Below are 54,780 nucleotides of genomic sequence, written 5' to 3'. Positions count from 1 at the left end.
GGGGCAGCCACCAGGTCAATATCGGCCGGCCGCGCCGGCGGCAGCGGCGCCGACCAAGCCGTGTCACGGATGCCGCGCCACTTCACATGCGCCTTGGCGAGCCGCGTGTGATAGCCATGCTTGGCGTATTTCGGGCCGTTATAGGGCCGCGCCACCTCCCGCCAATCCTCAGCCGTCGAGGGGCGATTGAGCGCCGCGATCCGCCGCAAATCATCGTCGATCTTCGCCGCGCGGATGAAGGCGACCATGGCCTCGAGGTGCGCTTCCTCGTCATCGAGGAAGGCGCGCACCATGTCCTGCACGGAGCTGAATCCAATCATGGCGTGGTTCTCGCCAAGGATCTGCGGCAGGCCCCAGCTGCACGCCTTCAGCGCTGCCGTCTCGTCGATCGCCATGGCGCGCACCAGGCGGGGATACTGCTCGCTTTCCTTGCCATAGGGCTTCTGCCCCCACTTCGCATAGGCGAGCCCCTGCGCCACGGCCTTGTCGCGCTTGGCGCCCGACAGGCAACGATAGAAGACATGCGGCTCGAACAGGATGCGCGGGCGGCCCCGGCTGTCGAAGCCGCCGCCCTTGGTCTCCACCTCGATCAGCGCATGGAGTTCATCCTCGCCGACGCCGATGCGCGAGGCGATGCGAGGCAGATCGATGTCGTCGAGCCGCTCCGCGCGGCCCGTGAAGTCGCCAAAGGCGGTCATAGGATCACTCCGATGTCGGGATACGAAAAAGCCGCCCGGAGGGGCGGCTGGGAAATGTGATGGGCTAACGGTCTGGGCCAACTTTAAGAGGCGCGCGACGACCCCTTTGACATCGGTCGATTGTGCCAAGACAATCCGGGGCTCGACCAAAGGTCGTTTCCCAAATTTGGTCGGACGACTGGGGCGCAGGTCCGCAAGCCTGCGCCCCAAAACGCTAGGTGGGTGGCTTGAGAAATGCCAAGAGGCTTCCCAAAGGTCGGCTCTCTCGGCTATAGGCAGCCCCGCCCGACCATTTCTCCGCCAGAGCCTTGGTTAGGTGGCCGGGCGCGCTTTCGGGCGCGTCCGGCAAACTCGCCAGCGGTCGCTAAGCCTCAGCCGAGATGTTCGGCGCCCCGAAGGGGTAGGCCGCCCGGAGGGGCGGCTTTGGATGGGACTATGATTGCGAGTGAGGCACGCTTTGGAGACGGGTGATCGGCGGGCAGTTGATGGCGGCGCAGGTGCAATTTCTCGGTACAGGCGTTTCTATGCGCTGGATGGCCTTCGCGGCGTCGCTGCTTTCATTGTTGTTCTATTCCACGCATGGCCGTTTTTCGGGCGCATAGCACCCGGCGGCTATCTTGCCGTGGACGTCTTCTTTGCTCTTAGCGGGTTTGTGCTCGCTCATCGCTATGAGACGGATTTTCGTCTCGCCTGACGACCTTTTCATTTTTCAAACTTCGTGCCCGGCGGTTTTACCCGGTGTACTTTGTTGGGCTTGTTTTGGGCGCCCTGTTGGCTGCGGCCCTGTTGGCGACAGGTTCACCATCAGCGATTCCGACAGGAGAGTTCTCCATAGCGCTCGCGTCGGCTCTGGTATTTTTTCCGTTCATCTTGGGAGGACCAATTGCGCCCCTCAATGTGCCGGCATGGTCATTAATATACGAGCTTGCGGCGAACGTGCTTTATGCTTGGTGGATGCGACTCGGCGGGAGAGGTCTATATCTAATACTTGCATTATCGTTCTTAGGCTTTTCGTTCTTTTCGTTCATTGATGGGAGTGCAAATATCGGTGTAGATTTTCACCAGATGCCAGCGGGAATACTGCGAACAATTTTCTCATTTAGCGCGGGCATCGCAGTGCACCGCCTAAGGGGGGAAGGGTACAATCACAGCCCATGGGTATACCTTCTGTTCGTCGCGGCGCTGCTTCTTGCGCCTGTCGGCGCCGATTGGCGGGCGATATATGACCTAGTCTGTATCGGGTTTCTTTTTCCACTGTCCATCTGGGCGCTCAGCAAGTGCTCGAACGAAATCGCCCCTAACTTCATGGGTCTTCTTGGTACGCTGTCATTCCCAATGTACGCCATCCACTGGCCGATGATTTGGCTCGTGAACGGGTTTGCAAACCGAATTTCGCCTGACGCACCACCAGTATTTATTGGCGTCGTGTTTTTGTTGATCTTGATTGCGACCAGCTACTTGCTTGAGCAGTATATGGATAGACCGTTGCGCGAACGCTGGAGGTCAAAAGTAGCCCCAGCTCGATAACGAGGCCGGCATCCAGAGGTCGCGCCCTCGCCCCTTTGCTCGCCTCACCTCAAGCGCCACTTGCCGAAAACGCGGCGCCGATAAACCACGTCAGAGGTCGGGATACGAAAAAGCCGCCCGGAGGGGCGGCTTTGGATGGCGTCAGTGGTGGGCGCTTGCGGCGATGGATTAACCAGGCTTGCGCAGATACACGGTTAGTTGCATCCCGCTGTCATTGCGCTTCATCCATGCGCGGGCGAGCGGGTGCAAAAACCTCGGAATTTGGTGGATCGATGCCACGTCGAAATAACTATGGGCGATACTGTATCCGGCCGTGGTCGCATGTCGACGAAAGCTCTCCAATGAGAACTCATAAAGGTGGAACGGTGCGTGCATGGGACTGAGGTTGGTAACGTAATTGGTCCCACGCATCATAAAATACAAGTTGAACAGCTTGGCCATGAAGTGCCCGGATGACGGAACCTCGATCTGGATAATCCCGCCGGGTCGCAGCCACCGCATAGCGGATTCGATAGACTCCGCCGGGTCATACAAGTGCTCAAGCACAGCGCCAAACGTTATGAAGTCGAAGAAACGTTCCTCAAAAATGGCCTCTTCGACCTTCGCATTTTGCAACCGCTCTGCCGAAATTCCGTTCATTTCAAGAGCCTTGTTCCGAAATGGCACAGACGGCTCTATCCCCCAAGTCGCGAAGCCGGCGCGGTCAAGCGCGACCATGGTCTTGCCTAGCCCGGCGCCGATATCGAGCGCCTTCATACCGGGAGTGAAGTCGAGCAGCCGCTTGGCGGTATCGATTTGAATGCCAAAATAGTCTGGTTCGACCGCGAAGTAATGGTCTCGCCAATAGGTCTCCGGAGGTATGCCATAATGATCGTGAATTGATGCAGGGATGGGCATGGGCTGGGAAAATATGAGCCCACAATCGGAACACTTCGCAACACCAACGGCTACCCCTAGTTTTGCTTTCGGGTTTACACCTTGGCTACGATCTAACCTCATGCCAAGGGACTTCGCCTTGGACGCGTCGCCGCCGCACATGTTGCAGACTTCGATGTGTCGGAAATGATATGTCTTTTCCATGAGCCCCCCGAGCATTGCGATAACATATACAGGTGCAACCAGTGGCGCCATGGGGGTACTGGGATGGTAGCGGCAGCCTAACAATATAAAAGCCGACCTGAGGGCGGCTGGAGTGTTCGATGAATGGCGCTTGCGGCGCCCCCCGGCACGGGATTAGGCTACCGCCCCTCAGGGGGAGCGACGACCGTGATCATCAGGAAAGTGCTGGCGCGCCTGCGTCGCTATTTCAACGTCACCGCTGGATGCGGCGACCCGGCCTGCCCCAACAGGAAGCCGGGACAGACGGTTTGCGATGACTGCTTCAATGCGTGGTCGGTGAGGTGAGCAACATGCGCGCGCGGTTGGCAGTGGCGCTGGCCTGCGCGTTCGTGGCGGGCGCAGCGAGTGGTGCCATCGCCTACCGCGCCGGGTTGCATCGCTATCTTGCACCGTCGAGCGCCGCCAGCGTCACGCCGACCAATGAGCGATACGCGCATCGCACGAGCCTGTTTCGGGAATTCCCGGCAGAGGCCGGCATCGTGATGGTAGGGGACTCTCTCACCGAAATGGGCGACTGGCAGTCCATATTTCCCGGCGCCAGCATCGCCAACCGGGGCATAGGGTACGACACGACGGCCGGTGCGCTGGCGCGGGTGGACACCGTGACATCAACGGGGGCGGCCAAGGCATTCCTGATGCTCGGGACAAACGACTTCATGATGGGCAGCGATGTTGAGGCGACCTTCGCCCGCTATAGTGCCCTCATCGAGAAAATGCGCCCGTCCATGCAGATCTACGTTCAGTCCACGCTTTATGTCGGCGGGGGCTGGCGCAGCGAGCGGAACCCGCTGATCGCCGATCTGAACGCCAGACTGCGGGCGAAGTGCGAGGCAGGCGCATGCACGTTCGTCGATCTAAATGCGTCGATCGCTCCCGATGGTGTCTTGCCAGCGCGGTGCAGCATCGACGGCGTCCACCTAAACGGCGCTTGCTACCGCCTTTGGGCCGACGCCATCCGCCCCTACATCACCAGCCCAGCACGCCCTTAACATAGTCCGCGTAGATGCCGTGCCCCGCCGTCGTAGGGTGAACGCCATCCGCCAGCGACGCCGTGGTCATGATTGCTGTCCCGTCGATCAGCGTCACCCACGACTTTCCGGTGCAAGCAGTGGCGATAGCGGACCTGTAGGCGCCAGTGGTCGATCCTGCGGCGTTCGTTGCTTCGACGGCCCGCGAAAGCGGCGTCTGCGCGTAAATTCGCAATCCGGGAAGGGCCGCATGAAGCCTATCGAGGATGTCAGCATACGCGGCGCCAAAAGTCGCGGCATTCCACTGTGCCAGAAAATAGTCATTCGTCCCGATAGCCATCCAGAGGATATCAGGGCGGTGCGCCAGTATCTTGCGAACGAAAGCCTTCTTGGCGGCGTCGTCTACTGCGTCCTCATAGAGAGAGCGCCAGCCATATCCCTCGACGGCAACCTGCACGGGGTGCAGCGCCGCGCGCAATCGCATCGGCCACCCGTATCGCTGGACGGGTGAGGCGTTCGCCCCGACGCCGATACTGTCACCATAAATCAGCACCTTAGTAGACGACCGAAACACCTGTTGCATAGGAGCATTGGCTTTCACCTTTGTCACCCAGGACCCGATAATGTCTTCGCCCGGCCGCTTGGTCTGCAAGCCAGCCACGAAGGAAACCAACTTCGGCCCATCCGGGAGGGTGATCATGCTGGAGCCGGCGCCCAAGCCGGCAGGCGTGATGTCCTGCTGCCATGCCCCGTCGACCGTGACGCCGATCTGGCTGAAACCGGTGTATGTCGTGCCTGAGATGTTGTTGTAGTGGCTCACGGTCATCGCCGTGGCCTCGGTTTCTATCTCGACACGAGCATAGGCGCCGGGCTGCATGCCCCAAGACTGCTGCACGACCTCGCCAGCGTCGGAAAAAGCCCGGCACGGGAAGACGCCACCTTCAACGGCAGGCTGACCCGAGCGGTATTTTCCTGTTCTGGTCAGGCGCTCACGTTCGGCTGCTATCAAATCCCTATCTACAATCAGTATGCCCGCGATTTTCAAGTCGCTGAAAAGCGAGGAGCCCAGACGAGCAAAGAGGTAGAGCGGCCTCGAAGCAAAAGCATTGGCAGCAGTCATCGTGCCGATAGCGCTGATGGTGGGCCATGAGATTTCATCGCCATCCAGCCACGCCCGAACACGGTCGGCCGGCGTGGCCTGTTCGGGGTCGAACTCGACGATCAAACAAAATGGCGAACCGGCAGCCCGCACCTGACTGCTGCAGAATGTATAATCACTGCCGCTGGTTTGCACAAACGGGGTGATATTCCCCGCCGGCGTTGAACGGTCTGTCATCACTCCATAGCCGCCCGTAGGAGCATACCCGTGCTCTACTGCAATCTTTGGCGACGTGGTGGCGGCATCCTGCACGCCGGCTACGACCATCGTCACTTTCGACGCGCCAGTCAGATCGAATGCACTCATTATCATGGCGTCATTCGAGCCATCAGGGTCGAGAATTGTGCCGACAGTGGTATCGGCGAGAGCCGGGGCCTTGGTGCCGTCTGCTTGCACAAAGCCGTCGTAAGACGCTGACAGGACGTCGAAATACTCCACAGCCATCGTTGCGCTGGCCGACCCGGCATAGGAGAGTGAGCCGTCAGCAGCGGCGAGAGCGACTTGCGGCGAAAAACCTACTGCATTCGGAGCAACCCACGCGAGTGCGATATCGTAAAACCCATTGGAGGCCGGCCTTACGCTAGCTTCCGTGTTCGTCGACACGGACACCACGGACTCGGTCGACACGTCGAACACCGCCACTATGGAGCCGGCAGCAAGCGAGCACCGGATGCGATTGGTGAGCTTGACGCGCGAGCGGATCACGTACCGCCTGAGCGCGACGGGCGTGATGGAAGAATGTCGGTAGTAGTGGGCAGCGTTCGCCGTCGTCTCGGTGAGAAGGCGTACCGTCGATACCCCGTCGCTGCCGGTGGCGGTTCCAGCCGTCACCCCCGTCGCGGTAAACCCGGTCATCAGGGTGCGGTCAGTTACAGAATTAATATCTGGATTTGCGACAGACCTGTGCGGGCGAATATATTTTACCGGGTCGCCCGCCACAGCCGGAATGGTGCCTGCGAGATCGGAAAACAAGGCGCGCGGGTCGGTCGCGTCAAACCAGAAACCGCGATCAGTCGGACTTAGAATGCCGTCACCCCACGTCGGATAAAGCCCATGGTCAATGCCGGCGAAGTGCCCCGCCAGCGCGTCGCTGGCCTGGATGGCGGTAACCTTCGCGGTCCGGGCGATCTCGGTCGCGGCAGAGCCATCCCGGCGATAGAGACCGGTGAACGTCACGTCGGCGCCGGTCGCGTAAAACGGATCGCCGTCGGCGACATCGGATATCCCGAGCGCAATAGCGGCCAAAAGTGTCGCCGCCGAGTAGACGCCAACAGCAGCAGCGGCAAGTGTAGTCGCCCCCTGGGCTGCAACAGCAATCGCCGCCGCTGTCTCTGTCGCCTCACGATCCGCAGCCGTCTGGATGGCGTCGGCGGCAGTCGCTTCCACAGCCTCGCCGATCGCGTTTGCCTTGCCGATGAGGGCATTCATTTTAGCGCGGACGGACGATACCAGCTCATTTGCGCTGATCGGAACGAGGGCCATTATCGGGCTCCAAATGTCAGAGATATTCGACGAGCGTAAGCGTCACGTCGGCAAAGCGCCCGAGATCAAGATCGAGATCGCCGGATGTCGCCTCTTCGGGTCGCGCCAGGCAAACCAGGTCACTGAAGTTGACCGCAGTTCCACCCGCCAACGCGCCTCTTAGCGGAGGGAAGATGGCAACAGCGTCTGTAATGAGGACACCCTCCCACCATGGGGAGGGATCAACCCAAGTGTCTTCCTCGTCCCAATACTGGAGCTCTTCATCATGACTGATGACGCGAGTAATGAGGTGAAGACGCTCGCCGCTGACGCTGAAGTAGTGTCCCGCACGCAGTTCGAGCGCGGGGTCGTTAGACGACGCCAGAGATATCTGCGTGGTACGGGCCGCGGCGGCTGACTCGAGCAAAACCGTTGCATCGGCGGCGCCTTCCGGGCGCCATAGCTCGCACATCTTGAAGCGCAGGGGCTCTGCCATCCCCATGCGAGCCTTCATCGCGCGCCATGCGAGCGCTTGCTCGCGCTTGCGGATCGGCACCGTGCATGTGATCGACCAGTAGCCGGCGTCCGAATAGGTCCGCTGCTCCGCCCCGCTGAGGCTGCGCCCGCCGCTAGTCCAGCCGCCCCGGGGATTGACCGTAGTGCTGCGCGCGCGAAGGGTTTCGTCCCACTCGATCGTCATGCCACTGTCTCCGTGAATGGACCGAGCGGTGTGGAGCGAACGCCGGAGCGGTTGACCGTCCGAACCCACCAGTCATAGGTACCGGCGCCGGGGTCATCGCCGATGATCTGTCCGCCGCCAGCGGCGCCGTACACGGTGCGAACCCACGCGACAGGATCGCCAGTCAGAGCCCGACCCACCTCTGTCGCGTAGTAGTTGAGCGACGAAGGGTTCACCCAGGTGATCGTTGCGCCGGTGCCGCCCGGCGTCACCGTGAAGCTTGTGACGTCACCTGCTGGCGTATTGTCGGCGGTGATCTCGACTTCTTCGACATCGGTATAAGGGCCGATATTGCCACTATCCCCGCCAGAGAACCCGGCATGTGCGACTTGCACTTCATAGGTGCGCCCATCTTCGACAACGCCGCTGATGACACGCCATTCGCCGTCCGACGACATCGCGGTCCACGTAGACTCACCCTCTGGCCGAAGCCGTCCGATGGTCGTCCATGGGGTGTCGGCCACTGCGTCGACGCTGGCGCGAATGCGCGTCTGCCACACACCCGCCGAGGGCTGAATGCGCTCCAGCGTGATCTCCAGCCCGGTCGGTAGGGGCGGAACGTCTGCATCCGGTGTGGAGCCGGGGGCTACCGGCGCGGTGCCCTCCTCTGTCGAGGGGCTCCAGGCGTAGGTCTCTTCGGGGAGCGACGAAAGGACGAGGTCACAACTGGCGAGGTCGCCAGAAAGGTTGAAGCTCTCGACGTAGAAGTCGTCATCGAGATCAAGCTCGGGCAGCACGATGTGCACACAGCGCTCGCCAAGGGCGAGAAGCCCGCCAAGATTGGTGCGCAGGGTGAGCTTGTGGCGCGGGTTCTGCCGGGCGGAGAATATCTTGCCCAGCCGCCGCGCCTGCGTCCAACTGGGTACCTGCTCCAAGGTCAAGTCGTTGCTCAGAACGCCAACCTGCGCCTGGCTGGCGAGGTCTTCCCACGGGTCGATCTCGAACGGCTGGTAATCCGCCTCGCGATTGCAGAACGTCAGTTTCAGCCGATTGAAGGCGGCAAGCCGATCGTTCCCCTGCTCATAATGATAGGAGAGGATGTGTTCCGGCCCGAGCGTGACCGTCGGCGCCTCCCAGACACCACCACGAATGGCGACCTTGCCTTCCGCCGTCGGGTAAACCTCGGCGTCGCAACTGGCCAGCAGCAGCCGCAGCACCTCGCGAGGCTCAGCGCTCAGATCGTACGTCATCGCGCAGCGATAGCGGGGCTCTTCTCCGCCACCGGACAGCAACACGTCTTCGTCGCAGATATCGGCGAAGGCGGAGAACGACTCGTCGTCGATCATCCCCGTGGGGATGTTGAAGCCGCGCGGACGGGTCAGGTAATCGCGGATCTCAAGCGCCGGGTTTTCCGAGAAAGCCGTGGCCTCGGTGCGCGGATCGTAAAGCTTCGCAGTGCGCGCCACGACACGAACGGCCGGCGCCCCGTTGGGGTACATCTATGGCGCCGAAAGCATCCCCTTCGTGAGTTGCAGCGGCCCCGGCCGTTTCGGTATCCGCCCGGTCTTCGCGCTCAAGGCGATCGAGGCGCTGGGACGCGGCAATGTCGAAATCTGGTTCACGGCCGAGAACAAGCCCATCCGCCTGCGCAACCCGGATGATCCCACCCTCATCGCCGTCGTCTGGCTGCAGGTGCTGCGCCGCCGCCCCGAGCACGGCGCCCTGTTCGGCGAGGGAGAGGCGGCGTGATGGATTACGTAAGGGCAGAGCATAGCTGCGGCATGGTTCGCCTGTGCCGAAACGACCTCGATCCGGCGGGAGGAAAACCCCAGGCCATCATTCTCGCGACCCTCAATGTCGCACAGGCACGAGAGCTTTCCGTTTTGTTGCAGCACTGCGCCGCCTACGCGGCCGACTACAAGGAGTGCAACGAGCAAGAGGAAATCGGTCGGCTCGAAGCCGAGATCAAAGTGCGCCAGGATAAGCTCGCCAAACTGCGGGGCCGGCCATGACCGCCAACCCCTCCCGCCCCATCACCATCGTCCTGCTCGGCTTCCTCGCATTCTGCCTGGCCGCAATCGACATCCAGCACTTCGGCCTGCTGCGCGCCACGCTCGGCGCCCTCGCAACGTCCGCTTTCGGAGCAACGCCATGAGGCGTATGAGGGTGATTGACGCGGCACCCATGAGGGCGGGGATGCTTGACCTCGACGAGCAGCCCACAGCCCAGAATGACAATCGGCCGCCGCCCGTGCGCGGTCGCCTGCCGATCCGGTTCTGGCTGATCTATGCCGGCTTGGTCGGGGCTATTGCTCTCACCTCGGCATGGTGGGCTTTGAGAGGGGTAGTCCCATGACGGATGATCCCGCCAACCTCCGAGCCGCGCCGCCGCTCTATCTCACCGATCACCAGCTGCGCGACATCGTCGCCCCGCATATCGGCGTCGATCGTTTCCGCTCCATCCTGAAAGCGCTGGAGGCCAAGGGCTTCCCGCGCCAGCACACGCTGTTCCGGGGGCGCTACTACCCCGCCGTGCGCACATGGCTGGACGCGAGCAACGGTCTGGGCAAGACTGCAACCATCGGAATGGCCGCGGATGGCGAAGAAAACTGGGATGCCCCCAAGAAGCGACGCCCCGGGCCTAAAATGGCGGACGCGCACTGACGGGCGCCGCACCGCCTATTGGGTAGCCTCTCAGGTCTGCCGCGACTGCAAGGGCTATCCCGATCGCACGGTGCGTCTGGCCGAGGGTCTGACCGAAGAACAGGTCGCCGCCGCCTGCCGCGACCACACCGAGCGCCTGCGCGAATGGATTGCCACCTTCTCCGGCAGCGATAGGCCCTTGACCGTCTATGACGGCACCATCACCAGTCTTTCTCGGCTCTTTCAGGAGCACCCGGACAGCTCGTTCCGGGAGGTCAAGACCAACACCCGCAAGAGCTATGGTGACAGCCTCAAGGTCATCGAGGCCACGGTCGGCTCGCGCGTCGTGCCCGGCATCACCGTCCTCGACATCAAGCGCTGGTTCCGCAATTGGGGCGCACCAGCGGAAGCAGGCAAGCCCCCGCGCCCCAAGCGCGCGCATGACGCTGTCTCGATGCTCCGCCAGCTGCTGCGCTTCGGGCACGCCCTCGGCTATGACGAATGCGGCACCCTGGCCGAGCGGCTGAAGAACCTGCGTTTCCAGCGGCCCGGCGCGCGCGAGGAGGAAATGGGGCTTGGCCAAGCGGTCGCCTTCATCGCCAAGGCGCTGGAGCTTGGCGAGCGCGATATGGCGATCGGCGTCGCCGCGCAGTTCGAGCTCATGCTGCGCCAGAAAGACATCATCGGCGAGTGGGGGCCGGCCAACCCGGAAGCCGCCGACGCCGTCCATCATGGCGACGAGACATGGACCGGCGCCTTTCGCTGGGAGAACCTCCCCGGCTGGCGGCTGCGGCTGCGCACCTCCAAGACCAAGGCTCGCACGGTCTTCGACTTGCAGTCCTATCCCCTGCTCTTCCCTCTGCTGGAGTCGGTGCCGCATGACGAGCGCGTCGGCGCCATCGTCAAGGGTGAGCACGGCCTGCCAGTGCGCGAGCGGTCATATCGCAAATGGTACCGGCAGATCGCTCGCGCGGCCGGCATCCCGGACTCGGTATGGTCCATGGACAGCCGCGCCGGCGGCGCCACCGAGGCATTCGAGGCCGGCGCCGACATCCGCGCCATCGCCGCGCACCTCACCCATTCCAACCTGTCGACGACGCCGCGCTACATCCGCAAGACGGAGAAGCAGACCGCCGAAGTCGCCCGCCTCCGCGCCGGCAGCCGGCCGGGAGCGCCGAAGGAATAGCAGAACAGCCCGGCATCCCGGCCGGGATGGGAGGGAAGGCGAATGAGCGAACGTCAGAACGGCAGTGAGCCATATCAATGGCTTGAGGGAGTTTCGAATCCTGCTGCCCCGACCAGCCTCATTCCTGCCATCGACCTTATCGGCGGATCAGCGCCAGCCCGCTTTCGGGGTCGATCTGCTTGTGCAGATGGGCCGGCGTTTCCGTGACGATGAGTTCGAGGGTTGGACGGACGAAGCCCTTGGAGAGATGGCCGGCCAAGGCGCTGCCATCACGCCGGCCCAGCACCACATGCACATGCACGGCGGGCGTGCCGTCGGGATTGAGTGCGACATCGCCCGAGAGCGAGGCCACTTCGACCTGCTCGTCGACCGGGATGTCGCGATACTCCTTCGCCTCCCACTCGAAATAGCTGATCACGCCATGGCTGAAGGCGCCTATGGCCGACAGGTGAGCGCCGGTTAGCCCTTCGCGGCGGGCGAAGTCCTGCAGCGCCGCCATCGCTTCCTCGCCAGTCTCCAGTATGACCGCCCAGGTGCGAAGCTCACCTGCGTTTCCGAGTTTCTTGATGATGGCCATGGGCGCCTCCCCTGTTGATGCGGTCTGCACCAACGGATGTGCGCCCGGCGCGTTCCGCTGCCGAACGCTCGGCCGGAACACTGTGATCCGCGATCGGGCAAGTTCGCGCCGCAACTCGAAGATGGCGAGCACGGCATCCGATCCGCCTCGTTGAAGACGGATCGGCGCAGGCGTCACCCGCCGCTGAACAGCCGGTGCTCGATGAGGTCGCCGACGGCTATGCCCTTGGCGCGCACAGTGCCAGCGGGGAGTTCCAGCACGGCCTTGACGGGCACCTGCGAGGAGATGGTGGCGGTGGAGAGTGGCACCGTGTCGGTAGTGATGCTGGCGATGCGCCCGTCCGAGCGAATGAACAGCATGTCGAGCGGGATGTAGGTATTTTTCATCCACATATAGATTGGCTGCTCGGCGCCGAAATCGAACAGCATCCCGGCATTGGGCGCGAGCTCGGTCCGGTACATCAGGCCCTTGGAGCGTTGGGCAGGCGTCACCGCCATCTCGATCTCGATCCCGAGCGGACCCGCCTTGGTGAGGATCGTCAGTTGCTCGACATTCGCACCGGCGGGGACTAGGCCCGCAAGAAGCAGGGCGACAAGCGCCAGGCCGAGCCGCATCCGGCGCATCTGCGGGCCGGCCGCGACGAGAGCGGATGCCGCGCGACCAAATCGCAGGCCGTGGAAGCGCGTGTGGTGGAGACTTATGCTGCCGAAATTCATGCTGCAATTGCGCCGGGGCGCCTTCCCTAGTGAGACGATGGGATGGCGGCACCATCGGGCCGCACTTCGGCAGCCATAAGGCCTTTTGGCCCCGGCCCGAAGCGCACCATCACCATCTGCCCCGGGCGCAGCTCGGCCAGGCCGTGGCGACGCAGCGTCTCCATATGCACGAAAATATCCTCGGTGCCCTCGCCGCGCGTGAGGAAGCCGAAACCGCGCAGCCGGTTGAACCACTTTACCCAGGCTCGTTCAAAGCCGCCCACCGACTGCACCGTCACATGGGTGCGCGCCTGCGGCAGCTGCGAATGATGCAGGGCGGTGGTCTCGTCCATGGACAGGACGCGCAGGGCCTGGAAGCCGCGTTCGCGCGCCACCACCTCGCACACCACCCGGGCGCCTTCCTGTGCCGTGTTGAAGCCGCCGCGCCGCAGGCAGGTGACGTGCAGCATCACGTCGCCGCTGCCATCGTCGGGCACGACGAAGCCGTAGCCCTTGGACAGGTCGAACCATTTGATGCTGCCGGCGATCTGGAGGACCTTGCCATCATGGCGCTCGCCCGGTTCGGCGCCCTGATCCAAATCGTCGCCGAAGCCCGTTCCCGTGCGTGGCAGAGACCCGTCCGACACCATCGGCTGCCTACCTCCAGGAAAGCCATTTCGCCACAGCCGGCGAAAACCATGATTCCGAGAATGAACCATAGCACCCGCCGCCGCCACGAAAACACCGAAATCGATTCGTGGCGCGATTCCCGCCGCCGTCACCGGGCCAGTGCCGCCTCGAACACGTCGCCAATGTCGGCATTGATGACCAGGTCGGCGAGATCGTCGAACTCGGTGGACTCGCGATTGACGATCACCAGAGTGGCGCCGGCGCGCTTCGCCTGCACGGGGAATCCAGCGGCCGGCCATACCACCAGCGACGAGCCGATGGCGAGGAACACGTCGCAGCCGCCACTGAGCGCCCCAGCCCGCGCCATCGCTTCGGCCGGCATGGGCTGGCCAAAGGAAATCGCCGCGCTCTTCACCGGGCCCGCGCAGGCCGGGCAGTCGGGCGCCCTCTCCTGCCCTTCCTCGAATTGCGCCCGGACCCAGCCGAGCTCATAGCGCGCGCCGCAATCGAGGCAAGTGGCGTAGGTGCTGTTGCCGTGCAGTTCGACCAGCCGCTCGTCCGGCACGCCGGAAGCCTGGTGCAGGCCGTCTATGTTCTGGGTGATGATGCCCTGCAGACGCCCCTGCGCGAGCAGCCCGGCCAGCGCCCGGTGTCCGCGTCCCGGCCTCGCCCCGCCCAGCGCCGGCTCCAGCGCGAAGCGCCGCCGCCACGCTTCGGCCCGCATCTCCGGGCTGGCGCGGAAGGACTGGTAGTCGATCGGCCGGTTGCGGGTCCACAGCCCGCCGGGCGAGCGGAAATCGGGAATGCCGCATTCCGTGGAGATTCCCGCGCCGGTAAAGGCAACGCTGGCCCGCATGCCGGACAACACGGCGGCAAGCGCCGCCGCCGATGTCTTGATGTCATCGCCCGTCGTCATATGTTGCGCTCACCCGACCCGCGGACACACCTGCGGCAGCCTTTGAGAGGGATCATGAAGTATCTTCACACCATGGTGCGCGTCACCGATGTCGACGCCTCGCTGGATTTCTACTGCACCAAGCTGGGGCTCACCGAGGTGCGGCGCAAGGAATCGCCGCAGGGGCGGTTCACGCTGATCTTCCTCGCCGCCCCCGGTCAGGAAGGCGTCGCCGAGGTCGAGCTGACCTATAATTGGGACCCGGAAACCTATGGCGAGGGGCGCAATTTCGGCCATCTCGCTTTCGAGGTCGACGACATCTATGCCGCCTGCCAGAAGCTGCAGAATGGCGGCGTGACCATCAACCGCCCGCCGCGCGACGGCCGCATGGCCTTTGTCCGCTCGCCCGACAACGTCTCGATCGAGCTGCTGCAGAAGGGCGACGCGCTGCCGCCGCTGGAGCCATGGGCGTCGATGGCAAATACCGGCAAGTGGTAGCGCGACCCTGAGCGAGCGGGCCGGCACTGCTACGCCGGCCCGCTTGCGGACCGATCCCGGCTTCCTTCCCCTTGCGCGAAACGTGCAGCGTTGTCCGCGCGCCGGCCTGGCAACTCTCCGCGCCATCCGCCGCGCGCGGAGGATGTTTCTGCCGCATGGACGGCAATGCCTGTGGATGACACCGGCACGCCCATCTTGCGCGCCGCCGCGCGCCACCCTATAAGGCCCCGGCCTGCGCGCCCTTCGTCTATCGGTTAGGACGCCACCCTTTCACGGTGGAGAGAGGGGTTCGACTCCCCTAGGGCGCACCAGGCTTTCTCCATGGCTATTCGACGGGTCCAGCCCGGCTGCATCGGAGAGACTCGACGCTCCGCCGGCGAGTTCCTTCGACCGGCCCAGCGGCCGCTGGCGTGCGATGTATTCGCACGGGCGTCATCGCTCCGCGCACCCGTATCTAGGCCGATGCCTCCATAGGCCGGAACGGCTGCCCTCCCGATCTCTTTGCCCATCCCGCTGTTCGTCGTGAACGTCGGCAGCCCGCTTTATCGTTCCCCGCGCCGCAGCTATGGATAGGGCGTCAAAGACTGCCCGAATGGCATTCTTCTCACGCTGCAGGGTCACGGAAATTGCCGACGAGGCCAGCCAACGAAACCCGGCGGAACAAGCCATCCACCGTCCGCACGCTGTCGCGGCGCGTGTCTTTTGCCCACCAGGTCGCCAACAACCTGCGCGATCGGATCATCCGCGGCGACCTGCCGCCAGGCGATCGAATCGTCGAGCGCACCCTGTGCGAGACATTGGCGGTGTCCCGCACCCCGCTGCGAGAGGCTCTGAAACTGCTTGAGGCAGAGGGGCTGGTCGAAATCTCACAGCACAAGGGCGCCCGGATCATGTCCTTCACGGCGGAGGAAGCCTCGAACCTGTTCGAGGTGATCGCCGGGCTGGAAAGCCTCGCGGCCGAGATTGCGGCAGGGCGCATAGAAGCGGCAGAGCTTGATGAGCTCGCCGACATGCACGCACGGATGATGGTGCATTATCGACGCCGGGAGAAAGATCCGTATTTTGAACTCAACAGCGCCATCCACGACCGGATCGTTCACCTCTCGCTTAATCCGATCCTGATCGCCACCCATGCGAGCCTGATGCTGCGCGCGCGGCGCGGCCGCTATATCGCGATCGTCGATCCGCTGCGATGGGAAGAATCGGTGGGTGAACATGAGGCGCTTATGGCCGCCCTGCACGCCCATGACACGGAGGCGGCGCGCCGTGCCTGGAAGCGCCATCTGCTGCGTACCGGCGAGACGGTTTGTGCGGTGCTGGCCGAAGCCGACCGCGAGCGGCAGCGGGCTCTAGCAATGCCGGCGGCATGACACGCTGAGCTGGAGCCGAGCAGTCTGCCGTTCGGGAAGACTTGCCGGCGGCGCGTCTGCGCAAAGAGTCGGCAGTTCTGCGGCCGATAAGACGGCATCCGTCACACGTTCCCGCCGCCACCGGAAACGCCAAGACACGCTCCCGAAATGAGAAAAGGCCGGCCGCGCAAGCGCCCGGCGGTGCGGCCCTGCGCGCAGGACGCCCAAATAGGCACCGCGCTGCACAATCTATAAGCGCCACCAAGCTGGTCCATGTGAACTAAGTAGCTGTATATAGTAAGCTAAATCAGATGGAATGCAGTCTGACCCTTGACCTGACCTTGGCCTGACGCCTTGAGATAGAAAGAGATTGCCATGTCATTCCGCCTTTCCGCCGCTGCAACACGGCGCCATTTCCTCTCGCTTTCCGGTCTCCTGCTGGCAGCTGCGACCGCCCTGCCGCTTGCCGGCGGGCCGGCCCGGGCCGAGCCCGTAACGCTGGAAGCCATCAAGAAGGCCGGCGTGGTGAAAGTGGGCGTGGAGGCGGCGTACCGGCCGTTCACCTTTCGCGACAAGGGCGAGATCGTCGGTTACGACGTCGACCTCGCCAAGGAGATTTTCGCGCCTCTCGGTGTGAAGGTGGAGTTCATCGACACCGCCTGGGCGGGCGTCATCCCGGCGCTTTATGCCGGCAATTTCGATGTGATCATGACCTCGCTGACCTACACCAAGGAGCGCGTGGCGAAGGTCGGCTATTCCATTCCCTACACCGAAGCGACCCAGGAAATGCTGATCCGCGCCTCGGATGCGGACACCATCAAGAACCTCGATGGAATGGCCGGCAAGACGCTGGGCGTGAAGCTCGGCTCGGCCGGCGACACAATGAAGACGAAGCTGGAAGAGAAGCTGAAGGCGGACACCGGCAAAGGCTTCGCCGAGGTGAAGGCCTATGACGACCATCCGGCCGCCTATCTGTCGCTCTCCCAGGGGTCCGTCGACGGGGTCATCAATTCGCTCGCAACCCTGACCCAGGTGATGAAGGACGCACCCGGCAAGTATGTCATCGTGCGCGACATCGGCCCGCGCAATTGGGCCGGCATTGGTACCCGCAAGGAAGACATCCAGCTCATCGACTTCCTCAACGAGCGCATCAACGCGCTAAAGGCGGACGGCGCGATCTACAAGCTGCAGGAAAAGTGGTTCGGCACGCAGATGAAGCTCTCCGACAAGATCCCCGACTTCTCCTGAGCCTTGCGCGGGGGGCGATGCCCCTCCGCTCCCAGGTGCGGCGATGGCCGGCCGCTCGATCACGGTTTTAAGCTCACATGACCATTGACTGGGCCATCGTCGAGATGGCGATCCCCCTGCTCGCCGTCGGAACGGTGATGACGCTGAAAATCGCGTCGCTCGCCGCGCTGTTCGGCCTCACCGGCGGCATCGGGCTCGGCCTCGTTTCGCTTGGTGGCTGGACGTGGGCGCGCTGGCTGGTGCGCGCCTATGTCGATTTCGTGCGCGGCACGCCGCTGCTGATCCAGATCTTCATCGTGTTCTTCGGCCTGCCGCTGATGGGCTTCCGCCTGGGTGAATTCTGGGCGGGGGTGATCGCGCTCTCGATCAACTGCGCCGCCTATGTTGCCGAGATCGTGCGCGGCACGGTGGGGTCGGTCGAGAAGGGGCAGACGGAAGCGGCGAAGTCGATCGGCATGACGCAGGGCACCATCCTGCTCCACATCCTGCTGCCGCAATCGATCCGGCCCATGGTGCCGGCCCTGACCAATGACGTGATCACGCTGCTGAAGAACACGTCGCTGCTTTCCGTCATCTCGGTCTACGAGCTGACGCGCTCGGGGCAGGCGGTCATCGCCTCGCACTTCGCCCCGCTCGAAATCTTCGCCCTTCTGGCGATCTATTACTACGCCATCATCTCCGTGCTTTCGTGGGTTTCGCGGGTGATCGAGCGTCGGCTTCCGGCCTGGTGACCGCATGACAAACGGAACACGATCCGACGTTGCGCCTCCCGTGCCCGTCGGGCCCCTGCTTTCCGTGCAGGGATTGCGCAAAAGCTATGGCGACCGGGAAATCCTGAAGGGCATTTCCTTCGATGTCATCGCCGGGCAAACCCTGGTGCTGATCGGGCCGTCGGGTTCCGGCAAGACCACGGTGCTGCGCTGCCTGAACTATCTGGAAGTGCCGGATGCCGGCACCATTGAGCTAGCGGGCGAGCCGATCGGCGGCGCCTATGTCGGCGAGCCGGCGCACTGGACCCCGCTTCCCGAGGTCCGGCTCGCCCTGCAGCGCCGCAAGTTCGGCTTCGTGTTCCAGCGCTTCAACCTGTTTCCGCATCTGACCGCGCTCCAGAACGTGGCCATCGGCCCGCGCAAGGTGCTCGGCCTGTCACGGCCGGCGGCCGAGGCGCGGGCGGCGGAGCAGCTTGCCCGTGTCAGCCTTGAGGACCACCTGCACAAGCGCCCCTCCCAGCTTTCGGGAGGTCAGCAGCAGCGCGTGGCAATTGCCCGGGCTCTCGCCATGGAGCCGCGCATGATCCTGTTCGACGAGCCGACCTCGGCACTCGATCCGGAACTGGTGCATGAAGTGCTCGACGTGATGGGGACGCTGGCGCGCGAGGGCATGACGATGATCGTCGTGACCCACGAGATGGGCTTTGCGCGGCGTGCTGCGGACAGGCTGATCTTCATGGCCGACGGCCGCATCGTCGAGGAGGGAGCGCCGGAGGCGGTGTTCTCGGCACCGCGCGAGGAGAAGACACAGCGCTTCCTCGCCCACATTCTGAATCGGTGAAGCAGATGTCCGAACCGCTCTATGATCTTGTCGTCACCGGCGCCACCGCGCTGACCGGCGCCCCCGCCTCCCAAACCATCGAAAACGCGGTGATCGCGGTCTCGCAGGGGCGCTTCGCGCGGGTGGAGGCCGCGCGCCCGGGCGAGGCGCCCCCGCCGGCGCTGAAAACCCTGCACCTGCCGGGGCGGGTCGTCACGCCGGGGCTGGTGAATGTGCATACGCACGCCAATCTGAGCCTGGTACGCGGGGTCGCGGAGGATCTCGGCTTCGCGCCGGCCTATACGCCGGGCATACCGCAGGGCCACATGGTGACGCCGGAAGAGGCGTATGCGATCGCCCGGCTCGGGGCGCTTGAGGCGCTGCTCTTCGGCTCCACATTGATCAACGACACCTTCGTCCACGCCGATATCGTCACGCCGGCCATGGCCGATATCGGGCTGCGGGTCTGGTCCTGCGGGCGCATTCACGACGTGGACTTCTCCGGCGTCTCGGTCGGGCGGTGGGACTATGTCGATGCCATCGGCGAGCGGACGCTTGCCGAGGCAATCGAGCTCGCCGAGCGCTATGACGGCAAGAGCAACGGGCGTATCGGCGTCCAGCTCGCCGCCCATGCGCCGGACACCTGCTCGACGCCGTTCCTGCGGAGGATCGCGCGGGCGGCGGAAGAGACAGGCCTTCGCGTCACCACCCATCTCTCCCAAAGCAAGATTGAGGTTGCCCGCATCCGTGAGCGGGACGGCAAGAGCCCGCCCGAACTGCTCGACGAGCTTGGCCTGCTGAACGATCGCCTGACCGCTGCGCACTGCATCCATGTGAGCGACACTGACATCGCCCGCATCGGGCGGGCCGGCATCCATGTCGCCCATATCGCCAAGGGCAACGCGACCGGCGCGACCATCGCGCCGACGCACAAGCTACGCGCCGCCGGTGCCCGACTGGCGCTCGGCACCGACAACATGCACGCCGACATGGTGGAAGTGATGCGCTGGGCGCTCGCGGTCGGGCGAATTCAGCTCGGCGCAGTCACGCCCGACTGGCAGCCGGAAACGGTGTTCGAGATGGCGACCATGGCCGGTGCGCGCGCCATGGGGCTTCAGGACGAGATCGGCAGCATCGAAATCGGCAAGCGTGCCGACTTCGTCGCCTTCGATTTCCGCCAGCCGCATTTGACGCCGGCGATCAATCCCCTGGGGAACCTCGTCCATGTCGCGCAGGGCCGCGACGTCGAGATCGTGGCGGTTGATGGCGAACTGATGGTCGAGAATGGGCGGCCGACCAAGGTCGACGCCGATGCCATTCGTCGCGAGGCGGCTGTCGCTATCGAAGCCTTGTGGAAGCGGGCCCGCGGGAACTGAACGATGCGTATCTTGATGATCAACCCCAATACATCCGTCCTCATGACGGAGCGGATGGCCGAGAGCGCCAGTCACTCTCTCGCGCCCGACGTCGATCTGGTGGCGATGACCGCTCCGCACGGCATGCCCTACATCTCCAGCCGCGCCGAAGCCCTCATCGCCGGCGCGACCACTCTTGAGATGATCGCTGCGCATCAGGATGGCATGGACGCAGTGGTGATCGCGGCGTTCGGCGATCCCGGCTTGGTTGCTGCGCGCGAGCAATTCGACCTGCCGATCACGGCGATGGCGGAGGCGGCGATGCACACCGCCTGCATGCTCGGGCACCGCTTTGCGATCGTCACGTTCACGCAGGTGATGACGGCCTGGTACGAGGACGCTGTCGCGCTGGCGGGCCTGCAAGCTCGCTGTACCGGCGTTCGTGTGCCGGATGTCGGGTTTCGATCGATCGACCATGTGCAGGGCGAACTCGAAGAGGCGCTGATCGAGCTGTGCTGCCGTGCCGTGACGGACGACAAAGCGGACACGATCATCCTCGCCGGTGCACCGCTGACCGGATTTGCCGCGAAGGTCGCCGACCGCGTGCCGGTGCCGCTGATCGATCCCCTCGATGCGGCGGTCGGTCAGGCCGCATTGCTGGCGCGGCTGCGTACACGTCCCGCGCGTGCGGGGCGGTTCGCGCGCCCACCCTCGAAGTTGGCGACCGGACTGCCGCCTGCGCTGGGAGCATGGATCGAGCATCGCACATAGACGTCCGGGAACCGCTGGCCGATGTGGTTACGTCTGTCAGACTTCGGGAATGTCAGGTACTGCCTGGTCCTCCGGCGAGGGCTGAAAGTGCGGCTCTTCCGGCCCAGAGGGGGGCAATGGTCATGCCGGCTTTCGGTCACGCCCCTCCTGGACGGACGGTTGCGCAGATAAAAGTGCTGCCGAGCGCACGCGCCGCGCGATTAAATGTGGAGGCCTGCGCGGTTGTCAGCACGTCGTCCATGTCACTCAACGCCACCGCAAAGAGCAGAGCGTGTCGCGCCTGTTCGTCCGCAGCGTCGGCACCCTTCCCGCCGGCTTGCGCCTCGATGCGCCGCGAGACCTGATCGAGCTCCATTATCCGGCTTTTGAACTGACCCCAGGCCGCTTCCTGAGCCGGCTGGATGTGAAGCTCGGCGCGCAGGCGCGTGAGCCGCAGCGGAAGAGCCGGCTCTAGGGCAGACGCGGCGGCAGGCGCGGTCTCGCGCACGGTTCCAAAGCCGACCGAGCGTTCTGTGTCGAGCGCGACGAACGCGATCGTCGCCGCCGTCGCGCCAATCATGACGATGCGAGCACCAACCGGAAGGGTAGTCATCTCTACATTATCTGCTTCGGATGTGAGGCGCTTTCGCAGGCTCGCATAAAGGTGAGAAATGTTAACGCTCGTGTGTTGCGCCAATCAAGGTTTCACCGTACGAATATTGATATAAAAAATCACAGCGACGCTTTTGCGGCGCACAGTCTTGCATTGTGATGTCCTCTATCGCCCGATCCGTGCATATTGTCCATATGTTGCGGTATAATGTTACATTAGCTTGAAAAATGGCAGGAGGGGTCATGAGCCTGGGCGTGATGGTCAGTTCTGCTGCCTTGATCATCTCGCTTCTGGTCACTGCCATTAAGTTCGTCGACTGGCTTTCCCATTCAGACCCGCGCAGCATCATGCGCATGGGGCGCCTCGGTCTGCTCGCCTTAGCGGTTATGTCCATCCCGGCACTCATGACGCTTCTCGCCACTCAGCAGTGGACGGGAGCGATGCTGCTCGGCTCGGCAATGCTGCTCGGGCTTGCGCTCGTCAACTGGCGCCGGCTCGTTCCGCGTCGCGCTTTCCGTCCGCTCTGGCAGGACGAACCCGGCTATGGACCTCTTCAGCGTTCCGAGCCGGCGCATCGCCCGTCAGGGCCCGATCCGGAACTAGCGCGCCGGGCTGCCATTGTGCTGCAGGACTACCTTGCGCTGGCCGGCCGAGAAGATGATGTCGGCCGCCTCTCGAACGACGAACGTCCCGATGTCGGTGGCGGGCCGGATGGGGGGGCGATGGGGGCGGGCGAGGCGATGGCCCTGCTCGGACTCCAGCCGGGCGCGAGCGCGCCCCAGATCCGGGCGGCACATCGGCGGCTGATGCAGCTCGTCCATCCCGACCGCGGCGGCACCGACTATCTCGCCATGAAGATAAATCGCGCCAAGGACGTGCTGCTTGCCAGCGCGGCCTCCTCCACGCGGCCAAAGGCCAAGCGCGGTTCAGCGGTGCGCAAGCCCTCCGCCGCGAGCCGAGCCTCGGGGCACACAGCGACGGACGCGTCGGATCACGGCGCCTGACGTCCGGACAGAGTTGAATACAGGCAGGAAGGCCGGTGAACGACGCCGGTACGACAGGCAGGGGAACGAAAGATGAGCGAGCTGGACAAGACCGAGGCGACGAGCGGCCGGAAGGCGCCGACCGATCTAAATCTCGAACCACTCGACGCGACGCGCGCCCAGATCGACGCCTATCTCACACGGCGGAACGAGGTCGTGCGCTCGGATCACGAAGAGTTCCAGGACTATCTGCGCGAAAAGCAGGCCCGCGCCCTCGCCGCCCAGCCGCTGCTGCCGCTCGCGCCGCTCCCGGAGGAAGCGCCCGCTCCGACGCGGCTGACGCGGCGCAACGTGTTCAAGGCCGCCGCCGCCACCGCGCTCATCGCCGAAACCGGCGTGCTCGGCTATCACGCGGTGCAAAGCGGCGCGCTTGACGCCGTCGGCCTCGGCACCACGCCCGCCGGCGCCGCGACGCCCGGGCCGCAAGCGGCCCCGATCACCCGCGAGCTGATCGATTCACGGGCCAGCTTCGACGGCAAGGGCCTCGGCAAATGGGTGGCGGTGTTGCCGACCAAGCTCGGTGGCGGCTGCTACGCGCTCGATCTCAACACCAACCGCGTACTGGCGTCGATCTGGTACTGGAACTATGGCGACTTCAACCCGATCGCCCACCATCTCTGCGCCTTTCCCAGCGCCGATCCCTATCACTCGTTCGAGTTCGTCAACTCCACCCAGGGCGGCAAGAACGCGCTCATCTACGGCATCCCGACCAACATCACCGAGCCGGCGCCAGGCTTCAACATCTACCGCGTGCGCTATGACGGCGCGCAGATGCAGCTGATGGAGAACGTCTCGGAGACCACCGGCCTCGGGCTGGGCGTGCATGTGACGATCAACCCCAAGGACGCGCAGTCCTATTTCGTCACCGACGGCCAGAAGGACATCGCCGCCTGCTTCGACCGCACGACGTCGCAGGTGAAGGCGGCGCTGAAATTCGACTGGAAGGCCAATTCCAGCCAGCTCGCGCGCGCCTGGCAAGATGGCGGCGTGCTGACGATCTACCGCATCTATCCGGATTCGGTTACCGGCAAATACGACTATCTCGGCACGAAGGGCCAGAAGATCGACTGGGAAATGGTTCCCATGGGCGAACTCTTCGTCGAGGAAGGCACGCTGCCCGGCGACGACCCGATGGGTCTCACCGGCGCGGACGGCACCATCTGGCACCCGAGCGGGCGCTGGGCTGCGACGGTGGTGCGCCTGTGCGGCGGCATCGCCATTCTCGATGCCGAGAACAACTTCGCCCCCGCCGCCTTCCTCCAGTTCAACACCGCGTCACAGGACCAGTACGACGTCGTCGAGGTTGCCGAGGACCGCTGGGAGGTGACGTTCGACAAGATCCACTCGCCCGGCCACGAGATCGGTTTTTCCCCCGACGGGCGCTTCCTGTGCATGATGAACAATCTGCGCGAGAACAACTGCTCGGTGTTCGATTCCTCCGATCCCGACCCGCGCAACTGGAAGAAGATCGCCCATGTCGAGGACCCGCTGTGGCGGGGCAAGTATCCCAACCCGTTCCACATGGTGTTCTCGCTCGATTCGAAAAAACTCTACCTTTCCGTGTTGCACCCCGCACCCGCCGCCAGCGGGGTGATGGTGGTGGATACCGACACATGGACGATCAAAAAGGAGATTCAGGGCATCGGCCCCGATCTGCAGACACCGGCCATCACCTATGACGGCAAGTTCGTACTGGTGCCGTTCAGCGGTTTCCAACGGCTGTCGAGCGGCATCGCCGTGATCGAGACCGCGACCGACAATCTGATCGGCATCCTGCCAAGCTCGGGCGGGCACCATGACTGCGTGATCGTCCCGACCGAGATGGAGCACATGAAGCACACCCGTTCATGCACTCTGTAAGCACGCGCATCCGGCACGGATATTCAGGCTGATGTCCGCGGCCTCCTCGTGCCGGCTCGTGCTGGCGCTGGCGGTTCAAAATCTTGGCCGCCGCCAGTCACGCACCTTGCTGCTTGTTGCCGCCATCGCCGTGGCCAGCGCCGTCACCTTTGGCGGCGTGGTCGCCATGCGCAGCGTGGTCGCGAGCATGCAGATCGGCCTCAGCCGGGTTGGCGCCGACCTCATGGTGGTGAACCAGGCAGCGCTGACCAACCTGACTGACGCACTGCTCACCGTCGAACCGACCGACAGCACCCTGCCCGCCGATGCACTGGCGCGTGCCGACGTGGCCGGCATCGCCCGGCTCGCCGCCCAGCGCATCCTGCGAACCGACCAGTCCGGCCTTGGCGGAGCGGGGGAACTGGTCGATTTGATCGGCTTCGACCCGGCGACCGATTTCACCATTCTACCCTGGCTGTCGGAACGGCTCACCGGGCCTATGCAGCCCGGCGACGTCATCCTCGGCGCAGCACGCAACCTGCCGCTCGGCACGCAGGTCGTGCTTTTCGGGCAGCCCTTCCGCGTTTATGGGAAGTTGGCGCGCACCGGGTCCGGCACGCAGGAGCGCGGGGTATTCCTTCACATGGCCAGCCTGATTGGCCTGGGTGACGACGTGCAGGCGCGCACGGGCGCGGTGCCGCCGATGCTGGAGCCCGCCAACGTCACCGGATTTCTCGTTCAGCTGGCGCCCGGCGTTTCCGAGCTTCAGCTGCGCTTCGCGCTGCTGTCCAATGTCGCCGGCATCAAGGTGATCGTCGGCGGCTCGCTGCTGACCGGAATCCGGCAAGGGCTGGTGGCGCTGCTCGGCGGGCTCGTGCTGCTTGTCGTGGCGTTATCCGCCAGCACTGCCGTCATGGTCATGGTGCTGTTCTCCGCCATCATGGCGGAGCGCCGCCGTGAAATGGGGCTGCTCAAGGCAATCGGCGCGCGCCCCGGCCAGATCGTGGCTATCGCCGTGGCGGAAGCCGCGTTTGCCACCGCCGCCGGCGGAGCGCTGGGCGTGGTGCTTGGCCTGCTCCTCTTGCGCCTGTTCGAGCGCGCCCTGGTGCATCACCTCAGTGAGATGGGCATTCCGTTCCTATGGCTGGACGGCGCCGGCACGGCCGCCATCGCCGCGCTGTGCGTCGCTGGCGCAGCCCTCGTCGGCATGGCCGGCGCATGGTTTCCAGCCTGGCGCATGGGCCGCCGGGACACGCACGACCTGCTGTGGAAGGAGGGCTGAGCATGCTCGCCTGCCGTGGCCTGACAAAGCAGTACGAGACCGACCGGGGGCCGGTGGCGGCGGTGCGCAGCGTCGACCTCGACATCGAGAGCGGCTGCTACGCCGCCATTGTCGGGCGCTCCGGTTCCGGCAAATCATCGCTGCTGGGCATGATCGGCGGGCTGAGCCGTCCCACGGGCGGGCGCGTGCTCATTGGCGGCACCGATATCTGGGCCTTGTCCGAGGCCGGAGCGGCGGCGTTCCGCAACGCCCGGATCGGCTTCGTCTTCCAATTCGCCAGCCTGCTGCCGAACCTTAGGGCGCTCGACAATGTCGCCCTGCCCGCGCGACTGGCCGGCACGATGTCGCGCCGCGCCATATTGGAACGGGCTTTGGAGCGGCTCGCCGATGTCGGGCTGGACAGCCACGCCGAGGCCTTCCCGTTCGAGCTTTCCTCCGGTGAGCAGCGGCGGGTGGCCATTGCCCGCGCGCTGATGAACGATCCCGCTTTGCTGCTCGGCGACGAGCCGACCTCCGACCTCGACGAGCAGACCGAGCGGGAGATCATGGCACTGCTGCGCGATATCAGTCGCTCGCGCGGCACGACTCTCGTGCTGGTCACGCACAACCTCGCTCTGGCGGCGCAGGCGCAGCGGATCGTCCACATCGCGGACGGCGTGGTCGTTCCATGAAAACGCCGCGCCTGCCGGACCTCGATCGCCTTACGCCGTCCGAGAAGGACGCGCTGATCCTCAGCCTGTGGGAGACGGTGCAGGCGCTAGACAAAGACGCCGACGCGGGAGAGGCGCAGGCGCCGCTTCCGGTCGAAGAGCCTGCCGCCGGCCGCTCGCTCGATGACAGCCGGGTGCAGGCGTTGCGCGAGCGCATCCGCACCACCTCCCGGTCAAGCCGCAACCAGTCGTTCGCGACCCGCGCAGGCGGGATATCGCGCCTTCTTGACTATCGCCCCCTGCAGATCTTCGTGGTCGTGATCGCCCTCGCCTTCCTCGCCGATTTTGCGATCGGCCGGTATCAGCAGGCGCAGATGGCCGCGCGGCGGGCAGAGGTCCAACGCACTGAACAGGCGGCGTCCGGAGGGCTGTTCATGGAACTCGTGCGCGCCGGCTACGATCCCGGGAAAGCCGCCTATCGGGCAACATTGCGGATCGAGCGGGTTGGCGGCGGATCGACCCTCTACATCCTGCAGAACCCTCCCCGCGTCTTCATTCAGACCGGGCTGACCTGGCAGGAGGTGGCTTCTCGGTCGCCTGACGGCACCCCATGGGGCCTGCTCAAGCTCGATGGCGGGACCGATGTCGACGTGTTGTTCGATGCCGACATCGAGGGGTGGAGCGAACTTATTCCCGGCTACATGCATGTGCAGCTCCAGTTCGACCAGCTGATAAGCCTGTCGAGTGAGCCGGGCGACGACATCGCGGATCGCAACAACCGCTTCTATTTCTACCTGAAGCCGCACGATGCCGATGATGCGGCGATACGGCAACGGGCAGGCTTCCGTGGCGTCCCGCCCGCCTTCATTCCGATGCCTCCCCATTAGCGATGGCCGCGCCCTCACCGGCGCAGGGTATTCGCCGGGCGCAAGAAGTGCGGACGTTTGTTACGGATCATCCGTTCATTGCCACAACCCGGGTGAGGCAGAAGTTATATTGCATTCGCGAAGAAACTCCCTGCTTTCCTTGCCGGCCAAGCTCAGGCGCCCTTCGCTTTCGCAGCATGCCCGGGAGGTGGCCCTTTGCCGCAAAAGCGGTAAGATTGGAGTCGCACGACACCATTTGGGAGGGCCCGCCCATTTCTTGGAATGAGTGCTGACTTTAGGGTTGAGCGAGCCACGCTTCCCCCTTTCTCCAAGAGGCGCGCAATGGCTGACACCTCCGCTGGCAAGCTCTCGCTTCCCACCCTCACCGCCATGGTGGTTGGCTCCATGGTCGGCGCCGGCATCTTCAATTTGCCCGGGCGCTTTGCCACGGCGACGGGGCCATTTGGCGCGATCATCGCCTGGGCGATCGCGGGCACCGGCATGTACATGCTGGCACGGGTGTTCCAGGCGCTGGCGGAAAAGCGGCCGGACATCGATTCCGGCGTGTTCGCCTACGCCAAGGCCGGCTTCGGCGACTATATGGGCTTCCTTTCGGCCTTCGGCTACTGGCTGGGAAGCTGCCTCGGCAACGTGTTCTACTGGGTGCTGATCGGCTCGACGCTCGGGCGCTTCTTCCCCGATCTGTTCGGCGACGGCTCCAGCGCCACCGCGATCCTCGTCTCGCTCTGCGGCATCTGGGCCTTTCATTTCATGATCCTGCGCGGCGTCGAGCAGGCGACCGTCATCAACACCATCGTCACCATCGCCAAGATCGTGCCGCTGATCGTTGCGATCCTGGCCTTCGTGTTCTTCTTCAATTACGCGCAGTTCTCGGAGAACTTCTTCGGCGGCGTGAACATGCCGGAAAAGACGCTGCTGGCGCAGGTGCGCGACACGATGCTGATCACCGTCTTCGTGTTCCTCGGTATCGAGGGCGCGAGCGTCTATTCCCGCTTCGCCAAGAAGCGCTCGGATGTCGGCACCGCCACCATCCTCGGCTTCGTCGCCGTCACCGGCCTGATGGTCGCCGTGACCATGCTGCCCTATGCAACCGCGCCGCGCGCGGAGATCGCTGGAGTGGCTAACCCTTCGCTCGCCGGTGCGCTCGAACTGGTGGTCGGCCATTGGGGCGCGATCTTCATCTCGATCGGCGTGCTGGTCTCGGTGCTTGGCGCCTATCTGGCATGGTCGCTGATCTGCGCGGAAGTGCTGTTCGCCGCCGCCAAATCGCAGGACATGCCGAAGCTGTTCGCCGCGCAGAACGGCAATCGCGTGCCCGCAAATGCGCTGTGGCTGACCAACATCGTGGTCTCGCTGTTCGTCGTCTCGACCTACTGGTCGCGCGACGCCTTCAATTTCATGCTCGACATGACCAGCGTTACCGCGCTGCTGCCCTATCTGCTGGTCGCCGGCTATGGCGTGCTGTTGGCCCGCAGCGGCGTCGGATATGAGGCGGCGCCGCATGAGCGCACCCGCGACCAGATCTTCGCGTGGATCGCGGTGGTCTACACGCTGTTCATGTTCGTCGCCGCCGGCCTGAAGTATGTGCTGCTGGTGGCGGTGCTGTTCGTGCCGGGCACGATCCTTCTCTATTTCTGGGCCCGCCGCGAACAGAAGGCCCGCGTGTTCACGCGGGTCGAACTGGTCATTTTCGGCATCACCGGAGTGGCGGCCGCCATTGGCGTGTACGGGCTTGTCACCGGCACCATCACACCCTGATCAGATCACGCATAGGAGCCCCATGATGGAAACCCCCTTCGGCGTTCACTCCGAGGTTGGCCAGCTGCGCAAGGTCATGGTCTGCGCGCCCGGCCGCGCCCATCAGCGCCTGACGCCCAGCAATTGCGACCAGCTCCTGTTCGACGACGTGCTGTGGGTCGATGTCGCCAAGCGCGACCATTTCGACTTCATCACCAAGATGCGTGACCGCGGCATCGACGTCGTCGAGATGCACAATCTGCTGACCGAGACGGTCGCCATCCCCGAGGCAAAGGCCTGGATTCTCGACCATCAGGTGGTGCCGAACACGATCGGCGTCGGCTTCGTTGACGAAGTGCGCTCCTATCTCGACGGGCTGCCGAATCGCCAGCTGGCGGAGACGCTTATCGGCGGTCTCTCGACCTATGAATTCCCCGAGACCATCGGCGGCGAGACGCTGGCGCTGATCCGCGACGCCGCCGGCGTCAACGAGTATCTGCTGCCGCCGCTGCCCAACACGCTCTACACCCGCGACACCACCTGCTGGATCTATGGCGGGGTGACACAGAACCCGCTCTATTGGCCGGCGCGGCATGAAGAGACCATCCTCACCACCTCGATCTACAAATTCCACCCGGACTTCGCCGGCAAGGTGAAGGTGTGGTGGGGCGACCCCACCAAGGATTGGGGCCTCGCCACGCTTGAAGGTGGCGACGTGATGCCGATCGGTAAGGGCAACGTGCTGATCGGCATGAGCGAGCGGACCTCGCGCCAGGCCATAAGTCAGCTTGCCGCCGCGCTGTTCGAGCAGGGCGCCGCCGAGCGCGTCATCATCGCCGCCATGCCGAAGCTGCGCGCGGCGATGCATCTCGATACGGTGTTCACCTTCGCCGACCGGGACTGCGTGCTGCTCTACCCCGACATCGTCGACAAGATCGAGTGCTTCTCCTACCGCCCGAACGGCAAGGGCGGGATCGAACTGCACAAGGACAAGGGGGGCCTGGTCGAGACCGTGCGCGAGGCGCTGGGCCTCAAGGAAATGCGTGTCGTCCACACCGGCGGCAACGACTATATGCGCGAGCGCACCCAATGGGATTCCGGTGCCAATCTGGTCTGCGCCTCGCCGGGCGTCGTCTTCGCGTATGACCGCAACACCTACGCTAACACGCTGCTGCGCAAGGCCGGCATCGAGGTCATCACCATTGACGGCTCCGAACTCGGTCGTGGACGTGGTGGCGGCCATTGCATGACCTGCCCGATCATCCGGGACGCGGTGGATTACTGATCGCCGTCCCCCTCTCCCCACTGGAGAGAGGGGGACTTGGCGCCCCGCACGCGCGCCTCGCCACCCGCTCGCGCCATAGCTCTCACATCGGTGAGAGAAACGGCGCGCCGATCCCGTTGCTGCAGGCGCCTGATGACCCAACCCAGCCAACAGACATTCGCGCTGCCGACCCTTACCGCCATGGTCGTCGGCTCCATGGTCGGTGCCGGCATCTTCTCGCTGCCGCAGACCTTCGGCCGCGTCACCGGGGGGCTCGGCGCGCTCATCGCCTGGGGAATAGCGGGCGGCGGCATGTTGATGCTCGCCTTCGTGTTCCAGACCCTGTCGCGCCGCAAGCCCGCCCTCGACGCCGGCGTGTTCGCCTATGCCAAGGATGGGTTCGGCAATTATCTCGGCTTCGCCTCGGCGCTGGGCTACTGGACCGTCTGCTGTCTCGGCAATGTCTCCTACTGGGTGCTGATCAAGTCGACGCTCGGTGCACTGTTCCCGGTCTTCGGCGACGGCAATACCGTCATCGCTGTCGCGGTGTCCTCGGTCGGCGTGTGGACCGTTCATTTCCTTATCCTGCGCGGCGTGCGGGAGGCGGCGGCGCTCAACACCATCGTCACCGTCGCCAAGATCATCCCGATCCTGATGTTCCTGGTCTTCGTCGGCTTCGGCTTCAAGGCTGACATTTTCGCCGCGAATTTCTGGGGTGGCGCGGATGCCGGCGGGCTGTTCGACCAGGTGCGCGGCACGATGCTGGTCACAGTGTTCGTCTTCGTCGGGATCGAGGGCGCCAGCGTCTATTCGCGGTATGCGCGAAAACGCTCGGATGTCGGCGTCGCCACGCTGCTGGGCTTTGCCGGCGTGCTGTGCCTCCTCGTTCTGGTGACGATGCTGTCCTATGGCGTGCTGCTGCGTCCCGATCTCGCGGGCCTGCGCAACCCTTCCATGGCCGGCGTGCTGCAGGCTGTAGTCGGGCCCTGGGGCGCGGTGTTCATATCCGTCGGGCTCATCGTCTCGGTGCTCGGCGCCTATCTCTCATGGTCGCTTCTGGCCGCCGAGGTGCTGTTCTCGGCCGCACGAATGGAAACCATGCCGGCCTTCCTCGGGGCCGAGAACCGCAACAAGGTGCCCTTCGCCGCCCTGTGGCTGACCAATCTTCTGGTGCAGTTTTTTCTCATCATGACCTTGTTCGCCGAGCAGGCCTTTCTGCTGGCGCTCAAGCTCACCTCGTCGATGATCCTGCTGCCCTATCTGCTGGTCGCGGCCTATGCGCTGAAACTGGCGTGGAGCGGCGAGACCTATGTCGAGAAGCCCGAGGGCCGCGTGGGCGATGTGGTGCGCGCCGGTCTCGCCACGCTCTACACCGTCGGACTGATCTATGCGGGCGGATTGAAGTTCCTGCTGCTGTCGCTGGTGATCTATGCACCCGGCACCGCGCTCTTCATCCTTGCGCAGCGCGAGCGCGGGCATCGCATTTTCACGCCCGTCGAACGGCTGCTGTTCGCGGCGGTCGCCGCCGGCGCGGTGCTCGCCATCTTCGGCCTGGCGACCGGGCGCATAAGCATCTGATCACGTCTCCGGTCGCCTTTCGGCGAAACGACGCGCTGGCACGGTTCGATTGTTCTTGATTTGTTCAAGCTCCTGACGCCAGAGTGCGACAACTCGGGAGTCGCGCATGACCAAGAAAACCTTCTACGTCGTCCAACCCTTCGTGGCGGGCAAGCGCGGGGCGATAAAGGCCGGCATACCGATGGAGGTCCGCAACGCCGCCGATGCCGAACGCATCGCCCAGCGAATGAGTCTGGTGCAGATCGGGGCCATCGCCTTCTCGGCCGATGTCGAGCCGGAAAGCGGGGACGCCGATCCGCCGGTGCTGATTGCTCGTTTCGGACAAGTGCCGGACGGTGTGCTCGACCCTAGCTAACGGCATCGTGCGGTGCGGGGGCTGGCCGGCGCGGCGCGTGCGGATTTATCCGGCGGAAGCGGTAAACGGCGGCGGGCGGAAGGTTGGCGAGCGTTCCGCCAATGCGCTCGGCTTCCAGCCCCAGCGAGCCCAGTACATGGGCCGGCACCGGGCATCGCGGGCCGTAGGTGAACTGGTAGAAGGCGCCGTCCGGCCGCATCTTGTCGAAGGCGCCCATCAGGATCGCCCTCACCTTGCGCGGGGCGATGGACAACAGCGGAAGGCCGCTGACGGTGGCTCCGGCCGGCTCGCCGTCGAACAGCTCGACGGAATCGAGTTGCGCGGCATCCATCCATAATGTGCGCGCCGCGGGGTAGCTGGCTTGCAGCGCGACGGCGAATTCCGAACCGAACTCGATCAGGGCAAGGTCCATCAGCCGCACCCCGCGCGTGATCAGCGCCCGCGTGAACGCCCCGGTGCCCGGCCCGAGCTCGATGACCGGCCCGGTGTCGCGCGAGATTTCGCTCGTGATCAGGCGCGCGAGCGCGCGGCCCGAGGGAGCGATGGCGGCGACGCGCAGCGGGCTGCGCAGCCATGCCTGGAAGAAGCCGAACGTCTCGCCCGTACATTGTGAGGACATTGCAGAAGTTCCGAACCTGGGTGTGTGAGGGACGACGCCCATGCAGGGCGCCGGCAGATGGAGCAAAGTAGGGTTGTCAGTTCCGGTGCAGCGCGACCTTCGGCGCGCAGCGGGCGCGAAGGCTGTGGCCGATGCCGATCACGGCGGCTTCTACGGCAAGCACACCTCCAAGCACCCCCAGCGCCAGCACAGTCGCATTGGCCGTATCGATGGTGTGCGCCGCGATATAGCCGGCCGTGACGAACACGCCGTTCCACACCGCGATTCCAGCGGCGGTCGCCGCCAGAAATCTGCCGGAAGGGCCGCGCAGCAGCGCGGCGAAGGCCGGGGCGAACAGCCGGACGGTCGGCAGCAGCTGCAGCGAGAACGCCAGTACCGTCTGGTTGCGGCGGAATGTGCCGATCCAGCGATCGGTGCGTTCCGTCGACATGCCGAAGAGCCGGCCGGCGCCGAAGACGAGGCGGCGGGAGCGCGTCTCGCCCAGCACACGAACCGCATAGAAGCAGGCCGCGCAGCCGACCAGGCTGCCGGCACCGCTCGCCAGCAGCGCCCCGGGCAGCGACCAGGTACCCTCCGCCGCTGCGATGCCGACCGCCAGCAGCAGGCCGTAAGAGGGCATGACCGGCACGAAGCGCTCGGTCAGTGCAACGGTGAAGAGTCCCAGCAGGCCAAACGTGCTGATCCACACCATGACGGTGCTAACCGGGTCGAAGTCCATTGATGGTATCTTTCTATCGAAGGGTGGAGCCGCCAGCACGCGGGGGGCGCGCGCGGGTTCATGGCCCGCACGAGCGGGCGCGGGCCTCAGGGATCGGATCGGGTGGAGGCGGTCAGCGGCTCGCGAAGAGGGCGGCGATGCGACGATTGGCTGTCAGCATGGCGAGGGCGGTGGCGACACTCGCCACCGGAACGGCCAGCATGCCAAACGCTAGGCCGTTGGGAATCTGCGCCGCGCTCGCGGCGTCGCTAATCAGGCCGACGAGGAGAGGTCCCAACGCGGGGCCCATGAGGCCAGAGCCGACCATCACGATGCTGGTGGCCTGGGCCTCCCTACCCTTGCCGGCAACGAGATGGGCGGCGCCGAAAGCCCAGGGCAGCAGGAAGGCGAAGGACAGCATGCCCGGCACCAGCAGGACGACGGACAGCCAGCCTATGGGCGCGAACAGCGCGGCTGTGGTGGTCACGCTGGCGATGAGGAACAGGTAGGCAGGCGGGCCCAGCACTCGGCCCGTACCGGACTGGACCGCGCGATCGAACATCCGCCCGCCGACAACGGTTCCAATGATGCCCATCAGCCCCTGCAGCAGACCAAAGGCGAGCCCCGCTTCTCCGGCGGTGAAGCCATGGATGCGGATGAGGAACGGCCCGGCGAAGGCATAGAAGGGCGCGGAGGCGAAACCGACCGCAATCGCGCCGATAAAAAGCCAGCGGAAGGCCGGCGTCGCCACCAGCCGGGCGCTGGAGCGCAAGAAGCTCTCGCCGGTGGTGCTGGTCTGTCGCAGTGTCGGCGTCCGCCCAATGACAAGAAGGACCAGCACGGCAACAAGTCCGCCGATGGCGCCCGCGCCGATCAGCGCGACCCGCCAGCCCAGCTGGTCGGCGATTGCGCCGCCGGCCGCGAACCCCACCATGGCGCCGATCGGCATGCCCATGGCGAAAAGCCCGATGGCGAGCCCGCGACGTTCGGGCCGGATTTTGCGGGCGATGATGGCATGGCCGGCCGGGAAGGCGCCGGCCTCGCCCGAGGCCACGCCAAAGCGCGTGAGCGCCAGCAACAGGAAGCTTGCCGCCACGCCGCCCAGTGCCGTCATTGCGCTCCAGCCCAGTATGCAGATCACCAGGACGAAGCGCGGCGAGCCCCGATCGGCCGCGCGGCCGAGTGGCATGGAGAGGAGGGTGTAACAGACTGCGAAAGGGATGCCGGTGAGCAGGCCGACCTGCGTGTCACTCAGCGAAAGGTCAAGCTTGATCGCCTCCGCCATAATGAACGGCAAAATCCGATCCACCTGCGAGATGGTGCTCACGAGGAAAAGTGTCAAAAGTGTTGCGTAAACACGCCAGCCGCTCACGTATTCGCTACCGGATTCGGCGGATGGATAAGGGATATCCTTTAATCCATCTATTGATCTCACGGCAGTTTCCGTCATCCTAAGCAAGCTCCTCAGCTTTGGGTCGCACCAATAAGCTAGAAGGAGTGCCGTGTGATCAGAATGCCCGAAACCTCAATAAATCTGCCTATTCCTGCAGCCCCTCATAACCCTTCCGTGAGGCAGGGCCGGGTGCGCGGGTTGCGGAAAAAAGAACCGGAGGCCTGTGTGCCGTCATCGCTCTTTGATGCCATCACCGCGTATGTCGAAAGCCAGGGCGGTGGGCAGGGTCTGTTCCCGACGCCGATGCCGGGGGTGAATATCATACGTTCCTTTCAGGAAGTGATGCCCAACCGAAAGATCTACCAGCCTTCGCTCTGCATCGTTCTGCAGGGCGCCAAGCAGATTCTCTTCGGCAGCGAGACGCTCGACTATGGCGCCATGGAGTGCCTGGTGGTGAGTATCGAACTGCCGGGTTCCGGGCGAATCATCAAGGCCAGCGCCGATGAGCCTTTTGTGGGCATGACCGTCGACCTCGACGTCGCCGTCGTCCGTGGCATGGTCGAGCAACTGGAAGAGCTGCCGTCGTCGCCGGGTGGCGGCCCGTGCGCCTTCGTTACTCAGGTGGACGAGGCTCTTGCGGACTGTATCCACCGCCTCATGAGGATGTCCGACAATCCGAAGGCGATTCCCATCCTCTATCCCTCGGTCATGCGTGACATCTGCTACTGGCTGCTCAGCGGGCCGCAGGGTGCTGAGATATGCCGGCTGTCCTTGCCGGCGTCGAACACCGAGCGGGTCGCCAAGGCCATTCACCTGCTGCGCGACAACATCGCCCAGCCCATGCGGGTGGAGCAACTCGCCGAGGCGGCGCGCATGAGTCCCTCCTCCTTCCACCAGCATTTCAAGGCGCTCACCTCAATGACGCCGCTGCAATACCAGAAGCAACTGCGCCTGCTTGAGGCGCGGCGGCTGATGGTGGCAAACGCAGCCAGCGTGGCGGATGCCTCCTACAAAGTCGGCTATGAAAGCGCTTCGCAATTCAGCCGCGAATACTCCCGCATGTTCGGCGTGGCCCCCAAGCGGGACGTCATGAACCAGCATCGGCTGTATCGGTCGCTGACCGGCCGCGACATGCCGGCCCACTCCACAGCCTCGATGGGACCGGCCGCTCCGCCCGCCTGACGCCTGCCCTCAACGCTCGTTTTCATCGCGCCGAACGCGCCCGCATTAAGCCCTAAGCGTTCGGTATCCGTCCGGCGAGAGCCGCCTTGCGATGGAACGCCTGGATGGTTGGGTACTGGACGTATGGACAGACATACAGACAGCGCTCTCGAGCGGCTTGAGATTGTCGAGACGGGACGTCGGAGCCGCTGGAGCGAGGCGGCGAAGGAACGGATTGTTCTGGAGAGCTTGAGCGCGGCATCGCCCTTGGCCGCAAGGCATGGCTGTCCGCCGGGTCCGGGCGCGGTGCCGTCATGCACGGGCTGATTGGCACCGCCCGGCTCAACGATATCGATCCGCAGGCCTGGCCTATCGGCACATGCGAGCATGTGCCGATAGGCTGTGAGTTTGCCGACGTGCTCGCTCGCATCGCCGACACACCGCAAAGCCGGCGCTCCGAACTTGCCCTCGCACGGGCATGCGGCGCGAGAGCTTAGGGGTCTCGCGGCGTGAGCGATGTCGATCGGATCGCTCGCCTGAAGATCGAGATGGATGACTGGCAGCCCTCCATCTGGCGCCGTGTCGATGTGCCGCTCACCGCCTCGCTCAGAACCGTGCACGACGTTATCGAGGCCGTGATGTCGTTCGAGGACACTCACCTGTTCGAGTTCCGCGCTGGAGAGCAGCGCTTTGCCATCCCCGATCCAGAATGGGACAGCCTGCGCGACAGGACCTATTCCGCCAAGACCACCAAGCTCGGCGTCCTCGTCGACCGCGGCGTCACCGAACTCAGCTACACCTATGACTTCGGCGACGACTGGCGGCACACGATCACGATCGAGGCAACCGCCGCGGCCGATCCCACCATGGATTATCTGCGCGACATCAATGATAAGCGCCGCGCGCCGCCCGAGGATGTCGGCCGCATCCCGGGCTTTGAACTCCTCCTCGAAGCCATCGCTGATCCCAGCCATGAGGAGCATGACGAACTCATGCGCTGGTACGGTGCGCCCGCATCGAAAAGCTCGCCGGACGCTGCGCCATCGGCAAAGCCGCGTTCGCTAAAAGCCGTGGCCAGATTAACTGATCTGATCATAACGGTAGTGGCCCGAACCGGAGGGTTACAAGCGGTCTGCCGGCGGGGCGTTTTGATTCCAGTCCGGCGACTGCCTGGGCTCCGCCCGCACGCGGGCCACGCCCACCCGGGCGCCGCCGCTCCGGGACCCTCCCCCGCGACGCGGTTGTAGGAACAGGCAGATTTTTTGCGCATTCCGGCATTCGCCACCGCACCGCCGGGGGGTAACGTCCCGCCTCGATGGCCGCCAGTCCCGAGCGGTCTCTCGCTGAGGCCAACGGCGCTCGTCCCAAGCGGCACGCTCGGATGCAGGCGCCAAGCCCGGCCATCTCAGCACCGAGGCGACGGGACGTCGAACATCCCTCGCCCCCTCCCATTCTCCTTAGGAGACAGTCATGTCCAACTCCCTCAAGGGACGCCTTCTGGCCGCGACCGCCGCTGCGGCGCTTTCCCTCACCGCCATTGAAGCCGCTGCGCAGGCCACCTCACCGGACCAGATCATTGGAGTCTGGGAGGCCGAGAACGGTAACATCAAGCTGGAAATGTTCGATGCCGGCGGCAGTTACGCGGCCCGCATGCTCTACGGCAAGCAGTTGATGGAAGCCGACGGCACGACCTTCAAGAAGGATACGCTCAATCCTGATCCGGCCCTGCGCGGACGATCGCTGGAAGGCATCGTCTTCGTCTCCAACCTAACCTGGGACGCGCGCGACCGCCGCTGGGAAGACGGCAATTTCTACAGCGGCATGACGGGACGCACCATGTCGGTTCAGGCTGAACTGGTCGGCGAGAAGATGCAGGTGCGCGCCTATATGGGCGCACCGCTACTTGGCCAGACCATTGTGTTCCGCCGCGTGCCGTGACGCGGGTGTGTGGCTCGGCTTGGGTATTGGCAGGGCTCCACGCCGCCTCCGCAACCCTCAGAGGAAGGAGCGCCGATGATCCCGACCCACCGGAGCCCGTCCGCTGGCACCGCCCCGTTCACGCGTAATGACCTAGCGCCGCACGCTCTTGGTACTGCGCGGCGCTGGAGCGCAGGTGCGCTCGTCGCGGTGAGCTGGATCAGCGGCGCCATCTTCGCCGCCTACATCATCGTCTTTTTCGGCGGCGCCATTGCCGGCGGCGCCGGCGAGCGCTGGAACCAGGCCCTGCCAGGCCTCTACGAGGTCGACGCGCCGCTGGCGACACTTGCCATCGGCGCCCATTTCCTCGCCGGCGGGATATTGCTGCTCCTGGGGCCGATCCAACTCATCGGCCCCGTGCGGCGTGCCGCCCCGGCGCTTCACCGCTGGCTCGGCCGGCTCTACGTTATTTCGGCCGGCGCGGCGGGGCTGGGGGGCCTCGGCTTCATCCTTGGGCGCGGCACGATTGGCGGGCCTCTGATGGATGTCGGCTTCGGCCTTTATGGCGCGCTGATGGTGCTGTGCGCCGCCCTGGCGTACAGCCACGCGCGCGCTCGCCGCTTCGAGCAACACCGTGCTTGGGCGATCCGGCTGTTCGCGCTGACGATCGGATCGTGGCTCTACCGCATGGAATACGGCCTCTGGTTCCTCCTGTTCGGTAGCCTTGGCCGCGCCGCGGATTTCAGCGGCTGGTTCGACGCGGTCATGGTGTTCTTCTTCTACATCCCCAATCTTCTCGTAGCCGAGGTCGCCATCCGCATGGGCGCGGCTCCACGGGGAATGCCGGCCAATCTGGCAATCACCGCGCTTTTTCTGGTCTCGGCCGTCCTGATCGCGGTGATGACGGCAACCTTCACCGCCCGCGCCTGGGCGCCACGGATCCTCGACGCCCTCGCCTGAACGCCGCCACGCGCCGCCGCTTCCTCATTCGGCAGAATTGGAGGAATAGGCAGGTTTTCTCCGCGTTTCGGCATGGCGGTTCGCCGCGCGGCCGTCACTCTTGCGCCGAGGTGAAACCGGCCGGATGCCGCCGCTTCCCCGGCCCTCCCGAAGCAAGGAACAATCATGACACGATGGACCACGCGGGACATTCCCGCCCAACATGGCCGCTCGGCACTCGTCACCGGCACCGGCGGCCTCGGCTATGAGGACGCGCTCGCGCTGGCCCGCGCCGGCGCCAGCGTCGTGATCGCCGGACGCAATCCCGGCAAGGGAGCCGCCGCCTTGGCCACAATCCGGCAGGCCGTTCCGGGTGCGCGGATACGGTTCGGCGAGGTCGACCTTGCCAGCCTCGCCTCGGTCGCCGCCTTCGCCGAGCGTCTCGCCGGCGAACAGGAGAGCCTCGACCTGCTGATCAACAATGCCGGCGTCATGACCCCGCCGCAGCGACGCGAGACGCGCGACGGGTTCGAGCTGCAGTTCGGCACCAATTATCTCAGCCATTTCGCACTCACCGCGCAGCTGATGCCGCTGCTGAAGAAGGGTCGCGATCCGCGCGTCGTAACCGTAGGCAGCATTGCGGCACGCCGGGGCGCCGTTGATTTCAGCGATCTTCAGGCCGAGCGCAGCTATCGCGCCTTTCATGTCTACGCCCAGTCGAAACTCGCCTGCATCATGTTCGCCTTCGAGTTGAGCCGGCGCAGCAGCGCGGCAGGGTGGGGCGTGCAGAGCCTGGCGGCGCATCCCGGCCTCTCGCGGACCGATCTTCTGTTCAACACCCCCGGCGGGCCCACCCCCACCATCTATTTTCTGCGCCGCGTCTTCCGGCTGATGTTCCAGCCGGCAGCGCAGGGCGCGCTGCCGACGCTCTTTGCCGCCACCGATCCGGAAGCGCGGGACGGTGCCCATTATGGTCCGGACCGGCTCTCAGGGACTCGCGGCCATCCTACCGAGGAACCCCCGCCGCCGCAGGCGCTGGACAGGGATGTGGCGAAGCGCCTTTGGGAGGTGTCCGAGAAATTGGCCGGGGTGAGGTTTGAATAGCCGCGCGAATGCGGCGTCGAAGGCGCAGCCGGCGATGTGGCCGGCCGCGTTTTCTGTCGTTTCCGTAGAGGTATTCCGTACAGATCGCACTCTCTATCGCGGGATATTGGTTAGACGCCTTTAACAGGCTGGTCATGAATCAGTAAATTGTCGTCTCGCTCGTGCGGACTTATCGTTGTGGAAGATGAACACCGAGTTTTTTGGTCGTTTCGACTATGGTTTGGCCCAATTAACCCACTGGATAAAGGTACTTATTCGGAATTTTGACCGTTCATCGCGTTCACTGCCAACGAACCGTGTTGGCACGTCCGAAAAACATCCGCGCCGCTGCCATCCCGCTCAGGTTTTCGTGCGGAGGATGCCCCCCAAACGGTGCGGGACATGAGGAAAACGACATGCGCCGCTTCTGTGCCGGCCTCCTTTTTTCCGCAGCGGCTCTCGCCGCGCCGGCAATCGCCCAGACGCCGGCTGAACGCCCGGCCGCGCCCATCTGCGCGACCGAAGGACCGGCGAGCGTGCCCGCACGCCACAGCGAATGGATTCTGGTCGGCTGGGAAAAGCACCCCGGTGATGGTCCCTTCGACTTCCGCGCCAAGCTCGGTGACTACTATCACTGGGAGTCCGGTGACGGCATCTTCTATGACGACTTCGATCCGCAATACCGCGTCGCGCGAAGCCCGGGTGAATATGGCTCGTTCTGGGTCGCCCCCTTCACCGCGCTGAAGTCTGCCCGCCATCGCGTCATAGACGGCCCGGAGGCGATCATCGGCAGCGATCTCGCCACCTCCACACTGGAATTCGCGGCCGCCCTCGAAGCCGGCAATGGCGAAATCGTCGGCATCCGGACCCGCTCGACGCTCGTCTGGCAGTGCACGCCGGAGGGTTGGAAGATCGTTCGCGAGCACAACTCGTCGCGTCGCGTCACCCAGGAGGAGATCGACGCGATCTTGCCGCGCCCGGCCAATTGAGCCCGGCCGACGAGGCGCCCTTCCCGAAATCTCAGCAATAAAGGAACGAAGCGATGGTATCGCCACCCACATCCCCCTTCCGTGCCGCCCTGATGGCGGTAGCCCTTGCCTCCAGCGCTGCCGTGTTACCGCTTGTCGCCATGGCGTCGCCCCAGCCCGAGCCGGAGGCCGAGGCCCGCAACCGCCAGATTGTCACCGAGGCTTTCGATCGCTGGCAGGCGGGGGGCACGACTTTCTTCACTGACCTCCTTTCCCCGGACGTTGTCTGGACGATCGAGGGCTCCGGGCCGAGCGCCGGCCGCTTCGAGGGACGCGAGCCCTTTATCGAACGTGCCGTTCGCCCGTTCGTCTCGCGCCTGTCCACCCCCATCCGGCCCACGAACAAGACGGTGTGGGCGGATGGCGACCATGTAATCGTAAACTGGGATGGCGTCGGAACGGCCAAGGACGGTCAGGCCTATGCCAACAGCTACGCCTGGATCCTGCGCATGCAGGACGGGCAGGCGGTGGAGGTGACGGCATTTCTCGATCTCGCCCCTTATGACGACGTTTTGCGGCGCATCCCCGCTCCTTCTCCTCAATGAGACCGGCAGTGTATCCGACATTGCAGGACAGATGAGGCCCGCACGATCTCACATAAATGACGGACGTTTCCGCATAGTCAGCTTGTAGGCAGCGCCCTATCCTGAGCATGAATGATGCTTCACGCGGACGTTACTTGTGAAATATCGGGATGACACGTGTCGTCGCGCTATCCATGAGAGTGAGCGACTGGGTTCAGGCCGCGCCGGTGTCACCTACGCCTGGCGCGGCAGGCATCATCCTTCAGAAAACCTTTGGCCGGGAAAGGGAGATGCCGTCATGACAGCTTTCAGTATCAACGGGCGTGCCGTTCAGGTCGCCGCCGAGCCCGACACGCCGCTTCTCTGGGTCATCCGTGACGAACTCAAATTGACCGGCACCAAATATGGCTGCGGCATCGCGCTCTGCGGTGCCTGCACCGTCCATATCGATGGCGAGCCCATGCGCGCCTGCCAGACGCCGCTGGACATGGTCGCCGGCCGACAGGTGACGACCATAGAGGGCCTCTCCGCCGATTCCAGCCATCCCCTCCAGAAGGCGTGGATCGCGGAGCAGGTGCCTCAATGCGGCTACTGCCAGTCCGGCCAGATCATGCAGGCGGCGGGGCTTCTGGCCAGCAATCCGCGCCCAAGCCGCGAGGAGATCGTCGCGCATATGGACGGCAATCTCTGCCGCTGCGGCACCTATGACCGCATCATCCGCGCCGTCGAACGCGCCGCGCAGGAGAGCTGAACCATGACGCCACATCTCCAGCCCCGCACGACCGCCCTGTCACGGCGCAGCTTCCTCGTCACCCTGGGTGGCGCCGGCATCGCCGTGGCCTTTGCCAGCGCCCCTGCGCTTCTGCTGGCGCCGGAGGTCGCTCAGGCAGCGGCCGGGGGCCTAGTGCCCAATGCGTGGGTGACGATCGCCCCGGACGGCACGATTAGCCTCGTATCTCCCGCAGCCGAGATGGGTCAGGGGGTGAAGACCGCCCTGCCCCTGCTGATCGCCGAGGACATGGACGCCGACTGGTCGAAGGTTCGGGTCGTGCAGGCCCCTTCCGATGCCGAGAGGTACGGCAATCCGGGATTCTACGGCATCCAGTTGACCGGCGGCAGCGAAACGGTGCGCGGCTATTACCAATTGCTGCGCCTTGCAGGCGCGCAGACCCGCAAGGTTCTTCTCGCCATCGCCGCCGCGCAGCTTGGCGTGCCGGTGGGCGAACTCACGACCGAGCCCGGCCGCGTTGTGCATGCCGGCAGCGGGCGCGCGCTTTCCTATGGCGAGATCGCGGCAACGGGGTCGCTGCCCGATCCGCTGCCGCAGGCGACCGAGGCGGATCTCAAGCCCGCGAGCCAATGGCGCTATATCGGCCGCCACGACGTGGATCGTGTCGATGTGCCCTCCAAGGTCAACGGCACGGCGCAGTTCGGCATCGATGTGGATCTGCCGGACATGCTGCACGGCGTCGTGCTCCGTCCGCCTGTGCCCGGCGAGCGTCCCGAGCGCATCGACGATGCGGCCGCGAAGGCGGTTAAGGGCGTCACGCGCATCGTCACGCTGGCCTATGGCGTCGGGATCATCGGCGAGAGCACCGATGCCGTCCGGCGGGCCAGGGAGGCGCTGGTCGTCAGCTGGAGCAATTCTTCGCGGGTCCGTACCTATGACAGCGCGTCGTTGGCACAGGCCTACCGCGAAGTCGGCCGCGACCTCGCCCAGCCCGGCGTGCCGGCGCGCGCGGAGGGAATTGCGCCGGCCGCCATCGCCGGCGCCACGCGGGTGATCGTCGCTGACTACCTGACCGATCTCGTCCACCATGCCACCCTGGAACCGATGAACGCGACGGCGCTGGTGACGGGCGACACGGTAGAAGTGTGGGCACCGACGCAGGGGCCGACGGCGACGCAGCGCTTCGCCGCCGAGGCGGCGGGCACGAGCCCAGACAAGGTGAAGGTCCACACGACCCTTATCGGCGGTGGTTTCGGCCGCCGGGCCGAGGACGATTTCATCACCGACGCGGTGCTGCTCGCCAAAGAGGTCGAGGGCCAGCCGGTGAAGGTGGTCTGGAGCCGCGAGGACGACGTCCGGCACGGCAAGTACAGGCCGCTTGCGGCGCAGCATGTCGAGGTGGGCGTCGATGGCGCGGGCAACATCGTCGGATGGCGTCACCGCGTGGTCGCGGACTCGATCTTCGCGCGCACCATGCCGGAGATGTTCAAGGGTGATGGCGGGCTCGACACTGTCGTCACGGACGGGACGACCTTCAATTATCGCGTCCCCGCGCATCTGGTGGAATACATCCGGCAGGACAGCGGGCGCGATGTCGGCTTCTGGCGTGCCGTCGGCTATGGCCAGAACAATTTCGGCGTGGAGTGCATGATCGACGAGGTGGCGGCCGCGCGGGGCGTCGACCCCGTGGCGCTACGACTTGAGCTTCTGAACGGCCAGCCGCGCGCGCAGAAGGTGATTGAGGCGGTGGCCGCTATGGCGGACTGGAAGCGGCCGCGTGAAGACCGCGCGCTGGGCCTTGCCTATACCGACGCCTTCGGCGGGCATTGCGCCGAGGTCGCGGAAGTCTCACTCGACCGCGAAAGCGGAGAGATCCGCCTGCACGAGGTGTGGTGCGTGGTCGATCCCGGCGTCGCCATCCAGCCGCGCAACATCGAGGCGCAGGTCGCCGGCGCCATCCTCTTCGGCATCAGCCACGCGCTCTATGAGCAGATCAACATCGTGGCGGGCGAGGTGCAGGAAACCAACTTCGACACCTACCGCCTCCTGCGCATGTCGGAGATGCCGCGCATCCATGTCGAGGTGACGCCGACGCCGGAGAACAAGCCGGCCGGCATCGGCGAAGTCGGCCTGCCGCCAATCGGGCCGGCCATCGCCAATGCCGTGGCCCGCCTCACTGGCGGGGTGCGGCTGCGCCACTACCCGTTCCTGCCGGAACGGGTGAAGGCGGCGCTCGCTGGATGAGAAGACCGGCGACCCTTTCTTACATATTCAGGGAACCAATCCATGCAGAGGCCCGATGGTAGCTGGGACCCCTTCGCCGATCAAGTCATCGACTTCGCCCTTGCGCGCCTGCGCGAGGGCAAGCGTGTCGCGATTGTCACGCTCTTCTCAATCGATGGCGCCGCCCCGCGCCAGCTCGGCGCCCAGATGGCCGTCACCGAAGCCGGCGAAGCCGTCGGCTATCTCTCGGGGGGCTGCCTTGAACGTGCCGTGATAACCGAGGCGATCGAGGCGATGGAAGCCGGCGCCAACCGTCTCGTCCGGTATGGCAAGGACTCGCAATATCTCGATATCCAGTTGCCCTGTGGCAGCGCGATCGCGCTTTATTTCGACGTCACGGCGACCATCGCCCGGCTGGAGAAACTGGAACAGGCGTATCTGGCTCGCGAGGAGAGCACGGTTGAAATCGGTCCGGCCCCGGGCGAGCAGGGCCTGATGCTGACGCGGCACTACCGCCCGAACCGGCGGCTTATTGTGGCCGGGGTCGGCCCCGCAGCGGCTCAACTCCTGCTGTTAGGCAAGGTCAGTGGCTTCGAGACCGAGTTGCTCTCGCCAGACGCGCCGACGCGCGCGGCCTGCGCCCGGGACGGGGTGCTCGCCCGGCCCATCCACAGTACCGGCCATGCCGAGGAGTTCGCAGCGGATGCGCGCACCGCTTTTGTCCTGATGTTCCACGATCACGAATGGGAATACGAGTTCCTCGCGGCCGCATTGGCGAGCGAAGCCTTCTACATTGGCGCGCAGGGCAGCCGGATGGTGCATGCGGCGCGCCGCCAACGCCTGCTCAACGCGGGATTCAGCGCGGCGGAGGTGGCGCGCATACGCGGACCGGCCGGGTTGTTCCATGGCACGAAGAGCGCCCATGCCATTGCGGTGTCGATCCTCGCGGAAATCATGGAAGCCGAGCAGAGGCAGTTTCCGTCTCTCGTCTCGCTTGATCCTCCACCGGTTGCGCGCCGCTATTCCGCCGCTCGGGTAACGGCCCGGGACATGCGCCCATAATGGCGTGGCGAACAGCCCATGACCCGCTTGAACGCGGTGCTGAAGGCGCTTTCCGATTCATAGCCCAGCGCCAGCGCGATCACCCCGATGGGATCGCCGCTATTCTCCAGCCGATCTCCGGCGAGCAGCATGCGCCAGCGGGCGACATATTGCATCGGTGGCTCGCCCACGTTCTCCCGGAACCGCAGCGCGAAGGTCGTGCGTGACATGCCGGACCGCTCAGCCAGATCCTGCAGGGTCCAGCCATGGGCGGGATCGGCGTGGATCGCCCGGATCGCCGCCCCAAGCTGCCGGTCCGCCAGCGCGGACAGCCAGCCGACGCCGGCGCCGGCCTCCAGATGCACGCGAAGCGCCTGCACCAGCATCATATGGGCGAGATGCTGGAGCACCAGCGCGTTGCCGGCCTGGCGCTCGCGCAACTCCTTCATCATTTCCTCAACCGACCAGCGCAGCGCCGTCTGTCCCGCCTGCCCGGTGATATGGACAATCGGCGGCAGCAACCCGAGCAGCATGTCGGCATGGTGGCCACTGACGCCGAAACGGCTGCCGACAAGGGCGAATCCGCCGCCGCCATTCAGCTTCACCACTCCGCCATTCCGGGCAGGCGGGAATATCTCGCGAGAGGGTGTGGCCGCCAGAGTGAGGCAGCTGCCCATTCGGAACGGGCGGCCTCTCGGCAGCACGAAACACTCGCCGGTCTCAAGCCGCACCGGCTCGCTCACCCCCTCGACGGTGAGCCAGCCGCCGCCGGAGACGACGGCGTAACACTTGATCAGCGCACTCTGGTCGCCGAACTGCACCGCCCAGTCGCCCCCGGCCTCGAAACCGGAGGAAACATAGGCATGGGGCTTCAGCAGAGAGAGGACGTCAGAGAGCGGATCCATGGCGTTCCAGAGCTGGTCCTGTTGATAGAGAGCCGGCAAATGAGTTCTCTAGTGATGCAGACGGGATTGACGAAACGCAACTAAGAGACGCAGCAAAGTCGGCTCATTTTCTCAATGTCGACGGCCGTTGCGGGCACATAGGCCATCAGCCGAAGGTCCGGCCTGCCATCAATGGCGAAGGACGAGAACTCGAAGGTGATCTCACCCACCAGCGCGTGGCGTAGCGTCTTCGCGCCCTCCCCGGTCATCTGCACGTCGTTCTCGCCCCACAGGCGGGCGAAATCGGCGCTTCCGGCTGAGAGTTCGGTGACGAGTTCCCCCGCGCGCTCGTCGGCGCCGGCCCGCGCGGTCTCGGCGCGAAACGTCGCGACCAGGAAGCGGGCCACGGCCTCCCAGTCGGTCTGGGCCGCGCGGGTGACAGGGTCGAGGAACATCCGCCGCAGGATGTTGCGCTCCTCCGGCGCCATCGCCTCGTAGTCGGCGAGAGCGAGCCGCGCCGCGCGGTTCCAGCCGATGATGTCCCAGGTGGCGGTCGCAACGGTGGCCGGGATCGTCGGCATGGCGTCGAGAAAGCGCTGCAGCCGCCCCGAAATGCCCTCCTGCGCGGGGGCGTGCGCCTTGGGACGATGACCGATGCCCACCAGAAACAGGTGCTCCCGCTCCGCCTCGGTCATCATCAGCGCACGGGCAAGACTATCCAGCACGCGCGGCGAGGGAGCCCCGCCGCGCCCCTGCTCCAGCCATGTGTACCAGGTGGTGCTGATATGGGCGCGCTGCGCCACTTCCTCGCGCCGCAGGCCCGGTGTCCGCCGGCGACCGCCAAAACCGAGCGCGGCCGCGTCGAGCCGCTGTCGACGGTCCCTGAGGAACGCGCCAAGCCGGTGCGTGGCACCATCATCGTGCAGCATGTTAGACATTATACCTGTATAAAGTCACTCATTTAACTGGATATAGTTTGGCTCTTATTCTCCTCGCCGACAAGAAGGAGAATAGTCATGCAAGTATTTGTGACCGGCGCGACCGGCTTTGTCGGCTCGGCCGTGACGGCGGAACTTCTGGCGAACGGGCACGGGGTTTTGGGGCTGGCCCGCTCCGACCGGAGCGCGGACGGACTCCGGCAAGCGGGTGCGGAGGTTCTTCGTGGCGAACTGGAGGCACCGGAAACGCTGCGCGAGGGCGCGCGGAGCTGCGATGCGATCATCCACACCGGCTTCATCCACGATTTCGCGCGCTATGCGCAGGCCTGTGCGATTGATCGCGCGGCCATCGAGGCGGTCGGCGCTGCGATCGAGGGGACGGGCAAGGCGTTCATCGTCACCGCCGGGCTAGCCGGTCTGGCAGTCGCCGGAAACCCCGTGACGGAAAACGACGTCGCCCCGCCGCCGTCCGATCTCTATCCGCGCGCGTCCGACATGGCGGCACGCACGCTTTCTGCCCGTGGTATCCCCACCGCAATCATGCGCCTGCCGCCATCCGTTCACGGAAGGGGCGACCACGGATTCGTGCCCATGCTGATCGACATGGCGCGGGAAAAGGGCCGCTCCGCCTATATCGGCCAGGGCACCAACGCCTGGCCGGCCGTGCATGTCGCCGACGCCGCCCGCGCCTTCCGCCTCGCCATCGAGCGCGGCCCGAGCGCCGAGACCTTCCATGCGGCGGGCGAACTGGGCATCCCCTTCCGGGAGATCGCGCAGGCCATCGCGGCCGGACTCGACCTCCCCTGCGTGTCGCTGAGCCCGGACGAAGCGCGCGAGCATTTCGGCTGGTTCGCCCGCTTCACAGCGCTCGACGAGCCGGCCGCCAGTGAACGGACCCGGCGCCTTCTGGGGTGGCAGCCAACCGGGCCGGACCTTCTGACCGACATCGGGCAAGCGGGTTATTTCCCGGTCGGCGCGCATTGAGAGCGGTGGGGCGCTCGTCGCTTGGCGCCCCACTTTGTATCAATTCTTATCAAGGGCTGCCCCTGCGACAGCTCGCGACAATAAGACCCGCGCGCGGCACGCTTCTGCGACAGCGCTTCCCTAGCGTTCATCGGTCGAACAACGCCAGCCGCCCTGTCGCCGGGAGTTCTCATGCTTGCGGCCCGCGCGGCATGCACCGTTTCTCCAGCCGGGAGTCCACCATGGTCCAGCTCACCGTCAACGGGCAGACGCACAACATCGAGGCCGAGCCCGATACGCCGCTTCTCTGGGTGCTTCGCGAGCAGGTTGGCCTTACCGGCACCAAGTTCGGCTGCGGCATTGCCATATGCGGCGCCTGCACCGTGCATATTGACGGGGTAGCGACACGTTCCTGCGTGATGCCGCTCTCGGCCATCGAGCCCACCCAGAAGATCGTCACCATCGAGGGCCTGTCGCCCGATGGCTCGCACCCGGTGCAGAAGGCGTGGCTCGCGCTCGAGGTTCCCCAGTGCGGCTACTGCCAGACCGGCATGATCATGGCGGTGGCGAGCCTGCTTGAGACCAACCCCAAGCCGAGCGACGACGACGTCAACGCCGAGATCACCAATATCTGCCGCTGCGGCACCTATAACCGCGTCCGCGCTGCCATCCATATGGCAGCCGACGGCAAAGCCGGCTGAGGGAGAGCGCCATGAGCATTGTTCAGTCGGTCTCGCGCCGGAATTTCATCGTCGGCTCGGCCGCCTCGCTCGGCGGCCTGTCGCTCGGCTTCCATATCCCGTTCATAGCGCCGGCACTGGCGCAGGACACTGCCGCGACGCTGCCGCCCGAGATCAATGCCTGGGTGGTGGTTAAGCCGGACGACACGATCGTTATCCGCATCGCCCGCTCGGAAATGGGGCAGGGCACGCTCACCGGCCTCGCCCAGTTGGTCGTCGAAGAGCTCGAAGGCGATTGGTCGAAGGTCACGACCGAATACCCGACGCCGGGAGAGAACCTGAAGCGCGACCGCGTCTGGGGCAGCTACTCCACCGGCGGCAGCCGGGGCATCCGCGATTCGCATGACTATGTCCGCAAGGGTGGCGCCGCGGCCCGCCACATGCTGGTGGCTGCGGCGGCTGAGCAGTGGGGCGTGCCCCCCAGTGAGTGCACGGCAGCCAACAGCGTCATCACCCATGGCCCCAGCGGGCGCACCCTGCGCTTCGGCGAGGTGTCGGAAGCTGCCGGGCGCCAGACGCCGCCGGCCGAGGTGACGCTCAAGGACCCGAAGGACTGGAAGATCGCCGGCAAGCCGCTGCCGCGCCTCGACACGGTGGAGAAGCTCACCGGCAAGCAGGTTTACGGCGCCGACCTTCAGCTTCCCGGCATGCTGAACGCGGCGATCAAGGCCTGCCCCGTCTTCGGCGGCACGCTCACTAGCTTCGATGCGTCGGCGGTTGAAAAAATGCCGGGCGTGAAGAAGGTGGTGAAGGTCGACGATCGCTCCGTCGCCGTTGTCGCCGACACTTGGTGGCGCGCCAAGACCGCGCTCGACGCGCTGCCGATCATTTGGGACGAGGGTCCCAACAAGGACCTGAGCAGCGCGGATATCCGGGCGATGCTGGCGGAAGGGCTTGAGGCCGAAGAGGCGTTCATCGGCAACAGCCAGGGCGATGCCAAGGCCGAGTTTGCCCGCGTGTCGGCCGCCGGCGGCAAGGTGATCACCGCCACCTATGCCTATCCCTACCAGAACCACGCCACCATGGAGCCGATGAATTCCACCGCGCTCTATACCGCTGACAAATGCGAGGTGTGGGTGCCCACCCAAAACGGCGAAGCCAGCCTCGCCGCCGTCGCCGAGGCGGCCGGCCTGCCGGTCGGCCAGTGCGAAGTGTACAAGATCCATCTCGGCGGTGGCTTCGGGCGGCGCGGCAATTTCCAGGACTATGTCCGCCAGTCGGTCAGCATCGCCAAGCAGATGCCGGGCACCCCGGTCAAGCTGCTGTGGACGCGTGAGGAGGACATGCTGCACGGCGCCTATCACCCGACCACACAGGCCAAGCTCACCGGGGCGCTGGACGCAGAGGGAAATCTCACGGCGCTGCACCTGCGTATTTCCGGCCAGTCGATACTCGCGGCAGTGCGGCCGGAAGGTATGCAGGGCGGCATGGACCCGGTGGTGTTCCAGGGGCTGACGGCGAAGCTGCCGGAGGGTCACCTCGCCTATACCGTGCCGAACCTCCTGATCGACCACGCCATGCGCAACCCGCCGGTGCCGCCCGGCTTCTGGCGCGGGGTGAACCTCAACCAGAACGCAATCTATGTCGAATGCTTCATCGACGAACTGGCCCATGCCGCAGGCGCCGAGCCGCTCGCTTTCCGCCGCAAGCTGATGGCGAACCATCCCAAGCATCTCGCGGTGCTGGAAGCCGCGGCGAACGGAATCGGCTGGGACACGCCGCCGGCTGAAGGGCGCTTTCGCGGTCTCGGCCAGATCATGGGTTTCGGCTCCTATGTCGCTGCCGCCGCCGAAGTGTCGGTGGAGAACGGCGAGCTGAAGATCCACCGCATCGTCGCCGCCACCGATCCCGGCCATGTGGTAAACCCGGCGCAGGTCGAGCGGCAGGTCGAGGGGTCCTTCGTCTACGGCCTCTCGGCCTGCCTCTATGGCGAATGCACGCTGGCCGGCGGACGGATGGAGGAGGAGAACTTCGACACCTACGAGGTGCTGCGCATGGCGCAGATGCCCGCCGTGGAAACCATCATGCTGCCCTCCGGCGGCTTCTGGGGCGGGGTGGGCGAGCCCACCATTGCCGTCGCCGCCCCGGCGGTGCTCAACGCGCTGTTTGCCGCCACCGGCAAGCGCTACCGCACCATGCCGCTGAAGAACCACGAGCTTGCGTGATGCGCCTGTTTCATTTCATGCTGCCGGCGCTGTGGCTTTTCATCTCCGCTGCGCCGGCGGAGGCCGCGCCCCCGCGCGGGGCGGCCTCGTGCTCCGGCTGTCATCCGCGCACCGCAACCAATGGGCCGGTGCCAAGCCTCAACGGGCAGCCGGCCGAGCAGATCGCGGCGCAGATGGCGGCGTTCCGCTCGGGCGAACGCCGCTCGACCGTGATGGCGCGCATTGCCAAGGGTTTCACCGATGAGGAAACACAGGCCATCGCCGAGTACTTCGCCGCTGGAGGCAATGCTCCCGCTCAGCCGTAGGCGCGTTCTCGGCGGGCTGGCAGCGGGGGCGTGTGTCGCCTTGGCCAGCCCTTCCGTGCTGGCGCAGGCTCCACCAAGAGTGGTGGTGATTGGCGGCGGGTTCGGCGGGGCGAGTGTTGCCCGTACCCTCAAGCGCGAAGACCCCGGCATCGCGGTGGCCCTGATCGAGCCCAATGCGCACTACACCGCCTGCCCGCTCAGCAATTCGGTGATCGCCGGGTTGCGCGACATGAACGCCCAGCATTTCGGCTATGCCGGGATCGAGGCGGACGGCATCATTCATGTGCCGCAAAAAGCGGTGCGGGTGGAGGCGGACCAGCGTCGCGTCGTGCTCGCCGACGAGGTACGGCTCGGCTATGACCGACTCGTCGTGGCGCCTGGCATCGACATGCGGTTCGACGCCATCCCCGGTTATGACGCCGCTGCGGCAGAGCTGATGCCCCATGCCTGGAAGGCGGGTGAGCAAACCCTGCTGCTGCGCCGGCAACTGGAGGTGATGCCCGATGGTGGGCTCGTTGTCATTTCCGCGCCGCCCAATCCGTTTCGCTGCCCGCCTGGCCCCTATGAGCGGGCGAGCCTGGTTGCTAGCTACCTCAAGACGCACAAGCCGCGCTCCAAGATCCTCATCCTCGACGCCAAGGACGCCTTCTCCAAGCAGCGCTTGTTCCAGGCCGGCTGGGCTACGCTTTATCCAGGCATGATCGAATGGGTCGGGCTGTCCTTCGGCGGCCGCGTGACCGAGGTGGACGCTGCGACCTGGACCCTGCGCACGGAATTCGGAGAGCATCGCGCGGCGGTGGCGAATGTCATCCCCCCGCAGCGCGCCGGCGCCATTGCCTCCATTGCCGGCGTCGCCGACCAGACCGGCTGGTGCCCCATCGACCCCGTCACGTTTGAGTCCCGCCTTGTGCCTGGCGTTCATGTCATCGGCGACGCCGCCATTGGCGGGGCCATGCCGAAATCCGCCTTCACGGCCAACGCCCAGGCCAAGGCCTGCGCCAGCGCCGTCATCGCGCTGCTGCGCGGCCGCATGCCGGCCGAGCCGAAGCTGATCAACACCTGCTACAGCCTGCTGGCACCGGACTACGGCATCTCCATCGCCGGCGTGTACAGCCCGCAGAACGGCCTGCTCGCCGAGGTCGAAGGCGCCGGCGGCACCTCGCCGCTCGACGCCCCGCAGGCCGTGCGCGCCGAGGAGGCAGCCTATGGCGAGGCGTGGTTCGGCACGATCACCACCGAGGCGTTCGGGTGAGCACGGCTCTGGCGCTCGCCTGGAGCACACTGGCGCTGGTCGCGGGGGTATCGGGCCATGCGCGGGCGCAAGAGGGTTTGGGCCAAGAATCCGCAACCAATCGACAAGTCGTGCCCTATGTCGTCACGGACGACGCGATCACAGAACCGCTTGCCGTGCAGCGCGGCGACCCTGCCCTCGGGGAGGCGCTGATCGGCGAGCGTCACCGCAGTCTGTGCATCCTGTGCCACGCCCTCCCCTCCGGCGTGGAACGGCTGCAGGGCACACTGGCGCCGAGCTTGGCAGGCATCGGCTCGCGGCTCAGCGAGGGGCAAATCCGGCTGCGCATCGTCGACATGAAGCGGCTCAACCCGGAGAGCATCATGCCCACCTATCATGCGCTGCCCGCCAGCGCGCGGATTGCGCCTGGCTGGCAGGGCAAGCCGGTGCTCGGCGCGGCCGAGATCGAGCATCTGGTCGCCTATCTCGTGACGTTGAAGGAATAAGCCATGGAAGGAGTGAGCCCATGACGGAGCCCACCGGATTTTCCGCCAGACGCGAACCCGCCGTCAGCCCCTCTCTCGGCCGGCGCGCCGTGCTGGCCGGGGGCGTCGGCATTCTCGTGATGGCGCTGCCTTTTCGGGCGCTGGCGCGTCCTTCGCTTGAGGAGGCGGTCGCGGGCTTCACCGGCGCCGTGCCTGTGCAGGCAGGACGCGTCAAGCTCACCGTGCCGCCACTGGTGGAGAATGGCAATGCGGTCGGCGTCACCGTCGATGTCGAGAGCCCGATGAGCGAGGCCTCTCACGTGCGCCGCATCGGGCTGTTCAACGAGAAGAATCCGCAGGCGGATGTGGCGATCTTCCAACTCGGCCCATACAATGGCCGGGCGCGCATCGCCACCCGCATCAGGCTGGCGACCTCGCAGACCGTGCTCGCCGTCGCCGAGTTCAGCGACGGCACCTACTGGTCGAGTGAGGCGAATGTCATCGTCACCCTGGCCGCCTGCATCGAGGACCTGTCATGACCCGCGCCCTCGTCAGCGTGCCCAAGACCGCCCGTCGTGGCGAGATCGTCGACATAAGGGCGATGATCGCCCATCCGATGGAAACCGGGTACCGCATGGGTCCCAACGGCGCCGAAATTCCCCGGCACATCATCACCCGCCTCGTATGCACCTATGGCGGCGATGAGGTGTTCGCGGCCGAGTTCTTCCCGGCTATGTCCGCCAATCCCTTCGTGTCGTTCAGCCTCATCGCGGCGGAGAGCGGGACGGTCAGTTTCGCGTGGACCGATGACACGGGGCAGACCGAGACCGCAAGCGCCGAGATCGTGGTGAGCTGATGCGCCGGCCGGCCGCGAGCCTGATCGCCCTGGCGCTGCTGGCCGGCGCCGCGTCGGCGGGCGACATCGCCCCCGGCGAGCGGCGTTCGGGAAGCGCCTTCATGGCGCCGGAGACGCAGGCGATGCAGGCGGACGATACCAGCAATCCCGGCATGCTCTGGGTGCTTCAGGGCGCCGGCCTATGGGGCGAGAAGGCGGGTCGGTCCGGCCGGTCCTGCGCCGGCTGCCATGGAGAGGCGGTGGCAAGCATGCGTGGTACCGCCGCGCGCTATCCCGCGCTCGATGCCGCTTCCGGAAAACCCATCGACCTCACGGGACGCATCAGTCAGTGCCGCACGGAGCGGCAGGGGGCACCGGCACTGGCGCGCGAGAGCGACGCGCTGCTGGCGATCACCACCTTCGTGGCGCACCAGTCACGCGGCCTGCCGGTCGCGCCGCCGGAGGAGCCCCGCCTCGACCCCTATCGCGAGACCGGCCGGCAGCTCTTCACCACCCGCATGGGCCAGCTCGACCTTTCCTGCGCCAACTGTCACGACGACAACTGGAACCAGCGTCTCGCCGGCAGCGCGGTCACGCAGGCGCACCCGACCGGCTATCCCCTGTATCGTCTGGAATGGCAGAGCATCGGCTCTCTCCAGCGCCGC

At 65.3% G+C, this 54,780-nt stretch carries 58 protein-coding genes, 1 tRNA gene and 1 pseudogene (2 of these 60 only partly in view); 45 read left to right on the top strand and 15 right to left on the bottom strand.

The window, feature by feature from the left end; all coding sequences use genetic code 11:
* A protein-coding gene (locus EV667_RS10820; RefSeq protein ID WP_131835358.1) for an N-acetylmuramidase domain-containing protein crosses the window boundary here: on the bottom strand, positions 1-698 show its 5' portion. Its footprint begins 553 nt before the window's first position; 698 of the gene's 1,251 nt are visible here — the first part of the coding sequence; the start codon lies at positions 696-698; its stop codon lies off the left edge, out of view.
* A gap of 445 nt (positions 699-1,143) precedes the next feature.
* On the opposite strand from EV667_RS10820, the gene EV667_RS23230 reads away from it, so the two are divergent.
* Complete coding sequence (locus EV667_RS23230; protein ID WP_425359027.1) at positions 1,144-1,392, top strand: acyltransferase family protein; 249 nt, start codon at positions 1,144-1,146, stop codon at positions 1,390-1,392.
* Positions 1,389-2,225, top strand: coding sequence for an acyltransferase family protein (locus EV667_RS10810; protein WP_131835356.1), 837 nt, complete (start codon positions 1,389-1,391; stop codon positions 2,223-2,225). The genes EV667_RS23230 and EV667_RS10810 overlap by 4 nt, the downstream gene beginning before the upstream one ends.
* Before the next feature lie 168 nt (positions 2,226-2,393).
* Here EV667_RS10810 and EV667_RS10805 read toward each other — a convergent pair whose 3' ends face one another.
* On the bottom strand, positions 2,394-3,305 hold the full coding sequence (locus tag EV667_RS10805; protein ID WP_131835355.1) for a class I SAM-dependent methyltransferase: 912 nt from the start codon (positions 3,303-3,305) through the stop codon (positions 2,394-2,396).
* A gap of 329 nt (positions 3,306-3,634) precedes the next feature.
* On the opposite strand from EV667_RS10805, the gene EV667_RS10800 reads away from it, so the two are divergent.
* Entirely contained in the window at positions 3,635-4,333 is a 699-nt protein-coding gene (locus EV667_RS10800; protein WP_131835354.1) for a GDSL-type esterase/lipase family protein, read from the top strand.
* Here the strand turns inward: EV667_RS10800 and EV667_RS10795 are convergent.
* Genes EV667_RS10795 through EV667_RS10785 form a run of 3 tightly spaced genes read right to left on the bottom strand, consistent with a single transcriptional unit; the run spans position 4,311 to position 9,110 of the window.
* On the bottom strand, positions 4,311-6,953 hold the full coding sequence (locus tag EV667_RS10795) for an SGNH/GDSL hydrolase family protein (RefSeq protein ID WP_131835353.1): 2,643 nt from the start codon (positions 6,951-6,953) through the stop codon (positions 4,311-4,313). The genes EV667_RS10800 and EV667_RS10795 overlap by 23 nt on opposite strands.
* A gap of 16 nt (positions 6,954-6,969) precedes the next feature.
* Entirely contained in the window at positions 6,970-7,632 is a 663-nt protein-coding gene (locus tag EV667_RS10790; protein WP_131835352.1) for a hypothetical protein, read from the bottom strand.
* Positions 7,629-9,110, bottom strand: coding sequence for a phage tail protein (locus EV667_RS10785; protein WP_131835351.1), 1,482 nt, complete (start codon positions 9,108-9,110; stop codon positions 7,629-7,631). Before EV667_RS10785 ends, EV667_RS10790 begins: the two co-directional genes overlap by 4 nt.
* Positions 9,111-9,135: 25 nt before the next feature.
* Between EV667_RS10785 and EV667_RS10780 the strand changes: the two genes are divergently transcribed.
* The 5 genes from EV667_RS10780 to EV667_RS10765 all read left to right on the top strand — a co-directional run bounded on the left by EV667_RS10780 (position 9,136) and on the right by EV667_RS10765 (position 11,439).
* Positions 9,136-9,360: a hypothetical protein gene (locus EV667_RS10780; RefSeq protein ID WP_245516109.1), complete on the top strand. Its 225-nt coding sequence runs from the start codon at positions 9,136-9,138 to the stop codon at positions 9,358-9,360.
* Complete coding sequence (locus EV667_RS10775) at positions 9,357-9,623, top strand: hypothetical protein (RefSeq protein ID WP_131835350.1); 267 nt, start codon at positions 9,357-9,359, stop codon at positions 9,621-9,623. Before EV667_RS10780 ends, EV667_RS10775 begins: the two co-directional genes overlap by 4 nt.
* Positions 9,620-9,766 (top strand): hypothetical protein, encoded by a 147-nt coding sequence (locus tag EV667_RS22570; RefSeq protein ID WP_165901596.1) that lies wholly within the window; start codon positions 9,620-9,622, stop codon positions 9,764-9,766. The genes EV667_RS10775 and EV667_RS22570 overlap by 4 nt, the downstream gene beginning before the upstream one ends.
* A 196-nt stretch (positions 9,767-9,962) precedes the next feature.
* Positions 9,963-10,274 (top strand): hypothetical protein, encoded by a 312-nt coding sequence (locus tag EV667_RS10770; RefSeq protein WP_131835349.1) that lies wholly within the window; start codon positions 9,963-9,965, stop codon positions 10,272-10,274.
* On the top strand, positions 10,225-11,439 hold the full coding sequence (locus tag EV667_RS10765) for a tyrosine-type recombinase/integrase (RefSeq protein WP_245516108.1): 1,215 nt from the start codon (positions 10,225-10,227) through the stop codon (positions 11,437-11,439). The genes EV667_RS10770 and EV667_RS10765 overlap by 50 nt, the downstream gene beginning before the upstream one ends.
* A gap of 136 nt (positions 11,440-11,575) precedes the next feature.
* Here the strand turns inward: EV667_RS10765 and EV667_RS10760 are convergent, their stop codons facing one another.
* The 4 genes from EV667_RS10760 to EV667_RS10745 form a co-directional block, all read right to left on the bottom strand.
* A complete protein-coding gene (locus tag EV667_RS10760; RefSeq protein WP_131835347.1) occupies positions 11,576-12,016 on the bottom strand; it encodes a PPC domain-containing DNA-binding protein in 441 nt (146 codons plus the stop codon).
* A gap of 173 nt (positions 12,017-12,189) precedes the next feature.
* The gene (locus tag EV667_RS10755) at positions 12,190-12,732 is read right to left on the bottom strand and encodes a DUF192 domain-containing protein (protein WP_245516107.1); all 543 of its coding nucleotides are present in this window, start codon (positions 12,730-12,732) and stop codon (positions 12,190-12,192) included.
* Positions 12,733-12,758: 26 nt separating this feature from the next.
* Positions 12,759-13,361: a cold-shock protein gene (locus EV667_RS10750; protein WP_131835346.1), complete on the bottom strand. Its 603-nt coding sequence runs from the start codon at positions 13,359-13,361 to the stop codon at positions 12,759-12,761.
* Positions 13,362-13,489: 128 nt separating this feature from the next.
* Positions 13,490-14,257: an SIR2 family NAD-dependent protein deacylase gene (locus EV667_RS10745; protein WP_131835345.1), complete on the bottom strand. Its 768-nt coding sequence runs from the start codon at positions 14,255-14,257 to the stop codon at positions 13,490-13,492.
* Between the two features lie 54 nt (positions 14,258-14,311).
* On the opposite strand from EV667_RS10745, the gene EV667_RS10740 reads away from it, so the two are divergent.
* The 8 genes from EV667_RS10740 (at position 14,312) to EV667_RS10705 (ending at position 20,987) form a co-directional block, all read left to right on the top strand.
* Positions 14,312-14,734 (top strand): VOC family protein, encoded by a 423-nt coding sequence (locus EV667_RS10740; RefSeq protein WP_131835344.1) that lies wholly within the window; start codon positions 14,312-14,314, stop codon positions 14,732-14,734.
* Positions 14,735-14,970: 236 nt separating this feature from the next.
* Positions 14,971-15,045 (top strand) — tRNA-Glu (locus tag EV667_RS10735).
* A 384-nt stretch (positions 15,046-15,429) separates the two neighbouring features.
* A complete protein-coding gene (locus tag EV667_RS10730; protein WP_207907737.1) occupies positions 15,430-16,104 on the top strand; it encodes a GntR family transcriptional regulator in 675 nt (224 codons plus the stop codon).
* Positions 16,105-16,458: 354 nt separating this feature from the next.
* Positions 16,459-17,331, top strand: coding sequence for a transporter substrate-binding domain-containing protein (locus EV667_RS10725; RefSeq protein ID WP_131835343.1), 873 nt, complete (start codon positions 16,459-16,461; stop codon positions 17,329-17,331).
* A gap of 77 nt (positions 17,332-17,408) precedes the next feature.
* Positions 17,409-18,062: an amino acid ABC transporter permease gene (locus tag EV667_RS10720; protein ID WP_131835342.1), complete on the top strand. Its 654-nt coding sequence runs from the start codon at positions 17,409-17,411 to the stop codon at positions 18,060-18,062.
* A 4-nt stretch (positions 18,063-18,066) separates the two neighbouring features.
* Positions 18,067-18,882 (top strand): amino acid ABC transporter ATP-binding protein, encoded by an 816-nt coding sequence (locus tag EV667_RS10715; RefSeq protein WP_131835341.1) that lies wholly within the window; start codon positions 18,067-18,069, stop codon positions 18,880-18,882.
* Between the two features lie 5 nt (positions 18,883-18,887).
* Positions 18,888-20,237 (top strand): amidohydrolase family protein, encoded by a 1,350-nt coding sequence (locus EV667_RS10710; protein WP_131835340.1) that lies wholly within the window; start codon positions 18,888-18,890, stop codon positions 20,235-20,237.
* A gap of 3 nt (positions 20,238-20,240) precedes the next feature.
* Entirely contained in the window at positions 20,241-20,987 is a 747-nt protein-coding gene (locus EV667_RS10705; RefSeq protein ID WP_131835339.1) for an aspartate/glutamate racemase family protein, read from the top strand.
* Between the two features lie 136 nt (positions 20,988-21,123).
* On the opposite strand, the gene EV667_RS10700 is transcribed toward EV667_RS10705, so the two are convergent.
* Complete coding sequence (locus tag EV667_RS10700) at positions 21,124-21,579, bottom strand: hypothetical protein (protein WP_131835338.1); 456 nt, start codon at positions 21,577-21,579, stop codon at positions 21,124-21,126.
* 242 nt (positions 21,580-21,821) lie between these two features.
* Between EV667_RS10700 and EV667_RS22720 the strand changes: the two genes are divergently transcribed.
* The 9 genes from EV667_RS22720 (at position 21,822) to EV667_RS10655 (ending at position 32,214) form a co-directional block, all read left to right on the top strand.
* Positions 21,822-22,583 (top strand): J domain-containing protein, encoded by a 762-nt coding sequence (locus tag EV667_RS22720; RefSeq protein ID WP_207907736.1) that lies wholly within the window; start codon positions 21,822-21,824, stop codon positions 22,581-22,583.
* A 72-nt stretch (positions 22,584-22,655) separates the two neighbouring features.
* Positions 22,656-24,482 carry a YncE family protein gene (locus EV667_RS10690; RefSeq protein ID WP_245516106.1) on the top strand — a complete coding sequence of 609 codons (1,827 nt, stop codon included), beginning with the start codon at positions 22,656-22,658 and terminating at the stop codon, positions 24,480-24,482.
* 31 nt (positions 24,483-24,513) lie between these two features.
* Positions 24,514-25,743, top strand: coding sequence for an FtsX-like permease family protein (locus tag EV667_RS10685; protein ID WP_245516105.1), 1,230 nt, complete (start codon positions 24,514-24,516; stop codon positions 25,741-25,743).
* A 2-nt stretch (positions 25,744-25,745) separates the two neighbouring features.
* A complete protein-coding gene (locus EV667_RS10680; RefSeq protein WP_131835336.1) occupies positions 25,746-26,414 on the top strand; it encodes an ABC transporter ATP-binding protein in 669 nt (222 codons plus the stop codon).
* Complete coding sequence (locus EV667_RS10675; RefSeq protein WP_131835335.1) at positions 26,411-27,280, top strand: hypothetical protein; 870 nt, start codon at positions 26,411-26,413, stop codon at positions 27,278-27,280. The genes EV667_RS10680 and EV667_RS10675 overlap by 4 nt, the downstream gene beginning before the upstream one ends.
* A gap of 321 nt (positions 27,281-27,601) precedes the next feature.
* On the top strand, positions 27,602-29,038 hold the full coding sequence (locus EV667_RS10670; protein ID WP_131835334.1) for a basic amino acid/polyamine antiporter: 1,437 nt from the start codon (positions 27,602-27,604) through the stop codon (positions 29,036-29,038).
* A gap of 25 nt (positions 29,039-29,063) precedes the next feature.
* Positions 29,064-30,302, top strand: a complete 1,239-nt coding sequence (locus EV667_RS10665; RefSeq protein ID WP_131835333.1) for an arginine deiminase — start codon at positions 29,064-29,066, stop codon at positions 30,300-30,302.
* A 132-nt stretch (positions 30,303-30,434) separates the two neighbouring features.
* Positions 30,435-31,859, top strand: coding sequence for a basic amino acid/polyamine antiporter (locus tag EV667_RS10660; RefSeq protein WP_131835332.1), 1,425 nt, complete (start codon positions 30,435-30,437; stop codon positions 31,857-31,859).
* A 106-nt stretch (positions 31,860-31,965) separates the two neighbouring features.
* On the top strand, positions 31,966-32,214 hold the full coding sequence (locus tag EV667_RS10655) for a hypothetical protein (protein ID WP_131835331.1): 249 nt from the start codon (positions 31,966-31,968) through the stop codon (positions 32,212-32,214).
* Here EV667_RS10655 and EV667_RS10650 read toward each other — a convergent pair.
* From EV667_RS10650 to EV667_RS10640, 3 genes are all read right to left on the bottom strand, one after another.
* On the bottom strand, positions 32,207-32,833 hold the full coding sequence (locus EV667_RS10650; protein WP_131835330.1) for a class I SAM-dependent methyltransferase: 627 nt from the start codon (positions 32,831-32,833) through the stop codon (positions 32,207-32,209). The two genes, EV667_RS10655 and EV667_RS10650, sit on opposite strands and share 8 nt — an antisense overlap.
* Before the next feature lie 76 nt (positions 32,834-32,909).
* Entirely contained in the window at positions 32,910-33,551 is a 642-nt protein-coding gene (locus tag EV667_RS10645) for a DedA family protein (protein ID WP_131835329.1), read from the bottom strand.
* 112 nt (positions 33,552-33,663) lie between these two features.
* Positions 33,664-34,980, bottom strand: a complete 1,317-nt coding sequence (locus EV667_RS10640) for an MFS transporter (protein WP_131835328.1) — start codon at positions 34,978-34,980, stop codon at positions 33,664-33,666.
* Positions 34,981-35,148: 168 nt separating this feature from the next.
* Between EV667_RS10640 and EV667_RS10635 the strand changes: the two genes are divergently transcribed.
* The 11 genes and pseudogenes from EV667_RS10635 (at position 35,149) to EV667_RS10580 (ending at position 45,590) form a co-directional block, all read left to right on the top strand.
* Entirely contained in the window at positions 35,149-36,105 is a 957-nt protein-coding gene (locus tag EV667_RS10635) for an AraC family transcriptional regulator (protein WP_131835327.1), read from the top strand.
* Positions 36,106-36,338: 233 nt separating this feature from the next.
* A pseudogene (locus EV667_RS10625) lies at positions 36,339-36,581 on the top strand (hypothetical protein); the annotation flags it as partial.
* A gap of 12 nt (positions 36,582-36,593) precedes the next feature.
* Entirely contained in the window at positions 36,594-37,331 is a 738-nt protein-coding gene (locus EV667_RS10620) for a plasmid pRiA4b ORF-3 family protein (RefSeq protein WP_245516104.1), read from the top strand.
* Positions 37,332-37,554: 223 nt separating this feature from the next.
* Positions 37,555-38,022, top strand: a complete 468-nt coding sequence (locus EV667_RS10615; RefSeq protein WP_131835326.1) for a DUF2147 domain-containing protein — start codon at positions 37,555-37,557, stop codon at positions 38,020-38,022.
* Positions 38,023-38,211: 189 nt separating this feature from the next.
* Positions 38,212-38,961, top strand: a complete 750-nt coding sequence (locus tag EV667_RS10610) for a DUF2306 domain-containing protein (RefSeq protein ID WP_245516103.1) — start codon at positions 38,212-38,214, stop codon at positions 38,959-38,961.
* 165 nt (positions 38,962-39,126) lie between these two features.
* Positions 39,127-40,044: an SDR family oxidoreductase gene (locus EV667_RS10605; RefSeq protein WP_131835324.1), complete on the top strand. Its 918-nt coding sequence runs from the start codon at positions 39,127-39,129 to the stop codon at positions 40,042-40,044.
* 395 nt (positions 40,045-40,439) lie between these two features.
* Positions 40,440-41,012 carry a Cif family virulence factor gene (locus EV667_RS10600; protein WP_207907735.1) on the top strand — a complete coding sequence of 191 codons (573 nt, stop codon included), beginning with the start codon at positions 40,440-40,442 and terminating at the stop codon, positions 41,010-41,012.
* 53 nt (positions 41,013-41,065) lie between these two features.
* On the top strand, positions 41,066-41,596 hold the full coding sequence (locus tag EV667_RS10595) for a nuclear transport factor 2 family protein (RefSeq protein WP_131835323.1): 531 nt from the start codon (positions 41,066-41,068) through the stop codon (positions 41,594-41,596).
* Positions 41,597-41,873: 277 nt separating this feature from the next.
* The gene (locus tag EV667_RS10590; protein ID WP_131835322.1) at positions 41,874-42,326 is read left to right on the top strand and encodes a (2Fe-2S)-binding protein; all 453 of its coding nucleotides are present in this window, start codon (positions 41,874-41,876) and stop codon (positions 42,324-42,326) included.
* Between the two features lie 3 nt (positions 42,327-42,329).
* The gene (locus EV667_RS10585; protein ID WP_131835321.1) at positions 42,330-44,549 is read left to right on the top strand and encodes a xanthine dehydrogenase family protein molybdopterin-binding subunit; all 2,220 of its coding nucleotides are present in this window, start codon (positions 42,330-42,332) and stop codon (positions 44,547-44,549) included.
* Between the two features lie 42 nt (positions 44,550-44,591).
* A complete protein-coding gene (locus EV667_RS10580) occupies positions 44,592-45,590 on the top strand; it encodes an XdhC family protein (RefSeq protein WP_131835320.1) in 999 nt (332 codons plus the stop codon).
* Here EV667_RS10580 and EV667_RS10575 read toward each other — a convergent pair.
* Entirely contained in the window at positions 45,548-46,474 is a 927-nt protein-coding gene (locus EV667_RS10575) for an AraC family transcriptional regulator (RefSeq protein WP_131835319.1), read from the bottom strand. The genes EV667_RS10580 and EV667_RS10575 overlap by 43 nt on opposite strands.
* A gap of 80 nt (positions 46,475-46,554) precedes the next feature.
* Positions 46,555-47,382: a helix-turn-helix transcriptional regulator gene (locus EV667_RS10570; RefSeq protein ID WP_131835318.1), complete on the bottom strand. Its 828-nt coding sequence runs from the start codon at positions 47,380-47,382 to the stop codon at positions 46,555-46,557.
* Positions 47,383-47,469: 87 nt separating this feature from the next.
* On the opposite strand from EV667_RS10570, the gene EV667_RS10565 reads away from it, so the two are divergent.
* The 9 genes from EV667_RS10565 to soxA all read left to right on the top strand — a co-directional run.
* Entirely contained in the window at positions 47,470-48,375 is a 906-nt protein-coding gene (locus EV667_RS10565; protein WP_131835317.1) for an SDR family oxidoreductase, read from the top strand.
* A gap of 221 nt (positions 48,376-48,596) precedes the next feature.
* On the top strand, positions 48,597-49,055 hold the full coding sequence (locus EV667_RS10560) for a (2Fe-2S)-binding protein (protein ID WP_131835316.1): 459 nt from the start codon (positions 48,597-48,599) through the stop codon (positions 49,053-49,055).
* An 11-nt stretch (positions 49,056-49,066) separates the two neighbouring features.
* Entirely contained in the window at positions 49,067-51,259 is a 2,193-nt protein-coding gene (locus EV667_RS10555; protein WP_131835315.1) for a xanthine dehydrogenase family protein molybdopterin-binding subunit, read from the top strand.
* Positions 51,259-51,564: a c-type cytochrome gene (locus EV667_RS10550; RefSeq protein WP_131835314.1), complete on the top strand. Its 306-nt coding sequence runs from the start codon at positions 51,259-51,261 to the stop codon at positions 51,562-51,564. The genes EV667_RS10555 and EV667_RS10550 overlap by 1 nt, the downstream gene beginning before the upstream one ends.
* Complete coding sequence (locus EV667_RS10545) at positions 51,545-52,816, top strand: NAD(P)/FAD-dependent oxidoreductase (protein WP_131835313.1); 1,272 nt, start codon at positions 51,545-51,547, stop codon at positions 52,814-52,816. Before EV667_RS10550 ends, EV667_RS10545 begins: the two co-directional genes overlap by 20 nt.
* Positions 52,813-53,301: a sulfur oxidation c-type cytochrome SoxX gene (soxX, locus tag EV667_RS10540; RefSeq protein ID WP_245516102.1), complete on the top strand. Its 489-nt coding sequence runs from the start codon at positions 52,813-52,815 to the stop codon at positions 53,299-53,301. The genes EV667_RS10545 and soxX overlap by 4 nt, the downstream gene beginning before the upstream one ends.
* Positions 53,302-53,321: 20 nt before the next feature.
* The gene (locus tag EV667_RS10535) at positions 53,322-53,819 is read left to right on the top strand and encodes a SoxY-related AACIE arm protein (protein WP_131835312.1); all 498 of its coding nucleotides are present in this window, start codon (positions 53,322-53,324) and stop codon (positions 53,817-53,819) included.
* Positions 53,816-54,136 (top strand): thiosulfate oxidation carrier complex protein SoxZ, encoded by a 321-nt coding sequence (gene soxZ / locus EV667_RS10530; RefSeq protein ID WP_131835311.1) that lies wholly within the window; start codon positions 53,816-53,818, stop codon positions 54,134-54,136. The genes EV667_RS10535 and soxZ overlap by 4 nt, the downstream gene beginning before the upstream one ends.
* On the top strand, positions 54,136-54,780 hold the 5' portion of the coding sequence (gene soxA / locus EV667_RS10525) for a sulfur oxidation c-type cytochrome SoxA (RefSeq protein WP_131835310.1). The gene runs 132 nt beyond the window's last position; only the first 645 of its 777 coding nucleotides appear in the window; its start codon is at positions 54,136-54,138; the stop codon falls past the right edge of the window. Before soxZ ends, soxA begins: the two co-directional genes overlap by 1 nt.

Source organism: Ancylobacter aquaticus (assembly GCF_004339465.1).
Lineage (GTDB): Bacteria > Pseudomonadota > Alphaproteobacteria > Rhizobiales > Xanthobacteraceae > Ancylobacter > Ancylobacter aquaticus.
Note: the sequence above shows the minus strand (reverse complement) of the source record. Positions and strands in the feature narration are given on the sequence as shown.

Excerpts from the sequence above, each read along its gene's own strand:
- EV667_RS10805 (WP_131835355.1), bottom strand. The coding sequence starts at position 3,305 with ATGGAAAAGACATATCATTTCCGACACATCGAAGTCTGCAACATGTGC.
- EV667_RS10800 (WP_131835354.1), top strand. The coding sequence starts at position 3,635 with ATGCGCGCGCGGTTGGCAGTGGCGCTGGCCTGCGCGTTCGTGGCGGGC.
- EV667_RS10795 (WP_131835353.1), bottom strand. The coding sequence starts at position 6,953 with ATGGCCCTCGTTCCGATCAGCGCAAATGAGCTGGTATCGTCCGTCCGC.
- EV667_RS10790 (WP_131835352.1), bottom strand. The coding sequence starts at position 7,632 with ATGACGATCGAGTGGGACGAAACCCTTCGCGCGCGCAGCACTACGGTC.
- EV667_RS10785 (WP_131835351.1), bottom strand. The coding sequence starts at position 9,110 with ATGTACCCCAACGGGGCGCCGGCCGTTCGTGTCGTGGCGCGCACTGCG.
- EV667_RS22570 (WP_165901596.1), top strand. The coding sequence starts at position 9,620 with ATGACCGCCAACCCCTCCCGCCCCATCACCATCGTCCTGCTCGGCTTC.
- EV667_RS10770 (WP_131835349.1), top strand. The coding sequence starts at position 9,963 with ATGACGGATGATCCCGCCAACCTCCGAGCCGCGCCGCCGCTCTATCTC.
- EV667_RS10765 (WP_245516108.1), top strand. The coding sequence starts at position 10,225 with ATGCCCCCAAGAAGCGACGCCCCGGGCCTAAAATGGCGGACGCGCACT.
- EV667_RS10760 (WP_131835347.1), bottom strand. The coding sequence starts at position 12,016 with ATGGCCATCATCAAGAAACTCGGAAACGCAGGTGAGCTTCGCACCTGG.
- EV667_RS10755 (WP_245516107.1), bottom strand. The coding sequence starts at position 12,732 with ATGAATTTCGGCAGCATAAGTCTCCACCACACGCGCTTCCACGGCCTG.
- EV667_RS10750 (WP_131835346.1), bottom strand. The coding sequence starts at position 13,361 with ATGGTGTCGGACGGGTCTCTGCCACGCACGGGAACGGGCTTCGGCGAC.
- EV667_RS10745 (WP_131835345.1), bottom strand. The coding sequence starts at position 14,257 with ATGACGACGGGCGATGACATCAAGACATCGGCGGCGGCGCTTGCCGCC.
- EV667_RS10740 (WP_131835344.1), top strand. The coding sequence starts at position 14,312 with ATGAAGTATCTTCACACCATGGTGCGCGTCACCGATGTCGACGCCTCG.
- EV667_RS10725 (WP_131835343.1), top strand. The coding sequence starts at position 16,459 with ATGTCATTCCGCCTTTCCGCCGCTGCAACACGGCGCCATTTCCTCTCG.
- EV667_RS10720 (WP_131835342.1), top strand. The coding sequence starts at position 17,409 with ATGACCATTGACTGGGCCATCGTCGAGATGGCGATCCCCCTGCTCGCC.
- EV667_RS10715 (WP_131835341.1), top strand. The coding sequence starts at position 18,067 with ATGACAAACGGAACACGATCCGACGTTGCGCCTCCCGTGCCCGTCGGG.
- EV667_RS10710 (WP_131835340.1), top strand. The coding sequence starts at position 18,888 with ATGTCCGAACCGCTCTATGATCTTGTCGTCACCGGCGCCACCGCGCTG.
- EV667_RS10705 (WP_131835339.1), top strand. The coding sequence starts at position 20,241 with ATGCGTATCTTGATGATCAACCCCAATACATCCGTCCTCATGACGGAG.
- EV667_RS10700 (WP_131835338.1), bottom strand. The coding sequence starts at position 21,579 with ATGACTACCCTTCCGGTTGGTGCTCGCATCGTCATGATTGGCGCGACG.
- EV667_RS22720 (WP_207907736.1), top strand. The coding sequence starts at position 21,822 with ATGAGCCTGGGCGTGATGGTCAGTTCTGCTGCCTTGATCATCTCGCTT.
- EV667_RS10690 (WP_245516106.1), top strand. The coding sequence starts at position 22,656 with ATGAGCGAGCTGGACAAGACCGAGGCGACGAGCGGCCGGAAGGCGCCG.
- EV667_RS10685 (WP_245516105.1), top strand. The coding sequence starts at position 24,514 with ATGTCCGCGGCCTCCTCGTGCCGGCTCGTGCTGGCGCTGGCGGTTCAA.
- EV667_RS10680 (WP_131835336.1), top strand. The coding sequence starts at position 25,746 with ATGCTCGCCTGCCGTGGCCTGACAAAGCAGTACGAGACCGACCGGGGG.
- EV667_RS10675 (WP_131835335.1), top strand. The coding sequence starts at position 26,411 with ATGAAAACGCCGCGCCTGCCGGACCTCGATCGCCTTACGCCGTCCGAG.
- EV667_RS10670 (WP_131835334.1), top strand. The coding sequence starts at position 27,602 with ATGGCTGACACCTCCGCTGGCAAGCTCTCGCTTCCCACCCTCACCGCC.
- EV667_RS10665 (WP_131835333.1), top strand. The coding sequence starts at position 29,064 with ATGGAAACCCCCTTCGGCGTTCACTCCGAGGTTGGCCAGCTGCGCAAG.
- EV667_RS10660 (WP_131835332.1), top strand. The coding sequence starts at position 30,435 with ATGACCCAACCCAGCCAACAGACATTCGCGCTGCCGACCCTTACCGCC.
- EV667_RS10655 (WP_131835331.1), top strand. The coding sequence starts at position 31,966 with ATGACCAAGAAAACCTTCTACGTCGTCCAACCCTTCGTGGCGGGCAAG.
- EV667_RS10650 (WP_131835330.1), bottom strand. The coding sequence starts at position 32,833 with ATGTCCTCACAATGTACGGGCGAGACGTTCGGCTTCTTCCAGGCATGG.
- EV667_RS10645 (WP_131835329.1), bottom strand. The coding sequence starts at position 33,551 with ATGGACTTCGACCCGGTTAGCACCGTCATGGTGTGGATCAGCACGTTT.
- EV667_RS10640 (WP_131835328.1), bottom strand. The coding sequence starts at position 34,980 with ATGACGGAAACTGCCGTGAGATCAATAGATGGATTAAAGGATATCCCT.
- EV667_RS10615 (WP_131835326.1), top strand. The coding sequence starts at position 37,555 with ATGTCCAACTCCCTCAAGGGACGCCTTCTGGCCGCGACCGCCGCTGCG.
- EV667_RS10605 (WP_131835324.1), top strand. The coding sequence starts at position 39,127 with ATGACACGATGGACCACGCGGGACATTCCCGCCCAACATGGCCGCTCG.
- EV667_RS10600 (WP_207907735.1), top strand. The coding sequence starts at position 40,440 with ATGCGCCGCTTCTGTGCCGGCCTCCTTTTTTCCGCAGCGGCTCTCGCC.
- EV667_RS10595 (WP_131835323.1), top strand. The coding sequence starts at position 41,066 with ATGGTATCGCCACCCACATCCCCCTTCCGTGCCGCCCTGATGGCGGTA.
- EV667_RS10590 (WP_131835322.1), top strand. The coding sequence starts at position 41,874 with ATGACAGCTTTCAGTATCAACGGGCGTGCCGTTCAGGTCGCCGCCGAG.
- EV667_RS10585 (WP_131835321.1), top strand. The coding sequence starts at position 42,330 with ATGACGCCACATCTCCAGCCCCGCACGACCGCCCTGTCACGGCGCAGC.
- EV667_RS10580 (WP_131835320.1), top strand. The coding sequence starts at position 44,592 with ATGCAGAGGCCCGATGGTAGCTGGGACCCCTTCGCCGATCAAGTCATC.
- EV667_RS10575 (WP_131835319.1), bottom strand. The coding sequence starts at position 46,474 with ATGGATCCGCTCTCTGACGTCCTCTCTCTGCTGAAGCCCCATGCCTAT.
- EV667_RS10570 (WP_131835318.1), bottom strand. The coding sequence starts at position 47,382 with ATGCTGCACGATGATGGTGCCACGCACCGGCTTGGCGCGTTCCTCAGG.
- EV667_RS10565 (WP_131835317.1), top strand. The coding sequence starts at position 47,470 with ATGCAAGTATTTGTGACCGGCGCGACCGGCTTTGTCGGCTCGGCCGTG.
- EV667_RS10560 (WP_131835316.1), top strand. The coding sequence starts at position 48,597 with ATGGTCCAGCTCACCGTCAACGGGCAGACGCACAACATCGAGGCCGAG.
- EV667_RS10555 (WP_131835315.1), top strand. The coding sequence starts at position 49,067 with ATGAGCATTGTTCAGTCGGTCTCGCGCCGGAATTTCATCGTCGGCTCG.
- EV667_RS10550 (WP_131835314.1), top strand. The coding sequence starts at position 51,259 with ATGCGCCTGTTTCATTTCATGCTGCCGGCGCTGTGGCTTTTCATCTCC.
- EV667_RS10545 (WP_131835313.1), top strand. The coding sequence starts at position 51,545 with ATGCTCCCGCTCAGCCGTAGGCGCGTTCTCGGCGGGCTGGCAGCGGGG.
- EV667_RS10535 (WP_131835312.1), top strand. The coding sequence starts at position 53,322 with ATGACGGAGCCCACCGGATTTTCCGCCAGACGCGAACCCGCCGTCAGC.
- soxZ (WP_131835311.1), top strand. The coding sequence starts at position 53,816 with ATGACCCGCGCCCTCGTCAGCGTGCCCAAGACCGCCCGTCGTGGCGAG.